The 57,299-nt window shown below is 66.3% G+C and carries 51 protein-coding genes (2 of these 51 cut by a window edge); 5 read left to right on the top strand and 46 right to left on the bottom strand.

What is annotated here, in order from left to right; genetic code table 11:
* The 4 genes in view from MFF62_RS08255 to MFF62_RS08270 are tightly spaced (at most 26 nt apart) and all read right to left on the bottom strand, a layout consistent with a single transcriptional unit that may run on beyond the window.
* Positions 1-391 carry the 5' end (the start) of a heme/hemin ABC transporter substrate-binding protein gene (locus tag MFF62_RS08255; RefSeq protein ID WP_238261997.1) on the bottom strand. The gene continues 449 nt to the left of window position 1, outside the view, so 391 of the gene's 840 nt are visible here — the first part of the coding sequence; its start codon is at positions 389-391; its stop codon lies beyond the left edge, outside the window.
* A 23-nt stretch (positions 392-414) separates the two neighbouring features.
* Positions 415-1,455: a hemin-degrading factor gene (locus MFF62_RS08260; RefSeq protein WP_404990696.1), complete on the bottom strand. Its 1,041-nt coding sequence runs from the start codon at positions 1,453-1,455 to the stop codon at positions 415-417.
* A gap of 19 nt (positions 1,456-1,474) precedes the next feature.
* Complete coding sequence (locus MFF62_RS08265) at positions 1,475-2,791, bottom strand: HmuY family protein (RefSeq protein WP_238262000.1); 1,317 nt, start codon at positions 2,789-2,791, stop codon at positions 1,475-1,477.
* Positions 2,792-2,817: 26 nt separating this feature from the next.
* Entirely contained in the window at positions 2,818-4,803 is a 1,986-nt protein-coding gene (locus tag MFF62_RS08270; RefSeq protein WP_238262002.1) for a TonB-dependent receptor plug domain-containing protein, read from the bottom strand.
* A gap of 277 nt (positions 4,804-5,080) precedes the next feature.
* On the opposite strand from MFF62_RS08270, the gene MFF62_RS08275 reads away from it, so the two are divergent.
* A complete protein-coding gene (locus tag MFF62_RS08275) occupies positions 5,081-6,028 on the top strand; it encodes an ABC transporter substrate-binding protein (RefSeq protein WP_238262003.1) in 948 nt (315 codons plus the stop codon).
* A gap of 177 nt (positions 6,029-6,205) precedes the next feature.
* On the opposite strand, the gene MFF62_RS08280 is transcribed toward MFF62_RS08275, so the two are convergent.
* The 19 genes from MFF62_RS08280 to MFF62_RS08370 form a co-directional block, all read right to left on the bottom strand.
* Positions 6,206-7,558 carry a M20/M25/M40 family metallo-hydrolase gene (locus MFF62_RS08280; protein ID WP_238262005.1) on the bottom strand — a complete coding sequence of 451 codons (1,353 nt, stop codon included), beginning with the start codon at positions 7,556-7,558 and terminating at the stop codon, positions 6,206-6,208.
* A 155-nt stretch (positions 7,559-7,713) separates the two neighbouring features.
* Complete coding sequence (cheZ, locus tag MFF62_RS08285; protein WP_238262007.1) at positions 7,714-8,349, bottom strand: protein phosphatase CheZ; 636 nt, start codon at positions 8,347-8,349, stop codon at positions 7,714-7,716.
* 15 nt (positions 8,350-8,364) lie between these two features.
* Entirely contained in the window at positions 8,365-8,751 is a 387-nt protein-coding gene (cheY, locus tag MFF62_RS08290; RefSeq protein ID WP_238262009.1) for a chemotaxis response regulator CheY, read from the bottom strand.
* A gap of 85 nt (positions 8,752-8,836) precedes the next feature.
* The gene (locus MFF62_RS08295; RefSeq protein WP_238262011.1) at positions 8,837-9,910 is read right to left on the bottom strand and encodes a protein-glutamate methylesterase/protein-glutamine glutaminase; all 1,074 of its coding nucleotides are present in this window, start codon (positions 9,908-9,910) and stop codon (positions 8,837-8,839) included.
* A 23-nt stretch (positions 9,911-9,933) separates the two neighbouring features.
* Positions 9,934-10,596, bottom strand: coding sequence for a chemoreceptor glutamine deamidase CheD (cheD, locus tag MFF62_RS08300; RefSeq protein WP_404990697.1), 663 nt, complete (start codon positions 10,594-10,596; stop codon positions 9,934-9,936).
* Positions 10,593-11,504 carry a CheR family methyltransferase gene (locus MFF62_RS08305; RefSeq protein ID WP_238262013.1) on the bottom strand — a complete coding sequence of 304 codons (912 nt, stop codon included), beginning with the start codon at positions 11,502-11,504 and terminating at the stop codon, positions 10,593-10,595. Before MFF62_RS08305 ends, cheD begins: the two co-directional genes overlap by 4 nt.
* A 65-nt stretch (positions 11,505-11,569) precedes the next feature.
* Entirely contained in the window at positions 11,570-12,064 is a 495-nt protein-coding gene (locus tag MFF62_RS08310; RefSeq protein ID WP_238262015.1) for a chemotaxis protein CheW, read from the bottom strand.
* Between the two features lie 21 nt (positions 12,065-12,085).
* Positions 12,086-14,107 (bottom strand): chemotaxis protein CheA, encoded by a 2,022-nt coding sequence (gene cheA, locus MFF62_RS08315; protein WP_238262017.1) that lies wholly within the window; start codon positions 14,105-14,107, stop codon positions 12,086-12,088.
* A gap of 66 nt (positions 14,108-14,173) precedes the next feature.
* Positions 14,174-15,148, bottom strand: coding sequence for a flagellar motor protein MotB (motB, locus tag MFF62_RS08320; protein ID WP_238262019.1), 975 nt, complete (start codon positions 15,146-15,148; stop codon positions 14,174-14,176).
* Positions 15,149-15,161: 13 nt separating this feature from the next.
* Positions 15,162-16,025, bottom strand: coding sequence for a flagellar motor stator protein MotA (motA, locus tag MFF62_RS08325; protein WP_238262021.1), 864 nt, complete (start codon positions 16,023-16,025; stop codon positions 15,162-15,164).
* Positions 16,026-16,154: 129 nt separating this feature from the next.
* Positions 16,155-16,763: a flagellar transcriptional regulator FlhC gene (gene flhC, locus MFF62_RS08330; protein ID WP_238262023.1), complete on the bottom strand. Its 609-nt coding sequence runs from the start codon at positions 16,761-16,763 to the stop codon at positions 16,155-16,157.
* Positions 16,760-17,131, bottom strand: coding sequence for a flagellar transcriptional regulator FlhD (gene flhD / locus MFF62_RS08335; protein ID WP_238262025.1), 372 nt, complete (start codon positions 17,129-17,131; stop codon positions 16,760-16,762). The genes flhC and flhD overlap by 4 nt, the downstream gene beginning before the upstream one ends.
* A 345-nt stretch (positions 17,132-17,476) precedes the next feature.
* Entirely contained in the window at positions 17,477-18,229 is a 753-nt protein-coding gene (locus tag MFF62_RS08340) for a DUF4088 domain-containing protein (protein WP_238262027.1), read from the bottom strand.
* Positions 18,230-18,352: 123 nt separating this feature from the next.
* On the bottom strand, positions 18,353-20,197 hold the full coding sequence (locus tag MFF62_RS08345) for a methyl-accepting chemotaxis protein (protein ID WP_238262029.1): 1,845 nt from the start codon (positions 20,195-20,197) through the stop codon (positions 18,353-18,355).
* 180 nt (positions 20,198-20,377) lie between these two features.
* On the bottom strand, positions 20,378-22,015 hold the full coding sequence (locus tag MFF62_RS08350; protein WP_238262031.1) for a methyl-accepting chemotaxis protein: 1,638 nt from the start codon (positions 22,013-22,015) through the stop codon (positions 20,378-20,380).
* Positions 22,016-22,097: 82 nt separating this feature from the next.
* Complete coding sequence (locus MFF62_RS08355) at positions 22,098-22,586, bottom strand: chemotaxis protein CheW (protein WP_238262033.1); 489 nt, start codon at positions 22,584-22,586, stop codon at positions 22,098-22,100.
* A 170-nt stretch (positions 22,587-22,756) separates the two neighbouring features.
* Positions 22,757-23,140, bottom strand: coding sequence for a response regulator (locus MFF62_RS08360; RefSeq protein WP_238262036.1), 384 nt, complete (start codon positions 23,138-23,140; stop codon positions 22,757-22,759).
* Between the two features lie 151 nt (positions 23,141-23,291).
* Positions 23,292-25,256, bottom strand: coding sequence for a putative bifunctional diguanylate cyclase/phosphodiesterase (locus MFF62_RS08365; RefSeq protein ID WP_238262038.1), 1,965 nt, complete (start codon positions 25,254-25,256; stop codon positions 23,292-23,294).
* A gap of 151 nt (positions 25,257-25,407) precedes the next feature.
* Positions 25,408-27,180 carry a methyl-accepting chemotaxis protein gene (locus tag MFF62_RS08370; protein ID WP_238262040.1) on the bottom strand — a complete coding sequence of 591 codons (1,773 nt, stop codon included), beginning with the start codon at positions 27,178-27,180 and terminating at the stop codon, positions 25,408-25,410.
* A 557-nt stretch (positions 27,181-27,737) separates the two neighbouring features.
* Here MFF62_RS08370 and MFF62_RS08375 point away from each other — a divergent pair.
* Positions 27,738-28,049, top strand: coding sequence for an H-NS histone family protein (locus tag MFF62_RS08375; protein ID WP_238262042.1), 312 nt, complete (start codon positions 27,738-27,740; stop codon positions 28,047-28,049).
* A gap of 88 nt (positions 28,050-28,137) precedes the next feature.
* Here the strand turns inward: MFF62_RS08375 and galE are convergent, their stop codons facing one another.
* Positions 28,138-29,157 (bottom strand): UDP-glucose 4-epimerase GalE, encoded by a 1,020-nt coding sequence (galE, locus tag MFF62_RS08380; protein ID WP_238262044.1) that lies wholly within the window; start codon positions 29,155-29,157, stop codon positions 28,138-28,140.
* Positions 29,158-29,273: 116 nt separating this feature from the next.
* A complete protein-coding gene (locus MFF62_RS08385; RefSeq protein WP_404990699.1) occupies positions 29,274-30,338 on the bottom strand; it encodes a tyrosine-type recombinase/integrase in 1,065 nt (354 codons plus the stop codon).
* 204 nt (positions 30,339-30,542) lie between these two features.
* Here MFF62_RS08385 and MFF62_RS08390 point away from each other — a divergent pair, with 204 nt between their 5' ends.
* Positions 30,543-31,532, top strand: coding sequence for an NAD(P)H-dependent flavin oxidoreductase (locus tag MFF62_RS08390; RefSeq protein ID WP_238262046.1), 990 nt, complete (start codon positions 30,543-30,545; stop codon positions 31,530-31,532).
* Between the two features lie 83 nt (positions 31,533-31,615).
* Here MFF62_RS08390 and MFF62_RS08395 read toward each other — a convergent pair whose 3' ends face one another.
* A complete protein-coding gene (locus MFF62_RS08395) occupies positions 31,616-32,188 on the bottom strand; it encodes a PadR family transcriptional regulator (RefSeq protein ID WP_238262048.1) in 573 nt (190 codons plus the stop codon).
* Between the two features lie 344 nt (positions 32,189-32,532).
* Here MFF62_RS08395 and MFF62_RS08400 point away from each other — a divergent pair, with 344 nt between their 5' ends.
* On the top strand, positions 32,533-32,748 hold the full coding sequence (locus MFF62_RS08400; RefSeq protein ID WP_238262050.1) for a hypothetical protein: 216 nt from the start codon (positions 32,533-32,535) through the stop codon (positions 32,746-32,748).
* 178 nt (positions 32,749-32,926) lie between these two features.
* Here the strand turns inward: MFF62_RS08400 and MFF62_RS08405 are convergent, their stop codons facing one another.
* The 20 genes from MFF62_RS08405 to MFF62_RS08500 form a co-directional block, all read right to left on the bottom strand.
* Complete coding sequence (locus MFF62_RS08405) at positions 32,927-33,931, bottom strand: Bug family tripartite tricarboxylate transporter substrate binding protein (protein ID WP_238262052.1); 1,005 nt, start codon at positions 33,929-33,931, stop codon at positions 32,927-32,929.
* Positions 33,932-34,042: 111 nt separating this feature from the next.
* The gene (locus MFF62_RS08410) at positions 34,043-34,774 is read right to left on the bottom strand and encodes an SDR family NAD(P)-dependent oxidoreductase (protein ID WP_238262054.1); all 732 of its coding nucleotides are present in this window, start codon (positions 34,772-34,774) and stop codon (positions 34,043-34,045) included.
* A 262-nt stretch (positions 34,775-35,036) separates the two neighbouring features.
* Positions 35,037-36,239: a 3-oxoadipyl-CoA thiolase gene (pcaF, locus tag MFF62_RS08415; RefSeq protein WP_238262056.1), complete on the bottom strand. Its 1,203-nt coding sequence runs from the start codon at positions 36,237-36,239 to the stop codon at positions 35,037-35,039.
* Positions 36,240-36,267: 28 nt separating this feature from the next.
* The gene (locus tag MFF62_RS08420) at positions 36,268-36,915 is read right to left on the bottom strand and encodes a 3-oxoacid CoA-transferase subunit B (RefSeq protein ID WP_238262057.1); all 648 of its coding nucleotides are present in this window, start codon (positions 36,913-36,915) and stop codon (positions 36,268-36,270) included.
* Between the two features lie 20 nt (positions 36,916-36,935).
* Positions 36,936-37,619 carry a 3-oxoacid CoA-transferase subunit A gene (locus MFF62_RS08425; RefSeq protein ID WP_238262059.1) on the bottom strand — a complete coding sequence of 228 codons (684 nt, stop codon included), beginning with the start codon at positions 37,617-37,619 and terminating at the stop codon, positions 36,936-36,938.
* 372 nt (positions 37,620-37,991) lie between these two features.
* A complete protein-coding gene (locus MFF62_RS08430) occupies positions 37,992-41,045 on the bottom strand; it encodes an AAA family ATPase (protein WP_238262061.1) in 3,054 nt (1,017 codons plus the stop codon).
* Complete coding sequence (locus MFF62_RS08435; RefSeq protein ID WP_238262063.1) at positions 41,042-42,187, bottom strand: exonuclease SbcCD subunit D; 1,146 nt, start codon at positions 42,185-42,187, stop codon at positions 41,042-41,044. The genes MFF62_RS08430 and MFF62_RS08435 overlap by 4 nt, the downstream gene beginning before the upstream one ends.
* An 86-nt stretch (positions 42,188-42,273) precedes the next feature.
* A complete protein-coding gene (locus tag MFF62_RS08440; RefSeq protein ID WP_238262064.1) occupies positions 42,274-43,638 on the bottom strand; it encodes a sigma 54-interacting transcriptional regulator in 1,365 nt (454 codons plus the stop codon).
* A gap of 14 nt (positions 43,639-43,652) precedes the next feature.
* Positions 43,653-45,371: a TadG family pilus assembly protein gene (locus tag MFF62_RS08445; protein WP_238262066.1), complete on the bottom strand. Its 1,719-nt coding sequence runs from the start codon at positions 45,369-45,371 to the stop codon at positions 43,653-43,655.
* Between the two features lie 5 nt (positions 45,372-45,376).
* A complete protein-coding gene (locus tag MFF62_RS08450) occupies positions 45,377-45,706 on the bottom strand; it encodes a DUF3613 domain-containing protein (RefSeq protein ID WP_238262068.1) in 330 nt (109 codons plus the stop codon).
* Positions 45,703-46,509, bottom strand: coding sequence for a tetratricopeptide repeat protein (locus MFF62_RS08455; protein ID WP_238262070.1), 807 nt, complete (start codon positions 46,507-46,509; stop codon positions 45,703-45,705). Before MFF62_RS08455 ends, MFF62_RS08450 begins: the two co-directional genes overlap by 4 nt.
* A gap of 2 nt (positions 46,510-46,511) precedes the next feature.
* Complete coding sequence (locus MFF62_RS08460; protein WP_238262071.1) at positions 46,512-47,606, bottom strand: type II secretion system F family protein; 1,095 nt, start codon at positions 47,604-47,606, stop codon at positions 46,512-46,514.
* 19 nt (positions 47,607-47,625) lie between these two features.
* Entirely contained in the window at positions 47,626-48,555 is a 930-nt protein-coding gene (locus MFF62_RS08465) for a type II secretion system F family protein (RefSeq protein ID WP_238262073.1), read from the bottom strand.
* Positions 48,545-49,861: a TadA family conjugal transfer-associated ATPase gene (locus MFF62_RS08470; RefSeq protein WP_238262075.1), complete on the bottom strand. Its 1,317-nt coding sequence runs from the start codon at positions 49,859-49,861 to the stop codon at positions 48,545-48,547. Before MFF62_RS08470 ends, MFF62_RS08465 begins: the two co-directional genes overlap by 11 nt.
* Position 49,862: 1 nt before the next feature.
* Complete coding sequence (locus MFF62_RS08475) at positions 49,863-51,083, bottom strand: pilus assembly protein (RefSeq protein ID WP_238262076.1); 1,221 nt, start codon at positions 51,081-51,083, stop codon at positions 49,863-49,865.
* A gap of 28 nt (positions 51,084-51,111) precedes the next feature.
* A complete protein-coding gene (locus MFF62_RS08480; protein ID WP_404990704.1) occupies positions 51,112-52,512 on the bottom strand; it encodes a type II and III secretion system protein family protein in 1,401 nt (466 codons plus the stop codon).
* The gene (gene cpaB, locus MFF62_RS08485; protein ID WP_238262080.1) at positions 52,512-53,462 is read right to left on the bottom strand and encodes a Flp pilus assembly protein CpaB; all 951 of its coding nucleotides are present in this window, start codon (positions 53,460-53,462) and stop codon (positions 52,512-52,514) included. The genes MFF62_RS08480 and cpaB overlap by 1 nt, the downstream gene beginning before the upstream one ends.
* A 6-nt stretch (positions 53,463-53,468) precedes the next feature.
* A complete protein-coding gene (locus MFF62_RS08490) occupies positions 53,469-53,930 on the bottom strand; it encodes a TadE family protein (protein ID WP_238262082.1) in 462 nt (153 codons plus the stop codon).
* Positions 53,931-54,239: 309 nt separating this feature from the next.
* Positions 54,240-54,431, bottom strand: coding sequence for a Flp family type IVb pilin (locus tag MFF62_RS08495; protein ID WP_238262084.1), 192 nt, complete (start codon positions 54,429-54,431; stop codon positions 54,240-54,242).
* Between the two features lie 427 nt (positions 54,432-54,858).
* The gene (locus MFF62_RS08500; protein ID WP_238262088.1) at positions 54,859-56,022 is read right to left on the bottom strand and encodes a collagen-like triple helix repeat-containing protein; all 1,164 of its coding nucleotides are present in this window, start codon (positions 56,020-56,022) and stop codon (positions 54,859-54,861) included.
* Positions 56,023-56,624: 602 nt separating this feature from the next.
* Here MFF62_RS08500 and MFF62_RS08505 point away from each other — a divergent pair.
* Positions 56,625-57,299, top strand: the 5' portion of a protein-coding gene (locus tag MFF62_RS08505) for a collagen-like triple helix repeat-containing protein (protein ID WP_238262092.1). 654 nt of this gene lie beyond the right edge of the window; only the first 675 of its 1,329 coding nucleotides appear in the window; it begins with the start codon at positions 56,625-56,627; its stop codon lies off the right edge, out of view.

Raw genomic sequence — 57,299 nt, forward strand, 5'->3', positions numbered from 1 at the left:
TTTCCAGTGCCGCTGCAATACCAAGGATGCGCTGGTCCAGTGCGGCCAGCGTGGGCTCGGACGGCAGCACCACTACCTTGCTGCCCAGCTTGCGCACCTGCTCCAGCGCCTGCGGCGGGCCGCTGTGATCGAGTGCCAGCACTAGGTCCGGCTTCAGGCTGGCAACGCCCTCCACCGAGAACGCGCGATAGTAGCCCACCTTCGGCAACTTCAGCGCGGCCGGCGGATAGATGCTGGACGAATCCACGCCGACCATGCTCTTGCCCGCATCGAGCGCATAGACGATCTCGGTGGCCGGGCCACCGAGCCCGACCACGCGGGCCGGCGGCGCGGCGTGGGCGATGCCGGCCGCGCAAAGCACGGCCGACAGCGCAACGCGCAACAGTTTCATGAAGACACTCCTTGCGTCTTGCGTCAGGCCGCCAGTGCGGTGGGGCACAGCGACTGCAGCAGGTCGCGCCATTCCACCAGTTCCGGCTTGCCAGGCTTGCGCTCGCCAAAGAACTGGACGATCAGCTCGCCGTTGTCGCGGTACAGCTCCAGCGACGTCACCCAGCCATCGCTGGTCGGCTTGTTGACGATCCAGCTCGACGCCACTGCCTCGGTGTTCAGATGCAGGTTGAACGTCTCGTCGAGCACGTTGAACCACGGTCCGGTGCGCAGCAGCTTCTTCACGGGACCGGTGTGGATCTGCACGATGCCGCGATTGGCCACAAAGCACATGATCGACAGCCCGGAGTCCGCCGCGCGTTGCAGAACGGTCTCGACGGCCACGTTGTTCACCTTCTGCGCCAGGTCCGCACCGGCCGCGCGCAGCGCACCCAGTCGCGACACCTTGAACTGGCGCAGCATCGCGAAGAAGTCGTGCGTGTCCTTGAGACCGCGCCAGTGCGCGCGCAGCGCTTCGCCGTCGGCAGGCTGGTCGGCCTCCTCGGTCTGCGCGAAGGCTTCGACCTGCACCGGTGCGATGTCCTGCACCGCGTGCTTGCCGATATACGCGTCCCACGCGGCGGCGTCGGTTTGTTCCGTGCGATAGATCTTGTGCACGGCCTCGCCGGCCTTGTCGAAGAACTGCAGGCTGTCGCGGCCGTTCTCGGTCACGGCATAGAAGTGCTTCCAGCCGCCAAAGAACATGCGCAGGTCGATGTCCGGCCCCAGCACGATGCCAACCGGGCCATTCGCTTCGATGCCCTGGTACTGACCGTGCCGTTCATGCACGGCGTGATCGTTGCGCGACAGCGCCATGACGCTGCCGAGCGTGCCGAGGTCACGGAACAGCGCCTGCGCCGTGCCTCCCAATTGCCGCGACGTGACGCCGCAGCCCGCCGCCACCAGTTCGGCCTCGGTCACGCCCAGGCGCTGCGCGCGATCGCGGATGCGCAGCTTTGGATGTTCCTCGGTCAGGGCCTGATGGCGTTGGCGGAGGCTGTCGATGCGTTGCTGTTCCATTTCCATGTCTACGAGATAGGTCTGATCAGGGCTGGACGTCGAAGTTGATGGTCCAGGTCTGCGCGCTGGTGTTCACGTTCGGATCGGCGTAGACGATCTTCGTCAGGTGGAAGCGCGCGTACGTCGTTCCTTCGCCGCCACGGATCAGGCCGCCGCCTTCGCTGTTGGCGCTAAGCAGGTGGGCCACGGCGGGCAGGCCGTTAGCCGAGGCGGCAGCAGCCGTCGGGTAGTACGTGTACCAGCCGAAGCTCATCGGGTTCGGATACGAACCGGTGTAGGCCGGGTTCAGCACCGATGCCGTGGCGTCCTTCTTCCACGCGGCAACGTTGGCCGGCAGTGCCAGATCCGATGCCGTCAGGTCGGCCAGCGTGTTCGCGACGTTGTTGGTGTCCGTGAACTTCGATGCCACGGGCTTGTTCGACGAGTCGTAGAAGCCGGCCGGCGTCTTGGCCAGGAAGCCCGCCACGGTGCCCGAGCCCGATTCACCGCCATTGAGCTTGATGTTGTAGCGGTTGAAGGCGATGTGCCAGGTGCCGGTGGACGTGCTCACCGCATTGGCCACCAGGTCGTAGTAGACCCAGTCGTTGCCCGATGCATTGACCGTGGCGGTCTTGACCACGCCCGGTGCGGAGCGGTCGATGTAGCGGATCGACGGATAGCCCGACGTGGTGCCGCCCGCGCCGCCGTAGTAGCCCGTGACCTGCAGCGCGAACACCGGGTTCGTCACCGTGCCCGTGGTATCGGCCAGCGTGCTGTTGGTGGTAACCAGGAACGTGCGGAAGGTCGGGTAGAGCGAGTGGTCGCTGGTGGTGCCGGTCACGCCGTACTCGAACACGGCCGACGCGATGTCATTGGTGCCCGAGAACACGCCGCTGGCCGAGTCCTTCAGGAAGACGGTTGCGGGCAGTGCGCCGTTGACCGGATCGATGGTGGCGTTCTTCCACGCCGACAGGGCGGTCCAGGTATGGTCGAACGGGCTGCCGAACGCGCCGCCGTTGCCGGTGCCACTGGTGCCGCTGTTGGTCCACAGCGAGGCGCTCATGCCGTTGCTGCCAGTCTTGACCTTCAGGTCCCACGCGGTGCCGGTGCAGGCAACCTGGGCTTTGGCGTTGAAGTCATAGCAGACCGACGCGTTGGCTGCGGGCAACTGGAACGACCATGCCGCCGTTTGCGTGAAAGCCGACGTCGAGGCGGGCGGCGTGGTGGTGCCGGTATTGCCGCCGGTCGTGGGCGTGGTCGTCGAGTCGTCGCCACCGCCGCCGCAGGCGGACAGTGCCACTGCCAGCGCGGCTGCGCCGAGCGCGCGCCAGGCGGCGCGGTTGGATGCGAGAGTTTCCTTCATGGTATGGCTTCCCCGTATGTTTCTGATTAGCGGGCGACGTCGAACTTCACGCGTGCGCCCAGATAGATGAAGCGCCCCGCCACGGGCCCGAAGTCACTGGCATTTGCGAAATCGCGCTGGCGGTTGAACAGGTTGTTCACCCCCAGGAATCCGGTTACGTTGCGGCCGATCTGCTGGTTCAGCACCAGGTCCAGCGTGCCCCAGCCAGGCGAACGCGCGCCGGTGGCGGAGTCGGTCAGCTCGCTGCTCTGGAACCGTGCGCGCGCCGACAGCTCGGTGGACGGCAGCACGCGCCAGTCGGCGCCGACGCGGCCCATGTGGCGCGGCCGTCGGGTCAGTTCGCTGCCGGTGTTCAGGTCCTCGGTGGACGTGTAGGTGTAGGCGGCGGTAAGGTTGAGCTGGTTGGTGGCGCGCCAGCGCAGCGACGTCTCGGCGCCCTGCGTCTTGGCGCGGGCCACGTTGCTGTACGTGTAGACCGAGATGCCATTGACCATCGTGAAGTTGGTCATGTCGGTCTGGATCAGATCCGTCACGCGGTTGTAGAAGAGATTGGCGTCGAGCGTCACGCGTTCGCGCCAGCTCAGTTGGCCGCCAAGCTGGAAGCTGTTCGACGACTCGGGCTTCAGGTTCGGATTGCCCAGCACGATGTAGCCCAGCGAGCTGTGGTCGAACAGGTAGTGCCGCTCCTTCAGGTTCGGCACACGGTAGCCCTGGCCGTAGTTGGCGCGCAGCACGCCCTTCCACGTGTCGTTGGACAGCAGGTTGGCGCGCACGCCCACCTTGGGCGCGAAATGGCTGCCGAAATCGGAGTCGTGCTGCCCGCGCAGGCCAACGACCATTTCCCACATGTCGTTGAAGATGATGTCGTTCTGCAGGTACAGCTCGCCGGCGGTGCGCTCGGCGCTGCCGGTACCGGCCAGTTCCGAGGCGCCGTTGACGTTCTGGTTCAGCGTCTCGCGGTGGAAGTCGCCACCGAACTGCCAGAGCTGCCGGTACCAGGCCGGCATGTCGAACTGCGTCGACACGTGGTCGGTCTGCTGCGCGGAATTGCGCGTCGAGGTCTGGAAGCCGTTTGAGTATTCGCGCGACGTGCTGTCGTAGGTCTCGTGCACGCCGGCCAGCCGGGCCCGCACGCCATTGTCGAAGCGCCACTGGCCGCCATAGGTGTAGCGATTGCGGTCGATGTCCTCGGTCTTGCGCTGCGGGATGTAGTTCGGCGGCGCGTAGTACTGGTAGCGCTGTTCGTCGGTTTCGCGATAGGCGCTGGCGTCGAACCAGAAGCTGCCCGCCTTGGTGGGCAGCCACTCCAGGCGGCCCGCGTATTGTTCGCGGCGCACCTTGTCACCGTGGCGCGTCCAGCCATCGGGCTGGACGGCAAAGCCCTTGTTGTCGAGCGCATCGGCGCTGATGCGGGCGCGGAACTGCTCGGTGCCGCCTTCCAACCGCACGTTGCCGTGCAACGCGCCGGGCGATCCGTCGGCATTCTGGCTGCCGTAGGTGCCCGCATCGGCCGTGACCGCACCCGAGAAGCCACGCGCGATCGGCCGCGTGATCACGTTGATCACCCCGCCCATGGCCGAGCTGCCGTACTGGGCCGAGCTGGCGCCCTTCACCACCTCCACGTGATCGACTTCCGTCAGCAGGTACTGCGACACGTCGACGGTGGAGCCGGTGCTGGCGGTGATCGGCAGGCCATCGATCAGGATCAGCACCTGGTCGGCGGTCATGCCCTGCAGCGTCACCTCGTAACCGGACTTGCCGTGGATCTCGCGCAACTGCAGGCCGGGCACGTTTTCGAGCGCGTCCTTCAGCGTGCGGGCATGCGTGCGTTCGATCTCCTGGCGATCCACCACCTCGGTGCGGATCGGCGTCTCGTCCAGCGTCTTCTCCGACCGGGTGCCGGTCACCACCACCGTGGGCAGCGGGTCCGATGCGCCAGCCGGCTGCGCCCTGAGCTGGGGTGCGGAGGAAAGCAGAGTGCCGGCAACAACGGCGAGGTATTTCAGACGCATTTCGAGGGCGCAATAGCGTTTTATTGAAAACGAAGGAACGAATGATAATGATTCGTATTGCAATGTACAACCACTTACACGCCACACATTTGGTTACAAACTACAGACATGATTGTATGTTTTTAGGCTACTTGTGCCTTATACACCGCTAAATATGTCATAAAAGATATGTTTGAGACGCTTTTACAAGCAGACATAAGGAAGTACGAAATCATTCGTTTGTGCGGCAGCGCACGCGGCGTACGGTCAGGGGTCCCTGAAACGACTCCTTCGCAACATGACCGTTACCCGACGTACATTCCTGCAGGCGGCGGGCGCCAGCGCCCTGGCGGCGCCATTCGGCGCGCCTTTTGCACAGTCCCGACCGGTGTTGAAGGCAGGCGACCAGAAAGGCGGGCTGCGCGCGCTGCTGGAATCGGCCGACGCGCTCAAGGGCCTGGCCTATGACATCCAGTGGACCGAATTTCCCGCCGCCGCCCCGCTGGCCGAGGCGCTCAACGCGGGCGCCGTCGACAGCGGCCCGATCGGCGATGCGCCGGCCATCTTTGCGCTGGCCGCCGGCACGCGCATCCGGCTGATCGGCGCCAACCGCTCGGACCCCTACGGCACGGCCGTGCTGGTGCGTCCCGATTCGCCGCTGAAAACGGCGGCCGATCTCAAGGGCAAGCGGATTGGCACCAATCGTGGATCGATTGGCCACTTCGTCGCGCTCAAGGCGCTGGCGTCGGCGGGCCTGAAGGCCGAGGACGCCGACTTCCGCTTACTGCCGCCCGCCGATGCCAAGCTGGCGCTGACCAATGGATCGGTCGACGCGTGGTCGACGTGGGAACCCTACACGGCCATGGCCGAAACCAGCGGCCATGCGCGAGTACTGGTGAGTGGGCGTGGTTTATGGTCGGGCCTGAGCTATCTGGCAGCCACCGACGCGGCGCTGGCCAGCAAGCGTGCCGTACTGGCCGACTTCCTGCAGCGCGTGGTGCGTGCGCAAGCCTGGTCCTACCAGCACGTGCCCGAATTCTCGGCCACGCTGGCGCGGATCATCGGCATTCCGCCCGAGGCCGCGCGGCTGCAATTCGAACGGCGCCGCACGCAGTGGCAGCCCATCGATGCGGAGCTGGTGGCCATCCAGCAGCAGACGGCGGATTTTTATTTGAAGGCCGGGCTGCTGAAGCAACGGCTGGATGTGGCGGGTACGTTTGATCGGGGATTTGCGCTGAGTGCTTAGGTTCGAACCCCCGATTGTTTTGCTCCCCTCTCCCATGAATGGAAGAGGGGTTGGGGGTGAGGGCAAGCGGTTCTGCTTGCCGACAAATCGCAATTTGAACTGCCGCGCCCTCACCCCCGGCCCCTCTCCCGCCATGCGGGAGAGGGGAGAAAGACAGTAGCGGGAGAAAGACCGCGCTCAGCGCGTTGCCTGCGCCGGACGCTTGGCCAGCAGCGGATCGCCCACGCCTTCCACGCCCACCAGACCCAGCACAGTCGTCAGCCCCCATTGCGCGCCTTCATACGCGTTGGTGGGATCGAACCACTCGTCGCGCGAATGCGATCCGCCTGATTTGCCGCCGCTGCCGATGATGATGGCCGGAATGTCCAGCGCCATCGGCACGTTGGCGTCGGTGCTACCGCCGCGCAGCGTGGGCGCTTCCTTGGCATGTGCCTTGATGACGCGTACGGCCGACTGCACGATCACGGCGTCGGTTGGCGTCATACCCGCCGGGCGGTCGCCGATCATGCGGGCCTGGTAGGTAATCTCCTGCCCCTTGGCCGGCTTCCAGCGCGCGTTTTCATCCGCGACGCCGGCGGCAATCGCGTCCATGATCTGCTTTTCGGTTTCCAGCAACGCCGGCGTGCCGTTGGAGCGGATGTCGATGGCCATGCGGGCATCGCCGGCAATGGCGTTCACCGACGTCCCACCACCGACCGTGCCCACCGTGAACGTGGTCTTGGGATCCGTGGGCGTGCGCACCTCGCCGATCTTGCCAATGGCGCGGCCCATCGCATGGATCGCGCTGGGCAGCCCGAACGCGCCGAAGCTGTGGCCGCCTGGGCCCTTGAACGTGACTTCATAGCGATGGCTGCCGGTGCCCTGCGTCAGCACGCGCTCGCCGGTGCCGGGTTCGATGCCGACCATGCCGTCGATATCGCCATGGTCGCGGAACACGGCCTTCATGCCGCGCAGGTTGCCCAGTTCTTCCTCGCCCACGTTGCCCACGAACACCAGGTCGCCAACGGTACGCACCTTGTTCTCGTTGAGCACCTTGAGCCAGGACAGCAGCACGGTCAGGCCGCGCGTATCGTCGCCAATGCCCGGGGCATAGAGCTTGCCGTCGCGCGATTTCACGGTGACGTCGGTGCCTTCGGGAAACACGGTATCCAGGTGCGCGGAGATCAGCAGCTTCGGCCCCTTGCCGGTGCCCTTGCGAATGCCGATGGCGTTGCCTTCTGCATCGATATGGGCGTCGGTGAGCCCCAGCGCCTTGAGACGCGACACGAAATACTCGGCGCGCGCCTTTTCCTTGAACGGCGGCGCGGCAATCTCGGTCATCGTTTTCAGCTCGGTCAGCGCGCGGGCGTCGTCGGCACGCACGTCGGCCATCAGCTTCTGGTAGACCGGAGCCGCTTCAAGCCTGGTGTAGGCAGCGTCGATGTTGGGGGAAACCTGCGGGACGGTCAGCGTCTGACCATGGGCGATGCCGGCCAATGTGGGAACGATAGCGGCAACGGCGACTGCAACAACGGTACGGCGAGCATGCATGGGGGCGATCCTCTGGCAGTGGGGAAAACCGTGGTTGGCCACGATTGTGCCAGCGAAGCCGCTTTCATGCGTCGGTATGAACTACCTGTCGCTGTAAGGCTCCCCCATCCCATGAATGGGAGAGGGGAGCAAACCAGCGGGAGAGCAAACGTAGATCAGAAGCCCAGGCTTGCCAGCAGGTCGTCCACCTGCGACTGGTCGGACACCACGTCGGCCTTGCCTTCGGGGTTGATCTGCGGGCCGTTCATCAGCGTGGGCGGAGCTTCCACGCGGCGTTCGGCGGGCACGTTGTCGATCAGCACCTGCAGCAGTTCCTGCTCCAGGGTGCGGATCATGTCCATCATCTTCTTGATCACCTGGCCGGTCAGGTCCTGGAAGTCCTGGGCCATCATGATCTCGAGCAGGTGGCTGCCGGTAGCCTTGGCCTTCTGCGGAACGTCGGTCAGGAATTCGCGCGTGTCCAGCACCAGTTCGCGGGCATTGCCCAGCTCAACCGGTTGCGCAAACCATTCGTCCCAGCGCTTGTCCAGCGCGGTGGCCTTGCTTTCCAGATCTTCCTGCAGCGGCTGTGCCAGCTCGACGGCGGTGAGCGTACGCTCGGCGGCCTGCTCGGTCATGGCAGCGATATAGCTGAGCCGGTCGCGCGCATCGGGAATGGCCAGGGCGGCCTTCTCGATTTCCTTGTCGAGCCCCAGCTCCCGCATGTTGTCGCGCAGCATTCGCGTCAGGTTGCCGATGCGATGGATGATCTGCTCGGCCGATTCTTGGCTGAAAGTCGGAGTCGTCGACATGTCGCGTACCTCTTCTTATTGACCCAGCTTCTCGAAGATCTTGGTGATCTTTTCGTCCAGCGTTGCGGCGGTGAAGGGCTTGACCACATAGCCGTTGGCACCTGCCTGCGCAGCAGCGATGATGTTTTCCTTCTTGGCCTCGGCCGTCACCATCAGCACCGGCGTCTTGGCGATCTCGGGAATCGCGCGGATCGACTGCAGCATCGTCAGGCCGTCCATGTTGGGCATGTTCCAGTCCGACACGACGAACTGGAAGCTGCCATCCTTGGCTTTTTCCAGGCCGGCGGCGCCGTCTTCGGCTTCCTCGACATTGGTGAACCCCAGCTCCTTGAGCAGGTTGCGAATGATCCGACGCATGGTCGGGAAGTCATCGACCACGAGGATCTTGATGTTCTTGTCCAATTTACGGCTCCAAAACGGTTGCGGATGACGGTGCCATCCGGTTGATGTTGCTGATCTGACCTCTCACGCGCGCGAAGATCCAGGACTACACGCGCTGCGCCCGCGCGCCAAACGTTGCCAGGTGCGCCATGACGCGCTGGCTCATCTGGTGCAGGGGCACTACTTCATGCACGCCGCCGGTGGCGATAGCCTCCTTCGGCATGCCAAACACGATGCAGGACTGTTCGTCCTGCGCCAGGTTGTACGAACCCGCTTCCTTCATGCGCAGCATGCCGCGTGCGCCGTCCTTGCCCATGCCGGTCAGGATCACGCCGGTCACGTTCTTGCCGCCATGCACGGCCGCCGAATCGAACAGCACGTCCACCGACGGGCGATGCCGGTTCACCGGCGCTTCCTGCGACAGGTGCGCCACGTAGTTGGCACCGCTACGTGCCAGCAGCAGGTGCGAATCGCCGGGCGCGATGTAGGCATAGCCGGGCAGCACACGCTCGCCATGCTCGGCTTCCTTGACCGTGATGCGGCACAGGCCATTCAGGCGCTGCGCGAACGACTTGGTGAAGCCGGCCGGCATGTGCTGCACGATCATGACCGCCGGCGAATCGGGCGGCAGCGGCATCAGGAATTCCTTGATGGCCTCGGTGCCGCCGGTCGATGCGCCGACGATGATCAGCTTTTCAGTCGACAGCAGCGGCGCGCGCAAGATGGGCGCCGCCGGCACATGGCCCGCAGCGGCCTCGGGGCGGGCGCGCACACGTGCACGCGATGCGGCACGCAGCTTGTCGGCAATCGTGGCCGTGTATTCGATCAGCCCTTCGCGAATGCCCAGCTTGGGCTTGGTCACGAAGTCGACGGCGCCCAGTTCCAGCGCGCGCATCGTGATTTCAGACCCGCGCTCGGTCAGCGACGACACCATCAGCACCGGCATGGGCCGCAGGCGCATCAGGCGCTCGAGAAAGTCGAGCCCGTCCATGCGCGGCATTTCCACGTCCAGCGTCAGTACGTCCGGGTTCAGGCGCTTGATCATGTCGCGCGCCACCAGCGGATCGGGGGCGGTACCCACCACCTCCATATCGGGCTGGCTGTTGATGATCTCCGTCATCAGGCTGCGAATCAGCGCGGAATCATCCACGCACAGCACCTTGATCTTCGCGGCGGTCATTGTCGTCTCTACGTCTTCAGTTTTCAGGTCGGCGACTTGGCCGATGCCTGCCGCGTAAACAAAGCCACGGCACCACGTGCGGGCGCCTTTGTGGATGTGGACAGCTCGCGGGCCAGCGCACGTTCCTCGCGCTCCACGCCAACCGTATCGTCCTGGCGGGTCAGCCGGCGCACCAGCGCCAGCCCCGTCCTGGGGAAATAGCTGACGCGCCGCGCATGCGGGCCCCGCAGGTCCTGCGCGGCTACCCGGATCTCTTCGGTGCGCAGGTACTTCAGTACGAAATCGGCATTTCGATCCCCAATATTGAGGGTCGTCATGTTGGCCAGCACCGCGCCGCCGCCAAAAACCTTGGCTTCCAGGCGCTCGCGGCGAGCACCCATCTTCAGCAGTTCGTTGATCAGCACTTCCAGCGCGTAGCAGCCGTAGCGCATCGACGCCGACAGCATGCGGTCTGGACCGGCATTCTCGTCGTCGGGCAGCATGAAATGGTTCATGCCACCCACGCCGGCCACCTCGTCGCGAATGCACGCGGCCACGCACGACCCCAGCACGGTGGTCAGCACCGCGTCATCACCGGTCACGTAATACTCGTTGGGCAGCAGCTTGATGGCCTGCTTGCCAAATTCGCGATCGAAGTACTTTCGCGTGGCAATGGCCTCGGGCATGTGGGGAGTGCCGCGCATCATGCACCTCCGCCCTTGCCCGCCAGTTCGTACACGGTCTGCCCGCGCAACTGGAACGCACGCGTGACATACGAGAAGTTCTCCGAATGCCCCGCGAACAGCAGGCCATGCGGCTTCAGCATGGGTGCAAACCGCTCCAGGATGCGTCCCTGGGTGGGCTTGTCGAAATAGATCATCACGTTGCGGCAGAAGATCGCGTCGAATTTCTCGCGAATCCCCCAGTCAGGCGCCAGCAGATTCAGCGGCTCGAACGTGATGGTCGATGCCAGGTCCGGCTTCACCTTGACCGACCCGGCGCGTGCGCCGGTGCCCTTCAGGAAGAAGCGCCGCAGTTGTTCCTGCTGCAGGCGCGCCACCTGTTCGGACGTGTAGACGCCGGCGCGGGCCTTGGCCAGCACCTGCGTGTCGATGTCGGTGGCCAGCACGGTGCCGGCGCGGTCGCCCAGCGCCTCGGCCAGCGTGATGGCGATCGAATACGGTTCCTCGCCGGTCGACGCAGCCGCGCACCACACGCTGTACGGCCGGCCAATTTTCTTGGCGTGCTCGGCCAGCAGCGGAAAGTGGTGGTGCTCACGGAAGAACGACGTGAGGTTGGTGGTCAGCGCGTTGGTGAAGTACTCCCACTCGTCCGAGCGGTCGTCGGCTTCCAGCAGTTCCAGGTAGGTGCCGAAGTCGCTGATCTGCAGCGACCGCAGGCGCCGCGCCAGGCGGCTGTAGACCATTTCGCGCTTGTGGCTGCCCAGCGAGATGCCCGCACGCTTGTGAATCAGCGTGCGGACCTTCTCGAAGTCGCGCTCGGTCAGCAGGAAGTCACGCATGTCGTCGCGCAGCGGCGCCAGAACCGGCGTGGCCGGATTGGCGGCCGCGCCTGGCTTCCCGATGGCACTGGCGGAAGAACGGAGCGGCGTCATGAGTGTTTGTCGTCAGGGTTGCCGATGAACGGCGGTACAGGCTATGGGGGCGAACCGGTGCGCGGTCAGGCGAACTCGGCTTCGATCAGTTCCATTTCGGAGCTGGTCATCATGCGTTCGATGTCGATCAGGATCAGCATCCGGCCTTCCACCGAACCGAGACCGGTCAGGTGTTCGTTCGATACCGACACGCCAAACTCCGGCGCGGCCTTGATGTCGTCACCAGTCAGCGTGAGCACGTCCGACACGCCGTCGACGACGATGCCGACCACGCGCCCGGCCACGTTCAGGATGATCACCACGGTCTGGTGGTCATAGCGCACGTTGGCCAGGTTGAACTTCAGGCGCAGGTCCACGATCGGCACGATCACGCCGCGCAGGTTCGTCACGCCCTTGATGAAGTCAGGGGCGTTGGCGATGCGGGTCACCGTCTCGTAGCTGCGGATTTCCTGCACCTTGAGGATGTCGATGCCATATTCTTCGGTGCCCAGCGTGAAGACCAGGTATTCCTGGCCAGAGGCTTCACTGCCCTGAGTATCGATGTGTCCGATGCCGGCCATGTCCGTTCTCCTTGCTGTCAATTACAGTGCCACCGCCATGTCCTGGCGGCGCACGCCAGTGCGCTGCAGCGCGGCCACGTCCACGATCAGCGCGACGCTGCCGTCGCCCAGGATCGTTGCGGCCGAGATGCACGGCACCTTGCGGTAGTTCGTTTCCAGGTTCTTCAGCACCACCTGGTGCTGGCCGATGAGCTGGTCCACCAGCAGCGCGAAGCGCTTGCCCTCGGCGGCCAGGATCACGGCGATGCCCTGCGTGGGTTCCTGCACCGCGTTGGCCACGTTGAAGACCTTGTGCAGCTCCAGCAGCGGCAGGTATTCGCCACGCACGTTCATCACGCGCTCGCCGTTGGCGGCGGTGTGCACGTCGTCGGCCTTGGGCTGCAGAGACTCCATCACGCAGTTCAGCGGCAGGATGAAGGTTTCCTCGCCGGTGCGCACCGACATGCCATCGAGAATGGCCAGCGTCAGCGGCAGCACGATGCGAGTGGTGGTGCCCAGGCCCTGGCGCGAGCTGATTTCCACGTGCCCGCCCATTTCCTGGATGTTCCGCTTCACCACGTCCATGCCCACGCCGCGGCCCGACACGTCGGTGACCACTTCGGCGGTGGAGAAGCCCGGCGCGAAGATCAGCTGCCACACTTCTTCATCGGGCATGCTCTCGGACGCGCCCGGCAGGTTGTTCTGGATCGCCTTGGACAGGATGCGGTCGCGGTTCAGGCCACCGCCGTCGTCGCTCACCTCGATGACAATATTGCCGCCTGCGTGCTGGGCCGACAGGATCAGCTGGCCGGTGGCTTCCTTGCCCGCCGCCACACGCTTCTCGGGGGTCTCGATGCCGTGGTCCAGGCTGTTACGTACCAGGTGGGTCAGCGGGTCGATGATGCGTTCGATCAGGCTCTTGTCGAGTTCGGTCGCCTTGCCGAACGTGACCAGGTCGATCTGCTTGCCGAGCTTGCTGGCCAGGTCGCGTACCAGGCGCGGGAAGCGCGAGAACACGTAGTCCATCGGCATCATGCGGATCGACATCACCGCTTCCTGCAGGTCGCGCGCATTGCGCTCCAGCTGGCCCATGCCCGAGAAGAGGCGGTCGAACAGCACGGGGTCGAGCGACGACGCGGTCTGCGCCAGCATCGACTGCGTGATCACCAGTTCGCCCACCAGGTTGATGATCTGGTCCACCTTCTCGGTAGGCACGCGGATCGAACCCGAATCGGGCGCATGCGCGGCGGCGGCTGCCGCAGGCTTGGCCTTGTCCTTCGCAGCCGGCGCTGCGGCCGGGGCGGCAGCAACCGGAGCCGGCGCGGCCACGGGGGCCGGTGCGGGTGCCGGGGCAGCGGCGGCAGCGGGTGCCTCGCCTGCGGCCACGGCTTCCACCACGATCTGCTTCTCGTCGATCACGAAGCAGCAGACGGCGATGATGTCGTCGGTGCCGCACTGGCTGTTCAGCCAGATGGTCAGGTCACCGTCGGCTTCTTCCTGGCCGGTGATCTCGCCCAGGTTGGCCAGTTCCTCGCGCAGCAGCGCCTGGTCGGCGGCCGATACCTTGATCAGGCGGACCTTGAGGTTGCCACCGGCGGACGCGGCCGCTGGTGCAGCGGCCGGGGCCGCCACGGGTGCAGGGGCCGGAGCGTGTGCCGCATCGCCGCCGGCTTCCTGGGCCAGCTGCTGCAGGACGGCGCAGATGCGCGCCAGCGTCTCCGGATCGGGTTCGGTGCCGTTGCGATAGGCGTTGAGCTGGTCTTGCAACACGTCCTTGGTTTCCAGAAAGGTGTCGATGATGACCCGCGTGAGGGCCAGTTCCCGCCGACGCGTGCGGTCGAGCAGGTTCTCAAAGATGTGCGTGGTCTCGGTCAGTGCCGTGAAGCCGAACGTGGCGGCGCCACCCTTGATCGAGTGCGCGGCACGAAAGATCGCGTTGAGCGCTTCGGCATCGGGGGACTCCAGGTCCACCTCGAGCAGCAGCTGCTCCATTTCTACGAGCAGTTCCTCTGCCTCTTCGAAGAAGGTCTGGTAAAACTGCGTGATATCGATATCGACAGACATGATCGTCCTGGCTCGCTAGATTGCTGGGAAGAAGCGCCACCCACCGCGGTGGCGCGTCCTCTGTTCCTACCTGCCCTTGGGTGCGCTCGCGGGCTTTGCCGCAGCCGCGCCCGAAGCAGCCTCCACCTGCGTCTGCATTTGCTCGGCCATCTGGCCCTTCTGGGCCTGCACCTGTACATCGGCCGCGCTGGCGTTCTCGTTTTCGAACTGCGCCTGCGCACGCTTGTTCAGCACCACGATGCTGATGCGTCGATTGGTGGCCGCCATGGGGTCGTTCTTTTCCAGCGGCATGGTGTCCGCCAGGCCAAGCACGCGCAGCACCTTGCCTTCCTGCATGCCACCGGCGATCAGTTCCTGGCGCGACGCGTTGGCGCGGTCTGCCGACAGTTCCCAGTTGCTGTACGCACGCTCACCCATCATGTAGGTGGCCGAATCGGTATGACCGGACAGGCTCACCTTGTTCGGCATCTCGTTGAGCACCGGGCCGATCTCGCGCAGGATGGCGCGCATGTACGGCTCCACCGCCGCGCTGCCGGTGCGGAACATCGGGCGGTTCTGCGTATCCAGGATCTGGATGCGCAGCCCTTCGCTGGTGATGTCCAGCAGCAGCTGCGGACGGAACTGCCGCAGCGTCGGGTTGTTGTCGATGATCTGTTCCAGGCGGCCCTTCAGCGCGCGCAGGCGCTCGCTGTCCATCTGGTCGCGACGGCGCTGCGCGTCGGCCGGGTCGTTGGTCATGGCCTTCATGACCTCGCCGTCCTTGGCCATCGGGTCCTTGCCGCCGCCGGGAATCACGCTCTTCGACAGGCTGCTCTTGTCGCCGCCGGCCACCGCCACCTTGAGCGGCGTCTTGAAATACTCGGCCACGCCGACAAGCGTCTTCGGGGAAGCCGAGCTCAACAGCCACAGCACCAGGAACAGCGCCATCATGGCCGTCATGAAGTCGGCGTAGGCGATCTTCCAGCTATGGTTGCCGTGCGGTTTGGCGTGCGACTTCGCCTTCTTGATGATGATCGGACGAAGGTCCTGGGCGCTGCTCATGGCTGCTCTCCCGTCAGGTCAGGCTCTTGACTTCACGGACGTGATCGTCGAGCTCGAGGAACGACGGACGAACCGTGGAGTACAGCACCTTGCGGCCGAATTCCACCGCCACCAGCGGTGCATAACCATTGAGCGAAGCCAGCAGCGTGACCTTGATGCACTCGTACATCTTGATGCTCTCGGACACCTGGTGTTCGATACGCGACGCCAGCGGCGACACGAAGCCGTAAGCCAGCAGAATGCCCAGGAACGTACCCACCATGGCGTGGGCGATCAGGGCGCCCAGTTCGGCCGGTGGCAGGTCTGCCGAGGCCAGTGCATGCACCACGCCCATCACGGCAGCCACGATACCGAACGCCGGCAGGCCGTCGCCAACGCGCGACAGCGCATGGGCGGGAATCTCGGCTTCGTGGCGGAACGTTTCGATTTCGTGGTCCATGAGCGCTTCGATCTCGAAGGCGTTCATGTTGCCGTTGACCATCATGCGCAGGTAGTCGGTCAGGAACTCCATCATCTTGGCGTCGGCCAGGATGCGCGGGTACTGACTGAAGACACTGCTCGATGCGGGGTCGGCAATTTCCTTTTCGAGGAACAGGATGCCCTCGCGGCGGGCCTTTGACAGCAGCACGTACAGCAGTGCCATCACGTCCAGGTACAGTTCCTTCTTGTACTTGGAGCCCTTGAACAGCGAGGGCATGGCCTTCATCGTGGCCTTGATGGCCTTGCCACTGTTGGAGCTGATGAATGCGCCAACGGCAGCACCACCGATGATGATGAGCTCCGCCGGTTGATACAGTGCGCCCATGTGGCCGCCGGTGAGGGCGTAACCACCCAGCACCGCCACGACTACGACGACATAGCCAATAACTACAAGCACGATCGGATCCCCGTCTGAAAAACACGCGTCAGGCGCACATGGGCTCCCTCTCGTACTGGCGAGCGCGTACAGCGCCCGCCGGTCACGACCGGGGCCCACCTGCCTTGCAGACGTCCGTCCCGATGAAACTCAGGCTTGGGTGGTCTGCGCGGCTGTGGCGTCCTTCGAGAGCTTCTTTACCTTTCCGGCGCGCGAAGGCGGACGGCACAGGCTGCAGACGAAGTTCGCGTGCGGCTCATAAGCGTGCGTCACGAACTGGCCTCCGCAACAGGTGCACTTGGAAAGCTGCAGCATGTTGCTCTCGAAAAACCGTACTAACGTCCAGGCACGGGTGAAACTTAAGACGATTTCGCCGCCGAGCAGCGAAACGTGCTCAAGGTACAGACGGTAAGCGGCCACTACGGCACGAATACCCGACGTCTCGCCTTCCTGCACCATGAACTGGTACGCGGAGAAGAACAGCGACGAATGGATATTCGGCAGCCAGGTGGTGAACCAGTCTGTCGAGAACGGGAGCATGCCCTTGGGCGGCGATGCGCCACGCAGCTCCTTGTAGAGGCGGATCAACCGGTCGCGCGAGAGCGTTGTCTCGGCTTCAAGCACCTGAAGGCGCGCACCCAAGCCAATCAGCTCGATGGCGAGCTGGGTCTGGTTGGCATCCTGCAGGACGCTCTTGCGGTTGGGGACGGGAGTGGCCGTAAAGCTGCGGGCCGGCTGGGCCTGGAGGAGCGCGGTCAATTGAGCGACTCCACAGGTTGCCGGGCCAGCAGGATAGCAGCGTGGATCTGCTGCATATCATGGCTCTTGGCCGTGTGGGTGAGGGTGGACAGCAACGCATGATCGTCGAAACGGAACCGGCACAGCACCATGTTCGATGCGGCCAGTTTCACGAGTTGCGCCGACGTCAGCTTGGCCAGTATCTCAGCGATTTCCTTGCTGACACCAAGCCTGAACATGGCTTCCACCTGGTTTTCGCGCACCAGTCGTTGCGCAAGCAGCAGATAGGCGAGGTTAACCTCCCTGATCTCCTGGAGAACTTCACTACTTTCCAATTTTTCCCCGCTACCAAATAACCCCTCGACAGCTTGTCCGGCGCTTACCTGCATGAGACTCCATGCCGGCGACCAGATCGTTTGGGTGCGTGTTCGAGTAGGTACGACGTACTACGAAAGGAACTTCGCCCGGTTACACGTCAACTCTGAAACGTTACAGATGTTACAGAGTGTAAGTGAAACTGTTACGTTTATATCGGCAATCGGCCCACAATGCCAATCCCTACTTACGTTGGGGATTGGCGAATGTCGCAAGGAAAAGACATGGGCCCGAATTTTTGTAACAACCGATGTGCGCGACTTCTGATTTTCATCAAAGGTGTAACAGATTGTGTACTGAACGGATATGGGTTTCCGGAGGTGTACACGCCGCTTGCGAAAAGGGGTTGCCGGTTACCACTATTGACGAACGAGCGCACCTTGGTTAAACACGCGCCGCAGCCATGCAGCAAGCCTTGAGAACACGTCGTCGGGCGCCTCGCGGAACAGGTGCGGGCGCGCCCTTTCCACCTGTTCGAGTACGCGCGCAGCTTCCTCGGCGCCCACCGAGCCGTATTCGAGCGCCAGCCCCAGCAGCGCGCGAAGCTCGCCCACCTTGCTGCGGCCCAGCGCCTCGCTCTGCTCGGTCTGGAGCGCGTACATGACGTCATACGCGCGTTGGCGCAGGCTGTCGGCAATGCGCCAGGCCGGCGTGCGCATGCGTTCCTCGATGGTGCGCACGTCCACGGCGGAGGCCGATATCTGCGTGGCCAGTGCTTCGGTGAAGGCGGCATCGGCGCCGGCTTCGGACAGGATGTTGGCGGCCCACTCGCGCGCGTGCTCCACGCGCTGCTGGGGCGTCCAGTCGGGCTGGACGGCCAGGGCAAACCCAAAGCGCTGCGCGTCGCGCATCAGCGCGGCCAGGGCGTTCGGCAGCTGCTTGTCGAAGACCTTCTTGGCCCAGCCGTACTCGCCGCTGGCCAAGAGGCGCATCACGGCGCGCTCGGTCAACGGGCCGTCCTGCTGCATCAGGCGCGCGCGCAGGAAGTCATCGAACGCGGGCGGAATGAATTGCGGATCGAGGCCAGTGGAAACTTTTACAAAGGCATCGAAATCCGCGCGCAGCCGCGCTGCTGCTTCTGCCGACAGGGACAGACTGATGTCGGTGGTCATGGTGTTCTGCGGACGAATGAACGCCCCGGCGCGAATTTACAAACATCCGTGCCGGGGCGCCGCCGTCTTTTTGGGGACGACGATTAAGTAGCCGTCAGGTGCGTTGCCTGTGACGGTCGAAGGTCAGAAGGCGCTCCAGTCGCCGTTATCGGAAGCACTGGCCGCCGACGACGAAGCCGTCAGTGCGGGGCGCTTCTTCTGGCTATCGGCATCTTCCTCGGCAACTTCAGCCGCGGCCGTTGCGGCAGCAGCCGCCACCAGCGCGGTGCCTGCCTTGGCGGGCTTGCGCGTCTTGGCCACGCGGCCTGCGTTCTTGCCCGTCGGCTTGACCGCCGAACGTACTGCCGGAGCGGCCGGTGCGGCCAGCATCGGCGCGGCAACCGCCGCCGCGTCGTCCGGCGACAGGCGGAAGCCCGACACCGAATCCATCAGGCGCGATGCCTGGTCCTGCAGCGAACCGGCCGCTGCCGCAGCCTGCTCCACGAGCGCCGCGTTCTGCTGCGTCACTTCGTCCATCTGCGCCACGGCCTGGTTGACCTGCTCGATGCCCGAACTCTGCTCGGCCGATGCCGCGCTGATCTCGCCCATGATGTCGGTCACGCGCTTCACGGCCTGCACGATCTCGTCCATCGTCGTGCCGGCCTGGCTCACCAGTGCCGCGCCGGTGTCCACCTGCGCCACCGAGTTGTCGATAAGCGTCTTGATTTCCTTGGCGGCGTTGGCGCTGCGCTGCGCCAGGCTGCGCACCTCGCCAGCCACCACGGCAAAGCCACGGCCCTGTTCGCCGGCACGCGCCGCTTCCACGGCGGCGTTCAGCGCCAGGATGTTGGTCTGGAACGCGATGCCTTCGATCACGCCGATGATGTCGACGATCTTGCGCGACGCATCGTTGATCTCGCCCATCGTGTCCACCACGCGGCCCACCACTTCACCCCCACGCACCGCCGTATCCGACGCATTGGCTGCCAGGCCGCTGGCCTGACGGGCGTTGTCGGCATTCTGGCGCACGGTGCTGGTCAGCTCTTCCATGCTCGAAGCGGTTTCTTCCAGCGACGCGGCCTGCTGCTCGGTACGCTGCGACAGGTCGTTGTTGCCGGCCGCGATCTCGCGCGATGCCGTGCCAATCGATTCCGCCGATTCCTTGAAGTCACGCACCATCGACGACAGTTGCTGCTGCATCTGGCCAATGGCGTGCAGCAGGCTGTCCTGGTCGCCGCGGCGCAGTTCCACCTTGGCCGAGAAGTCGCCGTCTGCAATGCGCGCGGCGATCGATGCGGCATAGCCGGGCTCGCCACCAAGCTGGCGCGACAGCTGGCGTGCCAGGAACAGGCCCAGCAGCACCGACACCACCACGCCACCCAGCACCAGCGCCAGCATCAGCACGCGCGAGCTGTTGTACACGCTGGTCGACTCTTCCATGTTCGACTTCGCGCGGTCATCGCGGCGCTTGACCATCTTGAACAGCACGTCTTCCAGCGCGCGGCTTTCCTTGAGCAGGTCGGCGCTTTCCGTGAACACGGTGCTTTCGAACTGCGACGTGTCCAGCGGCTGCTTGCTCACCAGCTCGATGTACTTGAGCATGCGCTCGCGGAACGACGGCACCAGCGTTTCGTACTGCTTGAACAGCGCCTGGCCTTCAGGCTGGCTGAACGAATCCTTGGCACTTTTTACACGGGTCTCCATGGCGGTCAGCGACTTCTGGATTTCTTCCTTCTCGGTCGCGCGCTCGCCCATGGTCGACGCCGACAGCAGCGCGATCTGCGCGCGGCTGGCGTACACCAGGTTGATGTTGCCGTCCTGCACGGCCTTCAGCGCCTGCAGGTCCGTGTTGTAGATCTTGCCGGTCCATTCCGCCATGCGCCCCATGTTGACCACGCCCAGCAGGCCGATGATGGCACCGATCACGGATACAACCAGGAAGCCGGCAATCAGCCTGGTCGTAACGCGTAGTTGATTGAACCACTGCATAGAACTACCCCCTTCTTCTGTCAGAAATGCCGGGACGGACCACGCCCACCCCGGGTTGTTGTCGCATGCCGCCTGCATGGGCGGCCGCTTTACCCCGTTCCTGATGCCGCGTTTTCCAGCGCGGCCCTTTTTTGAAAGCCCTTGCTCCTCTTGCGATGAGCTTCAGGCCCGCTCCCCACTTCAGCCAACCGTCTCCGCCGCCATCTCCAGCTGGCGCGGACGCGCGGGCCGGACCTCGGCCTGCGTGCCCACGCGGAACGTGGAGATCGACTCGCGCAGGCGGTCGGCCTGTTCTTCCAGAGCACCGGCCGCGGCAGCGGCCTGCTCCACCAGCGCAGCGTTCTGCTGCGTGCCTTCGTCCATCTGCGCCACCGCCTCGTTCACCTGCTCGATGCCCGCGCTCTGTTCCGCCGATGCCGAACTGATCTCGCCCATGATGTCGGTCACGCGCTTCACGGCCTGCACGATCTCGTCCATGGTCGCGCCCGCCTCGCCCACCTGCGCCGCGCCGTTTTCCACGCGCGACACGGTGTTGCCGATCAGGCCCTTGATTTCCTTGGCGGCGTTGGCGCTGCGCTGCGCCAGGCTGCGCACCTCGCCCGCCACCACCGCAAACCCGCGCCCCTGCTCGCCGGCGCGCGCCGCTTCCACGGCGGCGTTCAGCGCCAGGATGTTGGTCTGGAAGGCGATGCCCTCGATCACGCCGATGATGTCGACGATCTTGTGCGAGGCTTCGTTGATTTCCTGCATGGTCTGCACCACGCGGCCCACCGCCTCGCCCCCGCGCAGCGCGGTCTCCGAGGCCGTGGCCGCCAGGCCCGTGGCCTGGCGTGCGTTGTCGGCGTTCTGGCGCACCGTGCCGGTCAACTGCTCCATGCTCGATGCGGTTTCCTCCAGCGAGGCCGCTTGCTGTTCGGTGCGTTGCGACAGGTCGTTGTTGCCGGCCGCCACCTGATGGGTGGCCGTGGAGATGCTGGCCATGCCTTCCTGGATGTCGTGCACCACCGACAGCAGGCTGCGCTGCATGGTGCGCATGGCGCGGGCCAGCGCGCCCACTTCGTCGCCGGCCTTGTGTTCGAAGGTTGTTGTCAGGTCGCCCGCGCCCATGCGCAACGCGAAGTCGAGCATGTCGGACACCGGGCGTTCCACGCGCGAGACCAGCAGGGCCCCGGATGCGGCCGACGAAATCACGGCCAGCGCGAACGCGCCCCACAGCCACGGCCACAACTGGGCGGCCGCGTCGGCCGACAGCCAGTGCACGCCGGCCACGGCTAGCAGGAACCACCCAAGCCCCGCCGCCTGGGCCCACAGGATGCGGCGGCGCAGGTTCAGGCGCGTGGCGCGGCCGATGAAGCCGGCCAGTCCGGTGCGCACGACGGCCCCGTCGCGAATCGCCAGCCCGGAGGCGCGGTTGTCACGGAAACGCTTGTACGCGGCTTCTGCCGCGTTGATCTGCTCGCGCGTGGCCATCGACCGCACCGACGTGTAGCCGATGATGCGGCCGCCGACCTGCGTCGGCGTCACGGTGGCCTGCACCCAGTAGTGGTCGCCGTCCTTGCGGCGGTTCTTGACGATGCCCACCCAAGACTTGCCGGCCTGGATCGTCGTCCAGAGATCGGCAAACGCTTCGGGCGGCATGTCGGGATGGCGCACGAGGTTGTGCGCCGCGCCCAGCAGCTCCGCCGACGTGAAGCCGCTGATCTCGACGAACGCCCGGTTCGCGAACGTGATCCGGCCCTTGAGGTCGGTGCGCGAGATCAGGTAATCGTTCGGCGAGAGTGGATGCTCGCGTTGCGTGACGGGCTGGTTGTTGCGCATGGCTGTGTGACTGCGTTCAAGGCTGCGGCCCGTCCCCCCGCGATACGCGCGGACCCGGGCGAGCCGCTCGTTATGGATGGTTTCAGGCGGTGCCGGCGGCGGCGTCGAGCGCGGCCAGGTCGTCGACGTTCATCAGCTTCTCGATGTCGGTCAGGATCAGCATGCGGCCTTCGAGCGAACCGAGCCCACGGATGTAGTCGGTCTGCATGCCGCCGGACAGCGCCGGCGCGGGCTTGATCTGCGCGGGGGTCAGCGTCAGCACGTCGGATACCCCGTCAACCACGATGCCCGTGGTGCGTTCAAGGATATCGACGATGATCACCACGGTGTACTGGTCGTAGCTGATCTCGGCCTGCTTGAACTTGATGCGCAGGTCGATGATCGGGACGATGGTGCCGCGCAGGTTGACCACCCCCTTGAGATAGTCGGGCGCGTTGGCGATCTGCGTCACGGACTCGTAGCCGCGAATTTCCTGCACCTTGAGGATATCGATGCCGTATTCCTCGCGGCCAAGCCGGAAGGCCAGGAATTCTTCTCCCGCGCCGTCCGCGCGGTTGTTGCTGGTATTCATGTTGCCCCCGCTGGCAAGTTGGTCGTGGCCGGGGTAGCGTGCCCCTGGCTGCTGGCGACCCCGAGGCGGTACCCGGCCAGCGCCCAATGGGCCAGGCCGGACCACCTGCTATGGCCCTCCAATATTTACGGCACGACGCGGGGTGAATTAAGGACGACTTGGCGCCGCCTTTACCCCTCGTTGGGAGGGTCCAGCAGCGCGTGGACGGATTCCAGCAGGTCTTCGGGATCGAACGGCTTGGCCAGGAAACCGGAGGCACCCGCCTCGGCCGCCTGCTCCAGGATGCGCTCGTCGTGCTCGGTCGAGAGCATCAGGATGGGGATCGAGGCGTAGGCCGGCGTGGCGCGCAGCGCGCGGATCAGCGACAGGCCGTCCATGCCGGGCATGACCTGGTCGGTAACCAGCATGCCGAACTGCCCTTCCAGGGCCACCTCGTGCGCTTCCTTGCCGTCCGCGGCCTCGGTGACCGTGAATCCGCCCGCACGCAGGCAGGCACCGGTCATGCGGCGCAGGGAAGGCGAATCGTCGACGACGAGAATGTGCGGAAGGGACATCGGGGACTCCGTATGGGTTGGTCCGCCAGTGGCAGGGCACGCTGCGCCGGCGACGGACAGGCCGGTTTCTGGCACGCGCGTGCCACTGCCCTGTCTCCTTCATATCGACACGCCGAGCGTACGCTTTAGCGATGTTGAAAATTATTCACATTTACCGCAGCGCGTACAGCTGTTCGGCAAAGACCGGCGCGTCGAGCGGCATGGCCATCAGGTAGCCCTGCACCTCGTCGCAGCCCATGCCATGCAGGATGTCGAGCTGCGAGCCGGACTCCACGCCCTCGGCCACCACCTTCATGCGCAGTTCGTGCGCCAGCGCCACCATCGACCCGACGATCGCCCGGCCCTGCGGATCGGCATCCAGCCCGCCGATCAGCGTGCGGTCGATCTTCAGCGTGCCCACGCGCAGGCGCTTCAGGTAGCCTAGGCTCGAATAGCCGCTGCCAAAATCGTCCAGCGCCACATGGATGCCCAGCGACTGCAGCTCGGCCAGTGTTTCCATCGACTTGCCGATGTCCTTCATGGCCGCCGTCTCGGTAATCTCCAGCGTAATGGCCGAAGGCGGGATGTCGTGCTGGTGGATCTGCTCCAGCAGGTACTGCGGGAAATTGCGGCTGGCAAAGCGCAGGCCAGACACGTTGATCGCCACCGGCACCGTCGGCAGCCCGGCGTCCTGCCACGCGCGCACCTGCGCGCAGACCGTGGAGATGACCCAGTCGTCGAGCTTGTCGATCTGGCCCGACTGCTCGGCCACCATGATGAACTCGGCGGGGTTCACCGCGCCCAGCGTCGGATGCCGCCAGCGGCACAGCGCCTCCGCGCCCACCACGGCACGCGTCTTCACGTCGTATTTCGGCTGGTACATCAGCGACAGGGCGTCGTCCTGGATGGCCGGCCACAGGTCGCGGCGAATCACGCGCATGCGGCGTGCCCGCTCGCCGGCGGCGGAGTTGAACACGCGCATCTGGTTCGAGCCGCTCTCGCGCGCCTCTGACAGGCTCACGCGCGCCGCCTGCATCAGAGACTCCGACGTGGCGGCATCGCGCGGATAGATCGCGATGCCGATGTTCACGCCAATCTGCATCTGCAGCCCACGCGCCGCCACGAATTCGGACAGCGACCCCAGCACGCGCGCACCCAGTTCATTGGCGCGGCTGTGCTGCACCAGTTCGGGCACGCCCACCGCGAACTCGTCGCGCGCCAGCCGTGCCAGGAAGTGATGCGGCTCCAGCGCGGCCTGTGCCAGCGCGCCGGCATCCTGCGCCAGGATGTCGTCGGCGCGCACCTCGAAGACTTCGTCCACCTCGCGGAAGTCGGCGATATGGATCAGCAGCACGGCACAGGCCGTTTCCGACAGCCGTGCGTGCGCGATGGTCTGGTCGAGCCAGCGCGCGAACGCGGTGCGGTCCGGCAAGTCTTCGTTGCTGACGCTGTACTCGCCAACCGGTGGCTGGTCGCGACCCGCCGGGCGCACCGTCAGGCCACCCATGCGGCCATGGGCGCGGCGCACCACGCGCGGCTCGCCGGCACGCGGCGCAGCGGGGGGAACATCGAAACCGTCGTCGGCACCCATCGGCTCGGCAAAGGCCGCCCACTTGCGCGACTGCACCCGATGCATGGCATAGAGCGCCGAGCACAGCAGGCCCAGACCGGCCGCCAGCCAGGCCGGCCCGTGGATGCCTGCCACATCGAGACAGGCACGCGCCGACATCGACAACCCGCCGCACGTGCGGCCCAGCCTTGCACCGGCAATGGCCACCAGGCCCGCCCCGGCCAGCATGGCCGTGGCGATGGCCAGTTGCCATCCTCGTCCGCCATGGCTGACCCACTGCCAGGCAGGTGCCAGCAGGTGCGACGCGGCCAGGCTGGCCGCCATCGTCGCGGCGAATGCAGCGGCCACTTCCGCGCTGTTGTTGGCGGCGGTCAGCGTGCCGGAAGCCACCGCCACCCAGAGCGGCATGCCCAGGGTGGCCTGCGACATCAGCGCCGCCGACAGCGTCAGCGATCGAACGGCCTTGCGCTCCGGCTCGCCGTTGGCTTTGGCCGCGCGCCATCCCCGCGCGGCGACAACGCCGAGCGCGGCTGCAAGCAGCAGCAGGAGGGTATTCGTGGCAATCATTGGGGCTGCGCGAAAGGAAACGGCGAGGGCGCGGAGAACACCTGGGATGCGGGTCGGATGAAACCCAGCATCATGGCATCTCGCGCGCTCAGTGTGAACCTTGTGGCACTAGTCCTGGTTTAACTTGGTCGGGTTGATCGTCAGTCGGCGCTCAGAAGGCAGCCCAGTTGTCGTCGGCACTCGCCACGGTGGCGGCGGCGGGCTTGCTCAGTGCGGGACGCAGCAGCTTGGGCTCGCGCGCCTTGCGCACGATCGGCGGACGCTTGGCCGACGGCTGGGCCACGGCCTTGGCAACCGGGGCCGGCTTCGACTCGGCCATGGCCGGTGCCGTACGCACCGGCGCCGCCAGTTGGCGCGACGCACCGCCATCGGACGCCAGCGAGAACACCGACACCACGCTCTTGAGCTTCTGGGCCTGTTCTTCCAGCGCACCGGCGGCGGCCGCTGCTTCCTCGACCAGCGCCGCGTTCTGCTGCGTGACCTCGTCCATCTGCGCCACGGCCTGGTTGACCTGCTCGATGCCAGTAGTCTGTTCCTGCGAGGCCGCGCTGATCTCGTTCATGATGTCGGTCACACGGCGTACCGCCTGCACGATCTCGCCCATCGTCTGGCCTGCTTCGGCCACCAGCTTGGTACCGCTTTCCACGCGCTGGCCAGATTCGCTGATCAGCGATTCGATTTCCTTGGCGGCATTGGCACTGCGTTGCGCCAGGCTGCGGACTTCACCCGCGACCACGGCAAAGCCACGGCCCTGTTCGCCGGCACGCGCCGCTTCCACAGCGGCGTTCAGCGCCAGGATGTTGGTCTGGAATGCGATGCCTTCGATCACGCCGATGATCTCGACCACCTTGCGCGAAGCGCCGTTGATCTCGTTCATGGTGTCGACCACGCGGCCCACCACGTCACCGCCCTTCAGCGCGATCTGCGAAGCCTCGCCGGCCAGCACGCCAGCCTGGCGTGCGTTGTCGGCGTTCTGGCGCACCACGGTGGTCAGTTCTTCCATGCTGGCCGCGGTCTGTTCCAGCGACGCGGCCTGTTCCTCGGTGCGTTGCGACAGGTCGGTGTTGCCAGCCGAGATCTGCTGCGTGGCCGAGGCAATCGAATCGGTACCGCCTCGCACTTCGGAGACGATGCCCGACAGGCTGTCCTGCATCTTCGCCAGCGCCTGCATCATGCGGCCGATCTCGTTCTTCGACATGCTGTTGATGCGCGACGTGAGGTCGCCACCGGCCATGCGCTCGAACACCGACAGCGCTTCTTCAACCGGGCGCACAATCGCGCGGTGGAGCATCAGCGCCGCCGCCAGGGCGATGCCCAGGCCCAGGACGATCAGCAGCACCGACACCGTACGGATGGTCTCGAAGCGCGACTGGGCCGTCTCGAAGTTGGCCTTGCCGGCTTCCATCTGGAATTTTTCCAGCTTGTCGTGCGCGGCGGCCAGGCCGCGTTGCAGTTCCGGCATCACGTCGCGCGCCATGCGCAGCGATTCCTCGCGGTTGCCGCTGCTCAGTGCGGCCTGCCACAGCGTGACGCCCTTCTCAAAGAATTCCTGGCGCTTGGCGGCCAGTGCAGTGGCCAGCGCCTTTTCGTCGTCGCCCTGCGGCAGCGCCATGTAGCGCTGCCAGCCACGGTCGGACGATTCCACGAACAGCTTCGAGCGCTCGACATGCTTCTTCATGTCGTCACCTTCGCTGCCCGGCATGACGGTGCGGTCCAGCGCGAGGCGCAGCCGAGTGGTGCCGATCATCGCCTCGGCCAGTGCCTGCGACGAAGCAAGCTGGTTGGCGTAGGTCTCCTTCAGCGCATCATTGGTCTGGGAAATGCCGTGCAAGCCGGCTCCACCGACGACCAGCAGGATGGCCGCCAGCAAGGCCATGGCGCCCCGCAAGAGGGTCTTGATCTGAATATTCTGATGAAAGGACATGATGTGCTGATCATTAGGAGATAACCCGAAGCCACTCCCCTTGCTTCGGTCCGGCAGCCCGACACCCCGTACGGTCTGCTCAGAACTCGATAACGGTCAGCACGCATCCATCCTTGAGTTGCGAAACAAATGGATTTCGAGTATGGCGCCGGACGCACTTTACATCGGGTTTGAATATGCCGATGCCGGTCGCACCCGTTCGTCATTACGCCTGGCAACCAAATGAATATCCACGTCCGGCCTGAATTCAGCGGGCGCTGAAACCGCCGGCACTTGGTTGCACGCTCGATTCTCGGCGATTAAGACCGCATTCGCTTTTGCCGATTGCCGCCCGCGCTCACCGCCGCCGCCGCGCGCCGTGCCAGTGGCCGGGCATACCGGCGACTGCCCGGGATCGATGCTTGACTCGCCCGGGTTTCATAAGTTCAGTAATTTTCCCTAATTGAGAATTTTCGGAAAATTCAGTCTGGCATACGCCAGGGATTTGCAGCGCCGCCCACAGTGGTTATAATGCTTTTCGTAATTTCACGGATCCACCAGTAAATCGAGGGATACAAATGGCGACATATCAGGAAATCGTTCAGAAAATCAGCGAACTGCAACGTCAGGCCGAAGAGATCAAGGCGCGTGAGCAGGCTTCCGTGATTGCCGAGATTCGCGAGAAAATCGAACAATTCGGCCTGACCGCCGAAGATCTCGGATTTGGCGGCAAGGGCACGGCCGGCAAGAAGGCCACCGCCGTACGCAAGGTTCCGGTCCGTTATCGCGACAGCGCCGGCAATACCTGGACCGGCCGTGGCAAGCGCCCGGGCTGGCTGACCCAGGCATTGGCCAATGGCAAGGCGATGGAAGACTTCCTGATTCGCTGAAGCGCAACGCCACGCGAGTGGGCGTTACCAATAAAAAACCGGGCCTCGGCCCGGTTTTTTATTTGGCTGGCCGCGCCTGGCAAACCACTCAGGCCGCAAACCCCTGCGGATTCATCGACTGCCAGCGCCAGGAGTCCTCGCACATGCGGTCGATATCGTGGCGGGCCTCCCAACCGATCAGCGATTTCGCCAGCGCGGGATCGGCGTAGCACGACGCAATGTCGCCCGGACGCCGGTCGACGATCTGGTACGGCACGGGACGGCCGCTGGCACGTTCGTATGCCTTCACTACCTCCAGGACGCTGTAGCCACGGCCCGTTCCCAGGTTCACCGTCATGCCACGCGTGTTGTTGCGCAGGTAATTCAGTGCCGCCACATGGCCATCGGCCAGATCGCAGACGTGGATATAGTCGCGCACCCCGGTGCCATCCACGGTGGGATAGTCGCCGCCGTAGACGCTCAGTTTCTCGCGCCGGCCGCCCGCCACCTGGGCCACGTAGGGCATCAGGTTGTTGGGAATACCGCCCGGGTCTTCGCCAATCAGGCCGCTTTCATGGGCGCCCACCGGATTGAAATATCGCAGGAATGCGATACGCCATTCGGAGTCGGAAATCTCCAGATCGCGCAGAATCTGCTCGCCCATCAGTTTGGTCTGGCCATACGGATTGGTGGCCGACAACGGGAAATCCTCAAGAATCGGCACCGTATGCGGATTGCCATACACGGTGGCCGACGAACTGAAAACCAGTTGCCTGACGCCGGCCGCCTGCATGGCGCTGCACAGCGTGATCATGCCTTCGAGATTGTTTCCGTAATACTCGAGCGGCTTGCTTACCGATTCGCCCACCGCCTTGAGCGCCGCAAAATGGATGGCGCCGGTGATCTTGTGTTCGGCGAACAGCCGGTCCAGCAGCGCGCGATCGCGCACATCGCCTTCGACGAAATGCGGCGTGGCACCCGTAATCCTGGCCAGGCGGTTCACGACCTCGCGGTTGCTATTACAAAGATTATCGAGACCGATCACGTGATAGCCCGCCTCGTGCAGCGCCACCCACGTGTGCGAAGCGATATATCCAGTTGCGCCAGTGAGAAGTAGGGTTTCAGCCATGGAAATATTCAGGTCGATAAGTGTTTCAGAGGTGTTTCGAGACGCGGGGCGAATCGCGATTGGGCCGCTATCTTAACCGCCCAATATTGCGGCTGCCTCGTCCATTCAAACGATTGTCAGGATTCACGTGCCGCCCGCGCGGCCTGCGGCGTCATCAGCGGCAGGCCGGTACGTGCCTGCCACGCCTCATAGGCCGCGTGCAGGCGCCAGCCCGATTCCAGATCGCGCATGCCCAGCAGTTGCGCCACGGCGGCCGGCGTCGTGCCGGCATCGAAATGCATGGCCCCGCAGGTATTGCGCAGCGTCTGCGGCGACGCCCGTTCGCTGCGCCCGGCCAGCACGCCGGCTTCCTCCAGCAATACCTCGATACGGCGGTAAATTGAAGCCGCATGCATCGAACGGCCGTTCGCCATGGCCGGAAATACAAGTTCGCCCAGCGATTCCGCCGACTGCCGCACCGCCAGCCACCGTCGCAGCGGCGCGTGAGCAAACCCGAACAGCGGCACCATATAGGTACGGCCGTTGTCGGGCCGGACCATGCGGATGGCCATCGTCGCGCCGTCTTCGACACCGTCGATGGCGTCGATGCGCAACGCCCGGGCCTCGGCTACCTTCAGCCCGCCACCCAGCAACACCGCCAGCAGCGCCACGTCGCGCGCACGCTTCCAGGCCGTCGGAGAAATATCGCCCCGGGCAGTCTTGGTGAGATCGTCCTGCTGCGGGGCCAGGATGCGGGCGACCAGCAGGTCGCGTTCGCCGGGCAGCAGGAATGCCGTGGGATCGTTCTCGCCGTCAGCCAGATGCGCCTTGACCGCCTGGCTGGCCGGATTGTGCAAGTTCTGTTGCAGCGTAGCCAGATGATGGAATATCCGCTCGATCAAACGGGCGTATCGGTAGCGGTGGCGCTTGTGCAGGTTCTGCGCATCGAGAAACGCGCCAATCTGGGCGGCCGACCAGGTCAAGGGCGGCAAGCCCTGTTCGCCAGACCAGCGCAGCAGCTTGCCCCACATCGCCCGATACACGATGGCGGTGCCAGTCCTGAACCCGTGCCGCGACAGCCAGCCGTCGAATGCGCGGTCCGGGTGGCGGTACCACGCAGCGAGATCGGCATCGAACAGCGCATCGGGCGCCGCACTGGCGCCATCGGCACGCGCGCCGTCGATCTGGGGGTGAGTCTCCACTTCATCTCCTGCAGGCACGTGGGCAATCCGCCCATTGTAGACAAAGCGCCGCTGGAGGCGCGCGCGGCACGAGAATTGATGCTGCAACCGGTTGCAGGGTACGCGGCGATCGTGATACCTTGCCAAACATCATGCAACTGGTTGCATAGTGTCCGGGGCGCTTGCATGGGCGCCACCATTGCTGCCCACCTTGAAGGAACCGTCATGGCCATTCCCGCCCTGCTGCAAAACCTGTCGCTGCCGGCCGTCTGCTCGCCGCTGTTCATCATTTCCAATCCAGACCTGGTCATCGCCCAGTGCAAGGCAGGCGTGGTGGGTTCGTTCCCGGCGCTCAACGCGCGACCGGCCGAAAAGCTCGAGGAATGGCTGGACCGCATCACCACCGAACTGGCCGAGCACGACGCCAAGCATCCGGATCGTCCGTCCGCGCCTTTCGCGGTGAACCAGATCGTGCACAAGTCCAACGACCGGCTCGAACACGACCTGGAAATGTGCGTGCGCTACAAGGTGCCCATCGTGATCACCTCGCTGGGCGCCCGCGCGGAAGTCAACGACGCGGTGCATTCGTACGGCGGCATCGTGCTGCATGACGTGATCAACAACAAGTTCGCGCGCAAGGCCATCGAGAAAGGCGCCGACGGCCTGATCGCCGTGGCGGCCGGTGCGGGCGGCCATGCCGGCACGCTGTCGCCGTTTGCGCTGCTGCACGAAATCCGCGAATGGTTCGATGGCCCGCTGCTGCTATCGGGCGCCATCGCCAGCGGCGACGCAGTGCTGGCCGCGCAGGCGGCTGGCGCCGACCTGGGCTACATCGGCTCGGCTTTCATTGCCACCAACGAAGCCAACGCCCAGGACGCGTACAAGCAGATGATCGTCGACAGCTCGGCCGACGACATCATCTATTCGAACCTGTTCACGGGGGTGCACGGCAACTACCTGCGTGAAAGCATCGTGCGTTCGGGACTGGACCCGGAAGCCCTGCCGACATCGGACGCCACGGCCATGAATTTCGGTTCGACCCGCGTCAAGCCGTGGAAGGACATCTGGGGTGCCGGCCAGGGCGTGGGCGCCATCAAGCGCGTGGTGCCGGCAGGTGAACTGGTGCGCCGCTTTGTCGAAGAATACGCGTTGGCGCGTCGCCGTCTGGGCCTGGCGCCGGCGGAGGCAGTGGCGCGGGCTGCGGATGTGGTTTGATGGTCTGACGACCCTCTCTGTTTTAACTCCCCTCTCCCACGGTGTGGGAGAGGGGAGCATCCCCAAGCAGCAAGTTCAGTTGCTCAGCCCTTCCCCGGCTTCTCCAGCAGCGGCATCAATTCCCTTCCCCACTTCAACCAGTCTTCCTGGAACTGGATCCCGCGCCGTAGCAGCGCGTGCTGGATCTGCTGGCGCCGGTCGAGCGTTCCCTTGAAGTCCTTGCTTTCGATCTGTTGGTAGAGTTCGAGCCGCGCTTCATGCAGCGCGATCAGTCGCGCCATTTCCTGGTCCAGCCCGAGCGGTCCGATTGCAGCATCTGCACGTAGCTTGACCAGAATCTCCTCACGCTGATCCAGTCCCGCGCCGGGTGCCAGCACCCACCGCACCAGTTCGTCCTGGCCGGCCGGCAGCACGTAGTAGACCTTCTTGCGGCTCTTCCGGTCGGCCACGCCGGCTTCGGCATCCCCGTTCGTTTCCTTTCCGTTTTCCTCGGCCGCGATCCAGCCCAGTTCGGCCATGCGCCCGAGTTCGCGATAGATCTGCTGGTGCGTGGCGTGCCAGAAGTAGCCGATCGACTTGTCGAAACGGCGTGCGAGGTCGTAGCCCGACGACGGTTTTTCGATCAGGGAAATCAGGAGCGCGTGCTGGGTCGACATTCGACGGTGGGCTTTCAGTGAACCCGGCTGGCACGAAGGTTGCTGCCTTGAGGCCGGGAAGTTCGGGGTGGCGCTATGGTAGCGCGCAAGTCGGGGCGCGTCATGCCGTTAACCCTTTAACGCGTACTGAGCCCGCGCCGCGCCGGGCCTGATACCCGGATATCGACTGTCCGCGAGCAATCCTAAATATGACAATCGAGTCAATTGTCCTGAAACTGATGTAAAAAATTCGAAATGGCTTTTCGCGACCGCCTGCAATACATTCCAGACATTGTCACCCGCATGCGCGCGCCTTCAGTTTGCCGGCCCAACGTTCAGCGCCATGCGTCCTCTGGGAGTTGTCGATGAACGCAAGACCGGAATTCACCGAAGGCACGGCCGCGGGCGAGGCTTCAGCGTCGGTCAGCGCCGCGCGTGCGCGCGCCGGCACGGCGCCGATCTACTACCGGCTGCCCGATACGCCGGAAGGGCATCACATCAAGGAATACGCCAGTGGCCTGCGCCAGCTGGTGCGCTTCGTAGGGGTCGAGGAACAGGTTGTCAAATACAGCCTGAGCTGACCGCCGAAGCAACACGTCTGTCTCCTCCTGTCCTACGTGGACCTGGGATTTGCGCCCGCGATACCCTCGCGGGCGTTTTTTATGGCGCGCGCCCAATAAAAAACCGGCCACCGGGCAGGCGCCCGATGGCCGGTTGCAGTACTGCGGTACTACGTACTACCGTTGCCGAGGCAGGCGATCAGTCCACCGTCGCGCCCGAAGCCTTCACCACCTTGGCCCACTTGGCGGCTTCGGACTTCATGAAGGCGGCCAGCTGGGCCGGCTTTTCCGGGTTCGGCTCGGCGCCTTGCTCGGCCATCTGCTTCTTCACTTCCGGCATGGCCAGGATCTTGACCACTTCGGCGTTGATGCGGTCGACGATCGGCTGCGGCGTGCCGCCGGTGGCGTACAGCGCGAACCACGACGTTGCCTCATAGCCCGGCACGCCGGCTTCGGCCACGGTCGGCACGTCCGGCAGGGCCGGCGAGCGCTTGCCCGACGTCACGGCCAGCGCGCGCAGCTTGCCAGCCTTCACGTGCTGGAACGACGACGGCAGGTTGTCGAACATCAGGCCGATCTGGTTGCCCAGCAGGTCGTTCACGGCCGGGGCGCTGCCCTTGTACGGGATGTGCTGGATGTGCAGGCCCGTCATCGAGTTGAACAGCTCGCCCGACAGGTGCATCGACGAACCGCTACCCGACGAACCGTACGACAGCTTGTCCGGGTTCGCCTTCACGTAGGCGATCAGTTCCTTGATGTTGTGGACCGGCACCTTCGGGTTGACCACGACGATGTTCGGCACCATGGCCACGCGCGTGATCGGCGCGAAATCCTTGACCGGGTCGAACGGCAGCTTCGAGTACAGCGACTGGTTGATCGCGTGCGTACCGATGGTGCCCATGAACAGCGTGTAGCCGTCGGCCGGAGCCTTGGCGGCCAGCGACGCACCGATGTTGCCGCCAGCGCCCGGACGGTTGTCCACCACCACCGGCTGACCCAGCGCCTTGCCCAGTTGCAGGCTGACGATACGGGCCAGGATGTCGGTGGTGCCACCGGCCGAGAACGGCACGATCATCGTGATCGGCTTGGTCGGATAGTTGCCCTGCGCCTGCGCGCCGGTCATGACGGCGAAGCCGGCGGCCATTGCCACGCCAGCGGCCAGCAGGCGTCTGCGCGCCTTCGAGGTTTGATTGGTGTTGCTCATCTTGTGCTCCAGGAATTGTGCTGCACACCCGCTGACAGTCCTTGTGAGCGCCGCGGGCGCAATGCTGGTGAATCGCTAATTCCACCCCGTGCCTCGGGGCGGGCAACTTTCTTATACGGGCGCCACGCCGAGCGTGGTTCCGCCGCAGACGTACAGCACTTGTCCCGTCACGAAACCATTCTCGGGTGCGAGGAAGAACAGCGAGGCACGCGCCACGTCTTCCGGCGTTCCCATTCGTTTCACGGCGATGCTTGCCAGGATGCGCCGTGTCTGTTCGCTGCCCTCGGGATTGCTCTTTCGGAACAGCTCGGTGGCGATGGGACCCGGTGCCACGGCGTTGACGGTGATGCCGTCGCCGCCCAGCTCCATCGCCAGCGTTCGGGTCATGCCAACCAGCCCCGCCTTGGCCGCGGAATACACCACGCGCTCGGGCTTGCCCAGCGCCGCGCGCGAGGCCATGTTGACGATGCGGCCAAAGCCGGCCGCGCGCATGGCGGGCAGGCAGGCCTGGGTGAGCAGCATCGTGGCCTGCAGGGTCAGGCCCACGACATAGTCGAGATCTTCGGCGGTGGCCGTGTCGGCCGTGCCGGGACGCGTGGCGCCGGCGTTGTTCACGAGCCGGGTCACCGCGTACTGCGAGGTCACCTGCGCCGCCACCGCGCGCGTGGCGTCGGCGTTGGTCAGGTCGGCCTGGAAGAAGGTCAGGTTCGGATGCGACCAGGTCGGCTCAGCGTAGTCGACATTGATCACACGGGTCACGCCATCGGCGAGCAGCATTTCGGCAATCGCACGGCCGATACCGGAACTGGCGCCGGTGACAAGCGTGGCAACGGGAAGGGACATCTCAAAACTCCGCACCGGCAAACGACGCCGGGTCAGTCAGAAAAAGATGCGGCAAGACCGGCGAGCCCGTCGGCCTGGCCGCAATGCTCTACCTCGTTGGGGAAGAGACACCACTGAAATTTCCCACCAGCATTAACGGCGGGAAGGAAGGGAAATTAAGCGTTTGATGAAATAGTTCGGTTCAATTACCCGGGTTTCTTGCTCCCCTCTCCCACTTCATGGGAGAGGGGAGCGCATGGCAACCGCACTCAATCAGTAAATATCAAACCCGCTCGATCACCATCGCAATACCCTGGCCCACGCCGATGCACATCGTGCACAGCGCGAAGCGGCCATTGGTGCGCTCCAGCTGGTACAGGGCGGTGGTCACCAGACGCGCGCCGCTCATGCCCAGCGGGTGGCCCAGGGCGATGGCGCCGCCGTTCGGGTTCACGCGCTTGTCATCGTCGGCGATGCCAAGCTGGCGCAGCACGGCCAGGCCTTGGGCAGCGAATGCCTCGTTCAGTTCGATCACATCGATCTGGTCCAGCGACATGCCCAGTTGCTTCATCAGCTTCTGGGTAGCCGGTGCCGGGCCGATGCCCATCACGCGCGGGGCCACGCCGGCCGTTGCCATGCCGACGATGCGGGCGCGCGGCTTCAGGTTGTGCTGCTTCAGGCCCGCTTCGCTGGCCAGCAGGATCGAGCAGGCGCCGTCGTTCACGCCCGAGGCGTTACCGGCGGTGACCGTGCCATCCGGGCGCACCACGCCGCGCAGCTTGGCCAGTGCTTCCATGCTTGTGGCACGCGGGTGTTCGTCGCGGTCCACCACGATCGGGTCGCCCTTCTTCTGGGCGATCGTCACGGCGGTGATTTCCTGGGCCAGCGTACCGTCGGCCTGTGCGCGCGACGCCTTTTCCTGGCTGCGCAGCGCCATCAGATCCTGGTCTTCGCGGCTGATCTTGTAGTCGGTGGCCACGTTCTCGGCTGTCTCGGGCATCGAGTCCACGCCGTATGCAGCGCGCATCGCCGGGTTGATGAAGCGCCAGCCGATGGTGGTGTCGAAGATTTCAGCCTGGCGCGAGAACGCCGAGGTGGCCTTGCCCATCACGAACGGGGCGCGGCTCATGCTTTCCACGCCACCGGCAATCATCAGGTTGGCTTCGCCAGCCTTGATGGCGCGTGCGGCGGTACCCGTGGCGTCCATGCCCGAACCGCACAGGCGGTTGATCGTGGCGCCCGGCACGTCTTGTGGCAGACCGGCCAGCAGCGACGACATGCGTGCCACGTTGCGGTTGTCTTCGCCCGCCTGGTTGGCGTTGCCGTAGATCACGTCGTCGATGGCCGACCAGTCCAGGCCGGCGTTGCGGGCCATCAGGGCCTTCAGGGGCACCGCGCCGAGGTCGTCGGCGCGCACGCCGGACAGGCTGCCGCCGTAACGGCCGATGGGGGTACGGATGGCGTCAACGATGAATGCGTCGCTCATGTTCTGTCTCGCTCGTCTTGGTGGTGGATCAGGCGGCCACGGCCTGCTTCAGGGGCACGCCGGTCAGGCGTTGCAATTCGTCGAACGACAGGCCGTCCACGAGATCGCGGGCAACCAGGCCGTCCGGGGTCACATCGATGGTGGCCAGGTCGGTATAGATACGCGTGACGCAGCCAATGCCGGTCAGCGGATACGTGCACTCGGCCACGACCTTGCTTTCGCCCTGCTTGGTCTGGTGTTCCATCATCACGAACACCTGCTTGGCGCCGATGGCCAGGTCCATGGCCCCGCCCACGGCGGGAATGGCGCCCGGTGCACCGGTGTGCCAGTTGGCCAGGTCGCCGCGCTCGGACACCTGGAAGGCCCCCAGCACGCAGAAGTCCAGATGACCGCCGCGCATCATCGCAAACGAATCGGCATGGTGAAAATACGAGCCACCGGCCTTGATCGTCACAGGCTGCTTGCCGGCGTTGATCAGGTCGCCGTCTTCCTCGCCAGGCGCGGGCGCGGAGCCCATGCCGAGCAGGCCGTTCTCGCTGTGGAGCAGGATTTCCTTGTCGGCGGGCAGGTGGTTGCCCACCAGGGTGGGCAGGCCGATACCGAGGTTCACCACGGCACCGTCCGGAATGTCTTTGGCCACGCGGGCGGCCATCTGGTCACGGGTCAGGCGTTGCATGTGTCTTTCTCCTTCTGCGCTCAGGCGGCCTGGACGGCGGCGCCGCCAACCTTGACCACACGCTTGACGAACAGGCCCGGCGTGACGATGTGCTCGGGGTTCATTTCGCCCAGTTCGACGACGTGGTCGACCTGCACGATCGCGCACTTGGCCGCCATGGCCATGATCGGGCCGAAGTTGCGGGCCGTCTTGCGGTACGTGAGGTTGCCCCAGCGGTCGGCCGTGTCAGCCTTGATCAGCGCGAAGTCCGCGTGGATCGGCTTTTCGAACACGTAGCCCTGGCCGTCGATGATGCGCGTTTCCTTGCCTTCGGCCAGCGGCGTGCCGTAGGCCGTGCGCGTGAAGAAGCCGCCAATGCCGGCACCGGCCGCGCGGATGCGCTCGGCCAGGTTGCCCTGGGGCACCAGTTCCAGCTCGATCTCGCCAGCGTGGAACAGCGAATCGAACACGTACGAATCCACCTGCCGCGGGAACGAGCAAATGATCTTGCGCACGGCCTTGGTCTTGAGCAGTGCCGCCAGGCCCGTGTCGCCATTGCCGGCGCTGTTGTTGACGATGGTGAGGTCGCGTGCGCCCTGGGCAATCAGCGCGTCGATCAGTTGCGCGGGCATGCCAGCCAGGCCAAAACCGCCAATCAGGATCGTGGCGCCATCGTGGATGCCGGCAACAGCCGCTTCCACCGAGTCATATAGCTTGTTGATCACTTGCGTTCCAGTTCGGAAGGAGGTCCGGCATCGCACCGGGACCGGCCGCAAGAAGGGCGGCACGCAAAGATGTCTCCGGCAGGCTGCTCAGACGGGGCGTCCGTGGTGGCGACGTGGGCGCCAGGCGCACCGCGACGACATCGGGACGGAGTCCAACAATCTTGCAGTTGTCTTGATGAGCCGTCTTTCGGCGGCTTCAGTGATGGTCGGCGAATTGGTTGCGATCATCGGGTTGCGATCATCGCTTAAAGTTCGCTATACGAACTCCAATTCGCAGAATGAACAAAGGTTACACCCCGCCCCCGGGACACGGCAATAAGGGACTGCGCGCCGGGGGCGATAATCGGACAAGTGATGTTTTGCGCTGCAACATCAGGGCAGGCGCAGCACCGCCTGGCTGCCACTTAAGCCGGGGCGTACCTCGAGCCGCACGTCGATGCGCTCGCGCAGTTCCGACACATGCGAAATGATCCCAACCAGGCGCCCGGCCTGCTGCAAATCCAGCAGCGTGCGGATCGCAAAGTCTAGGCTTTCCGGATCGAGCGTGCCAAAGCCTTCGTCCACGAACAGCGTATCGAGCTGGATGCCGCCCGCGCGCGACTGCACCACATCGGCCAGCCCCAACGCCAAGGATAGCGACGCGAGAAAGCCTTCGCCACCGGAGAGCGTGTTGGCCGGGCGCGTGGCGCCGGTATCGTGGTCGAACACCTCAAGATCCAGCCCGCCGGCCATGCGCTGGTCGCCCTGCCCGCGCACACGCTGCAGCGCGTAGCGGCCCCGGCTCATGCGCAGCAGCCGCAGCGACGCGGCCTCCAGCACCTCGTCGAGCAACGTGGCCAGCACGAACCGCTGGAACGTCATGCGGCGCGGATTGTTACCGTTCGCCACTTCCGACAGCCGGCCCAGCACCGCGTAGCGCGTTTCCACCTCGCGGCCCTCGGCGGCCAGCGACTCCACCTGTCCCTTGCATTGCAGCAGCGCATCGCGCGCGGCCGCCAGTTCGCTGCGCTCGCGGATCGCGGCTTCGAGCTTCACCGCGGTGTCGCCGCGCGTGGCCAGCAGCGCGGGCAGGTCGGGCTCCTGCAGCGCCTGCGCGATGGCCGCCGTGCGCGTGCGCCATTCGGCGGCGCGCGCCAGTTCCACATCGAACGCGCGGATGGCGTCGTCCAGTGCCGCCGTGTCCTCGGCGCTCAGCCAGGCCGCCTGGTACGTGTCGGCATCGTCGAATGCGGCCGTGGCCATGGCGGTGGCCAGCGCGGCTTCGCGCTCCGTGGCGCGGGCATTGGCCTGGGCCACGTTGTCGCGTGCCGACGCCAGCGCGGCGGCCGTGGCCGCCTGCAACGCCACCGCATCGCGCTCGGCGGCCTGCGCCACCTGCAGCGCGGCCTCCAGCGCACCGGCTTCGCGCCGCGCCGCTTCCAGCGCAGACGTCATTGCGTCGGGGTCGCGCGAATCCTCGGGTACCTGCTCGCACGCGGCCCGCCATTCGCCATCAAGCCGTGCATGCTCATGCGCGGCCACGCGAACGGCCTGGTCGGCGCCTTGCGCAGACGCCTCGGCGGCCTCGCATGCAGCGCGTGCCTGTGCAATGCGCGCCGCCAATGCGTCGGCACGCTGCGTGGCCTGTCCGGCTTGCGTGGCTTGTGTAGCGAGCGCGGCGATTTCGGCCTCCATGGCCTGGGCGGCCTCCGGAGACACATCGCCCGCCGCCTCGGCCAGATCGGCCAACCGTGCCTGCCACTGGGTGACGCTGGCTTGCGCCTGCTGATGCGCCGCACTCGCTTCGGCCAGCGCATCCTCGGCGCGTTGCAGCGCCAGGCGCGCGGCGTCGAGGTCGTCATCACTAACCAGCGCCAGCGCCTGCTGCGCCAGCGCGGGGTGATCCTTGCCGCCACAGACCGGGCACGACTCACCGCGCTTCAGGCCACCCGCCAGGCGCGCGGCCTGCCCGTGGCGCCAGTCCACCTCGGCCTGGCGCACGGCGGCGCGGGCGGCATCGCGGGCCTCGGTGGCGCCGCGCCTGGCAGCCTCGCTTGTGTCGAGTGCCCGGCGCAGCGGCACCAGTTCCGCTTCGATCTGCCGGCAGCGTGTGATGCGTGCCGCGCGTTCGCGCGCCTGTTCCAGCCGCAGTTGCAGCGCCTGCAGGCCGGCGGCAGCTTGCCGCGCCTGCTCGAAATCGGCTTCCATGGCCTTGAGCGCGGTGGTGCCGGCCTGCAATGCGTCGATCTTCGCCACGCAGGCGGCCTGCGCCATGGCCAGCGTGGTGCCGGCCTGTGCCACGCCATTGCGCAGCACACCGAACTTGCGGGCCTGCGGCAGCAGGTGTTCCAGCCGGGTCACCGTGCGTTGCGCGGCCGCCCGCACGTCCTGGCGGCACTGCTCCGCGCGCAGCACGCTGGCGGCGGCCTCGGCCGATTGCACGGCGCGCGTGGCTGCCGTCTCGGCCTGGGCCTGAACCACGCATGCGGCGTCGCGATCCTGCCGCGCCGCCTGCAGGTACTGGACGGCCGGTGCCACCGTCGCGGCACGCCGCGCAGCCTGCAGCCGGGCACGGTCGGCCTCGACCGTGGTCACCCTGGCCGACAGCACCGCGTGCGCGCCCTCGGCCTCGCGCCATGCCTTGATCTGGGTGTGTTCGAGTTCGCCCTTGCGCAGCGACGCCTGCGCGGCCTCGCTGGCGGCGCGCGCCACGTCCTCGCGGCGCAGCAGTTCGGTCAGCGTGGCCTGCAGCGCGTCGATGCGCTCGGCCATGGCGTCGGTCGATGCCAACTGGTATTGCTCCAGCAGCGTCTTGCGGCGCAGCGCGATTTCCTCGGCCTCGCGCCGGATGCCGGCGGCCTGCTCCTTGAGCTGTTCCTCCACGCGCCGGTACAGCTCGGTGTGGAACAGCCGCTCCAGAATGCTCTGGCGTGCGCGGGAATCGGCGGTCAGCAGTTCGCGAAAGCGGCCCTGGGGCAGCACGATGACCTGCCGGAACTGCGCGCTGTCGAAACCAAGCAGGTCGCGCACCGCGTCGCCGACGCGATTGGGCTGGCTGGCGTGGCTCTTCCAGGTCCCGTCGAGCATCACGTCAAGTTGCGCCTTGGCGGCTTCCTTGACGAAGCCGCCCGCCCCGCGCTGGCTGGGGCGGTCCTGCGTGGGAGATCGCGTGACGCGGTAGTGCATCGACCCCAGGCCGAATTCGAGCGTGACCTCGGTGCGCAGGGCGGCATCGGCATTGGCGCTGCGCATGTCCTGCGCGCTGCGCTCGCCGCCCGACGTGTCACCGTAGAGCGCAAAGCAGATGGCATCGAGCAGCGTGGTCTTGCCCGCGCCCGTGGGACCGTGGATCAGGAAGAATGCCTGGTCGCCGAGCCTGGTGAAATCGATGGTCTCGGTGGCGGCGAACGGGCCGAAAGCCTGCAACTTCAGGTACAGCGGTTTCATGCCGATTCCCTTTCCGCAGCCTCCATGCCGGCCAGAATGTGGTCGAGTGCCCGGCGTTGGTCGCCGTCCAGGTCCGCGTCAGCCACCTCGCGGAAGAAATTTGCAAACAGACTGCCCGTGTCCAGTTCGCGCATGCGGCGGCCGGTCTCGCCGGCCTGCCCGCTGCGGGCCAGGATGGCCCGCTCGATCGCCAGCGCATTGGGATACGCCTCGCGCAGCCGTGCCATCGGGTCCAGCAGCGCGCCCTCGTCGGTCAGTACTGCATAGACATAGTCGTCGCGGCCGGGATCGGCGGCGCCCGCCTCCACCAGCTGGGCCAGCTCGCCCGTCAGGATGCGCAGGTCGCGCTGCGGCCGCAAGGCGATCTGCTCGATGCGCACTGCGCCCTTTTCGTCCATATCGATCAGCGACACGGTCTTGAGGTGATCGGCTTCCGACAGCGAATACTTGAGCAGCGACCCCGAGTAATGGACCCGGCCGCCGATGGTCTGCGGCCGGTGCAGGTGGCCCAGCGCGACGAAATCGAAGCCGTGGAACAGCTCCGCCGCCACGGCGCCGCTGCCGCCCACAGACAGCGGCCGCTCCGATTCGCTGACGGCGCCCCCCACCACGAAGGCATGTCCCACCGCCACGGCGCGCACGCCCGCCGGGTGGCTGGCGCGGATCGCGTCGAGCTGGGCACCCAGCGCCGCCTCGTGCGATGACAGGTCAACGCCCAGCGCATCGCGCACCACGGCCGGCTCCGCATAGGGCAGCGCGTAGATGCGCACTTCGCCATGGGCGTCGTGCAGCGTCACGCAGGCCGGTTCCGGCCCGGTGCGCCCGGCCACGTGCAGGCCGCGCGCGGACAGCAGGCGCGCGCCAAAGTCCAGCCGCTGCGCGCTGTCGTGGTTACCCGCGATCATCACCACCGGCACGCCGGCTTCCACCACGATGCGCGCCAGCACGTCGTCCAGCAACGCCACGGCTTCGGGCGGCGGCACCGCCCGGTCGTACACATCTCCCGCAATCAGCACGGCGTCCGGGCGCACGTCGCGCACCAGTGCCACGAACTGGTCGAGCACGTGCGTCTGGTCTTCGAGCAGGCTGCGGGCATGGAAAAGCCGACCGAGATGCCAGTCGGCGGTGTGAAGAAAACGCAATTCGGGTCCTTGGGCGCGGTGGCGCGTGAAGCACGGCGTTGCCGTGCGGTCCCGCATCATAACGTCACCGCCCCTTCTGGCGGCGCTCAGACGGGCTCCGCTTCGCTATCGGCGATCTGGAATTTGCGCATCTTTTCCCACAGCACCTTGCGGCTGATGCCCAGGCAGCTGGCCGTATCCTGGCGCCGCCAGCCGTTGGCATCGAGCGCGGCGATGATGCGCCGGCGTTCCTCGGCGTCGCCACGCGGGTCGGCGCGCTCCGTGCCGTCGAATGCGCCGGGGCGCAGGCCCCGGAACAGCGGCCGGATCCGCTCCTCGTCCCAGCCGCCGATCTGCTGCACGGTAATGCCCACCCGCTCGGCCAGGTTGCGCAGTTCGCGCACGTTGCCGATGAAGAACGCGGTGCCCACCGCCCCTTTGAGCCAGTCCGGCATCAGCGGCAGCGCGTCGTAGGCAGCCGCGCCGATCATGTGGCGCAGGAACGATTGCAGCAGGCCCACCTTGTCGCCAGCTCCGCGATCTTCCAGGCTCGGGATGCGCAACTCGATCACGGCCAGCCGGAAATACAGGTCGGCGCGAAAGCGGCCCTCGCGCACTGCTTCGCGCAGGTCCTTGTTGGTGGCCGCCACCAGCCGGAAGTCGAGCTTGACCGCCATGGTCGACCCCAGCCGCGTCAGCGCGTTCTCTTCCAGCACGCGCAACAGCTTCACTTGCTGGAACAGCGGCAGGTCGCCGATTTCATCGAGGAACAGCGTGCCCCCCGTGGCCTGTTCGAAGAACCCCCGGTGCGCGAACATGGCGCCGGTGAAGGCGCCCTTGGCATGCCCGAAGAACTGCGACTCGAACAGCCCGTCGGGAATCGCGCCGCAGTTCACGGCCACGAACGGCCCCTTGCCGTAGTGGCCATTGCGCTCGTGGAACAGCCGCGCGATGCGTTCCTTGCCCGCACCAGTCTCGCCATACAGCATCACGTTGCTGTCGAAGCCGGCAAACGTGTTCACCTGCTCCAGCAGCTCGCGCATCGCCGTCGATCCGGCCACGAGGTCCGCCACGTCGGGACGGGCCTCGCCCGCCGCCAGCAGTTGCGGCATCAGCTTGGCGATCTGGTTGCGCAGGTCCGCGCCATTGAAATCGTGCGGCAGTATATGCGCGTACTCGGTTGGAAAGCGCCCCGGATCGGCTTCGCGGTCGGGCGCGCCTACCCAGATCACCGGCATGCCGTGTGCGGCTTCCCAGTCCAGCGTGAACTTGGCCGAGCCGATCGCCGACGCGCTGATCACGGCCACGCACGGCTTCACGCGCGACTCGTTCGGCAGCGCATCGAGCGCGCCGGCACGTATCACCTCGGCCCCCAGCGGCGCAAGGAAGCGCGCCACCCGGTCGGCAATCTCGTACTGACCTTCCCACACATAGACTTCAAGGCTCTCATAAGCCCAGCGCTCTGCTTTCATGATGGTTCACACAATCAATACACAAGTTCGGCGTTATTGCAGTCAACGCCGTTGAGCCAGACATCGGCGTTGGCAATGCTGATGCCCAGCGCGTTCAGCAGCACCCCCGTCAGCGAGTCGAGCAGCAGCCCCACGGGCGCCAGGAACGGCTGCAGGATGGCGCCCGCGTCGATCGACGCGATATCCAGCGCGGCAATTCTCACGCTCAGTTGCGGGTTGATCCCGCTCAGCAGCCCGCTCACCGCATCGCCGAGTGGATTACGGGCCGACGTGGTGGCATGGCCGCCTGGCGCCAGCTCGATGTTCGATCCGGCGCTACCACCGGCCGTTGTCGGGCTTGCCGGCACGCCGCGCACGCGGGTGGCCACCACATTGCTGCCCAGCAGCGACACCGCGATCAGGTCCACGGGTACGCCCGCCGGCGCACAGGACGTGCCCGCGCCGGCCAGGCACGCCTGCACCACGCCAGTCGACACATTGACGGTGGCGCGGCGCTGTGCCGGCGTGGCCGCGCATTGCAGTGCCGTCAGGTCGCCCTTGGCGGTGCCCACGGTCAGCCACAGCGGCAGGTTCAGTTTCGCGTTGGCGACGACCAGAGGCAGTTCGGCCCCGACCGCCAGCTTCAGGCCGATCTGCGCCGTCGATGCGGTGGTGCGCCACGTGCCATCGGCAAGCCGGCGCGCCGGGCCGACGGCTACCTTGGGCGGCTCGATCACGTACAGCCGCCCCGTGGCGGAGGCAATGCCAAGGTTCAGGTTCAGGCCGTCGAGCGTGACGCCGTTGGTGCCCGGCGCGATATACGCGGCCGTGGTCAGCAGCGACGCCACGTTCAGCGCCACCTCGGCCGCCGACGATGCGGCGGGCGTCAGCACACCCAGGTCCAACAGTTGCGAGAGCGTCAGGCGCGTATCGATGCCGCTGATGCCCACCTCCGCGCCCGGGGTACCGAGCACTGCATTGAGCAGCGACGACTTGCCGGCCGCCTGCAGCACCAGCGCGTAGAACTCGCGGATCGACAGCGACGTGTTCAGCAACTGGTCGACGGTGCCCACGTCGGTCCTCAGCTTCAGCAGGTCGCCCAGCGTGATGTTGGCGCCGACCAGCCCGCTCCAGTCCGCGGCCGATAGCTGGATCGTATTGCCGAGCAGCCGGCTCAGGATGCTGTTGGCCGTATTGAAATCGAGCACGCCGCTGCCGAGCGTGAACGACGCCACGGGCGGGCTACCCGATGCAATGGCCTCCGCGCGCAACTGCCGCGACGCGCCGCCGGGCAGCACGAACATCAGCGGCACCGTCAGCGTGCCCTGCACGCGCACCGCGTTGGGCGCCACCGTTGCCGCGCTGTAGGCGGCGTTGAAATGGCGCACGCTGTCGCCGTTGTCGGGATCGCCCGGGTCCCACAGCCCCAAGCACGCGCGCATGCCATCGGCGGCACCCGTCGCCGCTTCACTGCAGTCGGGGCTGACCGCCGGGCCGTAGCCGTTCTGGCTGGCGGCCGCCGTGACCGATGCCATCACGTTGGCCGTGGTGGCGGACAGGTCGTCGGCGCGCTTCAACTGCTGGGCGCCTGACAGCGCCGCCAGGTCCACCGCCTTCTGCAACTGGCGCTGGCTGTAGAACACGTACCCGACATCGATCGACACCATGGCGCCAATGGCCACGGTGGCAATGAGCACGGCCGCCATCACGCTGATGGCGCCCCGCTGGCGATGAAGGTCGGGCCGACGCGGCATGGTGGCTACTGTCCGTTCATCGACTGGCTGCCGGCCCCACCGCGCAGCGGGCTGCCGGTGGCCATCGTCGTGAAGAACTGCGGCAGCGGATGGGTGAAGCTCTGCATGTAGCGCGCGTAGCCGAGCGTGGCCTGCTCGCCGGTCAGCGGCAGCATCGGGCCGGCCTGCGACCCGTTGCGCTGGATGTCGAGCAGACTGCGCGTGGTGTCACCCACGGGCACGTCGTTGGGCCGCACGGGCAGCGGTGCGACTGCCGGCTGCGCCATCACCGGCGCGATGATGCACACCCCTGTCGCCAGCACGGCGGCGATCAGTCCGAGTTTGAGTTGCCTCATGGCCTGGCTCCTGCGTTGAGCGCCACGGCCTGCGTGGCGGCAAGATTCTGGGCAGCATTGCCACGCGGTGCGGCCTTGTCGCGCAGTTGCGAGGCGCGGGCCACACGGTCGGCTTCCTTGCGGATGGCGGCGCGCGTGGCGTCGGGCATCGCGGCGCGCTGCATCATCGCTGTGGCATCGGCGCGCTTGCCCGACGCCAGCATCCACACCACGGCATTGCTGACCACGCGCGGGTTGTTCGCATCGAGTTCCAGCGCCTGCATCACGGGCACGCGCGCCTCCTGCAACGCACCGCCGCGCATCAGCGCGTAGCCCAGGTCGTTGGCCACCTGCGCGTTGACCGGATCGAGCGTGGACGCCTGGCGCAATTCGGCGGCCGCGCGTATGAAGTCCCCCTGGCGGCCCAGCACCAGGCCGATGCCGTGCCGCGCGCGGGCCGCGCGGTCGGTGTTCAGCAGGTCGCGATAGGCCTGCAGCGCCGCGTCGTCCTGGCCGGTCTCGCGCAGCGCGTCGGCGCGCAGCACCTGCAGCGCGGTGCTGTTGCCGTAGCGCTGCTGGAACGCATCGATGTGAGCCAGCGACGCGTAGTACATGCCTTCCTGCTGCATCTTGCCGATCAGGCCCAGGTAGACGTTCTGGTCGTTGTATTCGGCGCGTGCCGATTTGTCCTGCAGCTTGGCCAGCTCGATCTGCGCGTCCGCCTGCCGCGCCATGGCCTCGGCGCTGTTCGGCGTGCTGGCGCAGCCGCCCAGGCCCACCATGGCGGCCACCACTGCCAGCAGCGGCAGGCGCTTCGATTGCATCGTCATCCGTGTCCTCCCTTCATGCGTGCCAGCATCCGGATCACGCCCAGGAACCCCGGGCCAGCGGTCAGGATCAGCAGCACGGGCAGCAGGCTCACCACCATCACGCCGGTCATCTTGACCGTGAGCCTGCCGATCTTGTCCTTCATGCGCGCCTTGCGCGCGACCTGCAGCCGCTCGCCAAACTGCCGCAGCGGCTCCTGCACCGCGCCGCCGTGCTTGTCCACCTGCGTCAGCAGCGTGATCAGGCCCTTCAGGTCCTCGTCGTCGAACAGCTTGCCGATGCGCTGCAGCGTCTGCTCGCGCGAGCGTCCCGACGCGAACTGCTGGTTGGCGCGCTGCAGCTCCGGCCCCAGCACGCGCAGCATGGTGCCGAACTCCACGACGATGACCTGCAGGCTCTGGTCGATCGACAGGCCCACGCCCTGCAGCAGCCGAAGCATGTCGATCAGCACCGGCAGCTCCTCGGCCACCTGCCGCAGGCGGTTGCCGGCCCAGCGCTTCAGGACCAGCTTCGTCAGCAGGAAGGCCACCGCGAACGTGGCAAAGGTCCACGTCAGCATCAGCGTCGCCGAGGCGTCGAGATTCAAGATAAGCGCGCCGGCCGCCAGTACGGCCGGCACCAGCAGACGCAGGCCGCCAAAGACCGCGCGCGCCTGCACACCGTAGAAGCCGCACCGCTCCAGCAGTTGCTGTTCCTCGGCAGTGACCACGGCACGGCCCAGCCGCGACTCCAGCCAGCGCTGGTTGAAGCGTTCGCCAAAGGCAACCTCGATCCTGCCGCCCAGCGTGGCGGGCGTGGCGCGCGCCGTGGCCGCCGTTTGCGCCGATTGTGCGGACGCCTGCGGCAGCGCGGCCGCAGCAGCAGCGGCGCGAGCCGACATCTGCGGCCCGCCCGCCGTGGCTGGCACCGGGGGCACTGCGGCGGGCGACGGCTGCCCGGCCGCCGAGGCGTCGTGCGCGCGCTGCAGCGCGGCGTCCAGCGTGCGCGTGGCCGCGCGCCGGTGCTGCCATTGCCGCACCAGCGGCCACGCCAGCGCCAGCAGCGCCATGGAGGCTGCCAGCAGGCTTGCGGTAACCAGGGTGATCACGTCCATGGGCATCGCTGGTCGTCTCCTAGATGGATTTGGCCAGCCGGTACAGCAGCAGCACGCCCACCACTTCCAGCAGGGCGGCGCCAATCAGCATCGAGCGGCCGGCCGGGTCCTTCCACATCAGCATCACGTAGCCGGCATTGATCGTGAACAGCCCCGCCGCCACCACCAGCGGCAGCAGGCCCAACACCCATGCCGACAGCCGCGTCTCGGCCGACAGCGCCATCAGTTCGCGCTGCGCTTCCTCGTGGTCGCGCATGAACGTGGCGGTGCGCTCCATCACCACGTCGGCGCGGCCGCCGTAGCGCTGCGACAGCCGCAGCACCGACGACACGATGACCAGTTCATCGAGCTTATAGGCGCGGCCCATCTGCAGCACCGCCTGGTCCAGTTCCTTGCCCGCGCGCTGCAGGTGGATCACGCGCACCAGGCACTGGCGCAGCGGCGGCTCGGTGTTGGCCACCGAATTCTGGAACGCGGCCGGCACGCTGCTGCCGATTGTCATCAGCCGCACCACGCCATCGAGAAATCCCGGCAACTGGCGCAGCATCTTTTCCCTGAGCCGGCCGATGCGCACCCACAGCAGGAACGCGGCCAGCGCCACGCCTATCACCAGCATCGCCGCAGCGCCGATCCATCCCCCGGCCGCCGCGCCAGCCAGCACCAGGCACAGCACGGGCAGGCCCCAGCGCAGGTAGGTGCCGCGCGTGGGCGTCATGTCGGCGCGCCGCAGCAGGTCGGCCCAGCGCCGGCGCAGGTCGCGCGCGGTACCCTCGGGCTCCGGCTCTGCGGCTGGCGCATAGCGCGCGCGCACCTGGTCCGTCTGCGCGGCCAGATGCGCGCGCGCGGTTTCGGCATCGGCACGGCCGCGCGCGGTGGCCAGCATCAGCAGTCCCAGCCCCAGCAGGATCAGCGCAACGGCGGCAATGAAGAGGCTGGCGCTAGAGGTCAAAGCGGTCGTCCAGGGCAAAGTTGGCCGGACGCATGCGCGCCAGCTTGGGCGAATGCGGCAGGATGCCGAGCGACAGCCAGCGGTCGCCCTCGGTGCCATCGGCATTGGGCACCGCCTCGTGGCGATACAGCTCCTGCGTGGAGATGATGTTGTCGCCCAGGCCCGTGACCTCGGTAATCGACAGGATGCGCCGCCGCCCGTTGGAAAGCCGCCCGATCTGCACGATGAAGTCCACGGCATTGGCGATCTGCCGACGCAGGCTCACCTCGCTGCCCTGGAAGCCGGCAAAGCCGGCCAGCATCTCCAGCCGGTACAGGCATTCGCGCGGGCTGCTGGCGTGGATGGTACCCATCGAGCCGTCATGCCCCGTGCTCATGGCCTGCAGCATCTCCAGCACTTCGCCGCCGCGCACTTCGCCCACGATGATGCGGTCCGGCCGCATGCGCAGGCTGTTGCGCAGCAGGTCGCGGATGGTCACCGTGCCGGTGCCCTCGAAACCGCCGGGCCGGCTTTCCAGTCGCACCACGTGCGGATGGTTCAGCGCCAGTTCGGCGGTGTCCTCGATCGTGATCACGCGTTCGCCGGATGGCATGAACGTGGCCAGCGCGTTGAGCAGCGACGTCTTGCCCGAACTGGTGCCGCCACTGACCAGGATGTTGCAGCGCGCGCGCACCGCTGCCTCCAGCAGCTCCGTGATCTCGGGGCTCATGGTGCCCAGCGCCTGCAGGTCCAGCGGCGTCAGCGGGTCCTTGCGGAACTTGCGGATCGACACCACGGGGCCAGCCAGCGCCAGCGGCGGGATGATCACGTTGATGCGGCCGCCGTCGGGCAGGCGCGCGTCCACCATCGGATTCGATTCGTCCAGGCGCCGGCCAATCGGCGCCAGGATGCGGCGCACGATGCGCAGCAGGTGGCCGTTGTCGGCGAATCGCACCGGAATGCGTTCCAGCACCCCGTGGCGCGACACGTAGACGTCGAGGTGTCCGTTCACGAGGATGTCTTCCACGGCCACGTCGTGCAGCAGGTCCTCGATCGGCCCAAAGCCCGCCAGTTCCTTGGTCAGCGCCTCGGACATCTGGCGCAGTTCGGCCTCGTTGATCGGGATGCGGCGCAGGCGCGTGAAGCTTTCGAGCTCCAGGTCGACAAAGCGCTGGATGGCGGTGCGCGACCAGCGGCCGAACTCGGCGCCAAGCTCCTCGATGCGCGTCAGCAGGTGTTCGTGCGCGGCCTCCTTGATCTTGTGGAATTCCTGCGAGACAGGAAAGGGGGCGGCGGTGTTGTCCGAGAATTCGATTGCTTCGGTCATGTCAGTCCTCCGCCCGCGCAGTGCGTGCCATCCGCAGCGCGCCGGGCAGCTTCTCCTTGATCCGGGCCAGGACGCCACGTTCGGACGTCTGTCCCACGCGGTATCCCAGTCGTTCCATCAGCGCGCCCACCGCGCGCACGTAGGGGTCGGCCGGTACGTCGTCGGCCAGCACCGCGCCGCGATTGGCGGCCTGCACCAGCGCCGCGCGCCGGTCGGGCAGCGTGCCGACCGATGCCACGCCGATGCGCTCGGCAATCTGCGCCGTATCGACATTCAGCTCGGCATCGAATCGCGATATCAGCAGGTGCAGGTCCGCCCGTTCGATCTCGCGCCGCTTCAGTTCCTGCACGACTTCCGTGGCCGACACGATGGCGCCCACGCTCTGTTCGGTCACCAGCGCCACGGCATCGGCGGCCTTGACGATCTGCGACATGAACTCCGCATTGGAAAATCCGCCCAGGTCGATCACCTGCAGGTCGAAGAACGCGCGCAGGCGCTCCATCAGCGCGAGCGCATCGGAAAATGACACGTCGCGCAGTTCCGACAGCGTGGCCGGCAGCGGCAGCACCGCCACGCCGTTAGCGTGGCGTGCCAGCGCGGTGTCCACGAACACCTGGTCGAAGCGGCGCAGGTTGCGCACGGCTTCGACGAAATGGAATTCGGGCGCGATGTTCATATGCAGCGCGCCGTCGCGCGCGGGCAGGCCCAGGTCCAGCAGCAGCACCTCGGCGTCCTCGCGCTGCCGCACCGTGGCGGCTAGGTTGACCGCCAGGCTTGTGACGCCCACGCCCTGGCGCGCGCCCAGCAGCGCGACGATCTTGCCGTGCCGGTGCAGCGGCGCCACGGCGCGTACCTGCGCGCGCGGCACCATCAGTCGCCGCACGGCGTTGGTGGCCTGCTCGGGCGCGCCGCGCAGGTCGATGAAGTCGCGCACCCCCGCGCGCAGGGCAGCCAGCATCGCGGCCGGCTCGGCGGCGTTGCCCACCGCCACCAGCGGCAGTTGCGGGAACAGCCGCGCCACCTGTTCGGCCAGCCGTGCCGACGCCTCGGCCTGCGGCGCCGAGAAGTCCAGGAAGACCAGCCCAGGGCGCAGGTCGCCGATGCGCTCGACAAACACCTCCTGCGCGCCCGCTTCCGTCACCAGCGTGCCGATGTCGCCGAGCGCGTGCCCCAGCCATTGCCGCAGGTTCTCGCGCGTGGTGTTCAACAGGAAGGCATCCAATGTCTTGACTCTCTTGTCTTTGGCCGGGCTACCGCGAGAATCCGGGCAGCGTGGGGTCCGCGTATTCGCCCAGCACGAAGCGTCCCCAGACATTGGGGCTGGCAGCCGTGCGGCCGTCGTTGGCCACGTTCGCCACGGCCTGCGAATCGCGGGCCAGCGGCTTGACCAGGCGTGGCGTGACAACGATCATCAGCTCGCGGTCTTCCTGGTGGAAATTCAGGTTCTTGAAGAAGCTGCCCAGGATCGGCAGGTCGCCCAGGAACGGGATCTTGCTCACGTTGCTGACCGTGTTGCGGCTGACCAGCCCGCCAATCACGAAGCTCTCGCCGTCGCCCAGCTCCACCGTGGTGTCGGCGCGCCGCGTGACGATGGCCGGCACCGCCGCGCCGTTCAGGGTGATGCCGCGCGACGGATCAAGGTCGCTGGCCTCGGGCGCCACCTTGAGCGCGATGCGGTCCTTCGACAGCACCGTGGGTGACACGGTCAGCCCAATGCCGAACGGCTTGAACTGGATGGTCGTGGTGCCCAGCGCCTGCGGCACTGGAATCGGGATCTCGCCGCCCGCCAGGAAGCTCGCGCTCTGGCCCGACAACGCCACAAGGCTCGGCTCCGCCAGCACACGGACCAGCCCGTTGCTTTCCAGCAGGCTCAGGTTGGCGAAGATGCCCTCCTTGGCCCACGCCGCCACCAGGTTGAACGCGCTACCCATCGGCAGCAAACCGTCGAACGTGGGCGTCGACCCGCCCGATACCTTGGTCAGCGACGCCGGGCTGAACTGGCCAAACGTGAAGCCGCCGCTGCTCTTGACGAAGTTGAGCCCCACTTCCTTGAGCACGGTCTTGCTGATTTCCACGACCTTGACGTCTACCTGCACCGTGTTCGATACCGGCACCACGGACCGATCCACCACCACGCCGCCGCCCTTGCCGTCGGCACCGCTCACCGCTGCCTGCGCAGCCTGCCGCGCGCGCGCCGCCGCGCCGGCATCGGCCGATTCGCCGCGAATCGTGGCACCCGCTGCCGACAGCTCCACCTTGGCGCCATCGGCCTCCGGCGCCACCGCATCCACCTGCACCGCGTAGGTCACCGGTGCCACGTTGCGGCTCCAGATCATCAGGTCGGTCACGCCCGGCTTCTTCGCTACCACCAGCACGGTGGGCGGGCCGCTCCGCTGCTTGAGCAGCAGCGCATCGGCGACGGCGGGGTTGCCCACCGCCACACGCTCCAGTGCCTGACCGGGCCGGATTTCCTGCTGCGCGCCAGCCAGCAGACGCAACGTGCGAGCGCTTGCCGGGGCTGCAGTCTCCTGCGCGGCCACTGGCCGCGTCGTCGCGAGCCATGCGGCCGCCATGGCCATCAGCGCCACGGTGGCGAGCTGGCGATTCCACTGCCGCATACGGGCGGTCTTGAGTCCTGGCCTGCCGTCCATCATTCGGTCGCTCGCTTGCCGGCGCGGATCACTTCCACGCCGTTGTCGTTGTTGGAGGATTCATGTCGCGCCACCGGCGCGGCTGGCGCTGCCGGTGCGATGGCACGGAGTGCGGGAGCCGCGGTCAGGCGTGGCGCGGCGCCACCAACCAGCCCGTTCAGGCTCACGCCCGCGGCGGCCCGGTCCATCGGCGCGCGCTGCGCTTCGGGCGGCACACCCGCGCGCGCCTGCAGCACGGCGGGCGCATCAGCGAACATGCCTTCGCTGGGCATCGACGCATCGGACGGGTTGCGCAGCGCCAGCACCAGGCGCCCGGCCTGCTGCGCCATGGCCAGCTTGCCCACTTGTTCCACGGGCACCGACAGCACTGCCGTCTTGGCGCCTTCGCGGCGCGCCATCATCTGTTCGCCCTGCACCTTGCGCGAATCGTTGACGCTGCCCACGCCATACGCCAGCACGCGCAGGTGCGACAGCAGCAGGCGCGACTGGCTTTCGGCAATTTCCTGGTTGTCGCGGCGCAGGATCACAAACACATCGACAAAGTCGCCGGGCTGTACCTGATGGCCGACGCCGACCACTTCGTCCACCGCCACGGCCAAGGCGCGGTCGCCATCGGGAATCTGACGCGCCAGTCCCGAGAGCAATTGCCCTTCGAGCACTGGCACGTTGACACCGAGGTTGACCACCGGCACCTGGCCCACCACGCGCGCCGCGTCCTGGTAGGCGCCGGACGGTTCGATCGGCAGCTCCATGACTGCGAGCGCATCGGCCGTCAGCGGCTTGCCGGCCTCCACCGCGCGCGTGGTCACCACCACGGCGTGCGTGGGTGCAGTCTTGGCATGAGGGATCGGCACGGCGTGCGTGCGCGCCACCTGCCATGCCATCAGCGCCAGCAGTCCGGCCAGCACAAGCAGGACGACGGCGAGGATACGAATCTGTTTGCTGCTCATGTGGCCTCAGGTGTCGGGAGATAGCTGGACCACGGCGGCGCCGGTCAGCGTGGCGGGCATCGGTACGAACGGCACCGTTGGCAGGATGTTTTGCGTGGACATCTGGAGCGTGACGCGCACGCACTGGGCTCCGGCCGGCGCGGAGCAGGCGACGGCCTGGGCCAGCGAGCCACTGCCTACCTGGCCGGCGATGCTGGTGGGCAGCGTGCTGCGTGCGGCCTGGTCGGCAGCGGAGACGCGCAGGTCCAGCGTGGTGGACAGCGTGCCGCCATTCGATGCGAGCGGATAACGCAAGGCAGCCCGCGCGCCCTCTTGGGCGGCGAGCGTCAGCACCTGTTGCAGCGCCAGCACCGTACCGTAGTAGACGATGCCGATCACCACTGCGAACAGCAGCGGAAACACTATCGCGAACTCGATCGCGGCCACACCGCTTGCGCGGCGTCCGTTCGCGTTCTTCCTGAATCCCATGCCTTACCCGGTCAGTCAGCTGTTTCGCCCATCGCGTGGACGACGCGCGTCACCACCCGCCCGGTGCCGGCATTGCTGCCGGCACCGGCGGCGGTGCGCCCCGCCAGGGGCATCCCGAACTACATTGCCGCGACTTGTGCCACTCTTACTCTTCTTGCCTGGCCGTCCGTGTGTTGCCCGCAGCCAGTGCATTACTGCCACTTCTGCTCATGCGCGGGACGAGCGCGAACGCTGCCCCACGGCCGGCGCGTACGCCGGCGCGTTTCTGGTTGGTCCTGCGAAGTTCTGGTGAAGAGCTACGGGTAAGCGTCAGGTGCCGCTGTTCTTGGCGAACATCGTCGAGACGCTCTTGGCGAGATCCGTGAAGCCGTCGCTGATGCCTTTGCCGAGTGCCTGCGCACCGACCACGATGGCCAGGGCAACAAGGCCGACGATCAGGCCGTATTCGATCGCGGTGGCACCGCGTTGTGTTTTGAGATGGCGCGCCAGTTGCTTTTGCATGATGACTCCCGAATTTGCGTGACCCCTGCGTGGATGGCCCAGCGGTACTTCCTGACCCCATCCTTGTGTGCCGCCTTGCGGGTTACCCGTGGCGTTTATTGTGTTTTTGGCGCTGGTGAAACATTTATAAGACATGCCATGTCTCAACCATACCCCCCGTTCGAGCTATGGTTGTCCCAGCTTAAAGTAGGACAGATGTTTCAAACAACGCGGCAGGGCATTGGCTATCGGTACGAGTCGGTACGAATTATTTAGATGCGCGCAACAAACGCAAGCGTGCCGTGCGGCGCCCTGCATTTCTCAAGCAAGGCGGCCGCACAGCACGAAATAAAAGGATGCGCCGCGCGGGGTAAGGACGACAGCGCACCGTAAAGTAGACGGAGCGGATGACAGGGAAAGTCCCGACGTCTTCCGCGTTGGTTTCAGATCAATGGCGTGCGAGTCCGCCAAGCAAGCCGGTTACCGGCGCCAGCGGACTGCTGGTGTTGCCGGAAGTGCCACCACCAGCCGCGCTGGTCAGTCCCGTGGTGACCGTGTTGAGCAGGCCCGTCACCGGAGCCAGCGGATTGGCGCCGCCCGAGGTGCCGCCACCTGCGGCGCCACCGACCGAGCCCAGCAGGCCCGTCACCGGCGCAAGCGGATTGCTGCCGCCCGCCGAGCCTCCGGCGCCATTGAGCGGCAGGTTGTTGAGCAGGCCGCCAAGCGGATTGCCGGCGGCGCTGCCATTGCCGTTGAGCAGCACGCCCGCCGCCGCCACGGTCTTGCCTGTTTCGTTGACCACGCCGCCCAGCGGCGACACGATCGGCGTATTGGTGTTGGCGATCATGCTGCCCGTGGTGGCCACGGTATTGCCGAGCTTGGTGAGCAGGTTGTCCACCGGCACGCCCAGGCCCGTGGCCGCGCCCACGGTCTGCGTGGCATTGGTGAGCTGCGTGGTCAGCGGCACGATGACCTTGCTCGTGCTGTCGGTCAGTTGCGCGACCGGCCCGGTGCCAAGCGCTTCGCCAAGCTTGCCGCCCACCGTCATCACGCCCTGTCCCACGGTCTGCACGAGCCCGCCGGCCGGATTGGTCAGCGGTGACAGTGCCGACAGTTGATCGCTGCCCACTGCCTTGACGAGATCGCCCGCGCTGACGACGGTCACGCCAGCCTGCGTAACGACGTTGCCCGTGCTGGCGACGGTCACACCGACGGGATTGTCGACAGCACCGATCTGCCCCAGACCATCGCGTACGCCAACGCCCAGCGTCTGCACGGTCTTGCCCGTTTCGATCACGACGTCGCCGGTGGCGTTCTTCGCCGTGGTCGGCACCAGCGGCAGGCTGGTGTCCTTGATCTGCTGCCCGATTTCACTGACCGCGTTGCCGGTGGCCACCACGGTATTGCCCGCGCTTTCCGCGACCTTGCCGGTGGGCGTGGTCTCTGCCGTGGGTTGCGGATTGGTGGTGCCAGGGTTGGTCGGCGTGGAGGGTGTGGTGGGGCTTGAGCCACCGCCGGAGCCGCCCGATGCGCAGCCCGCCAGCAAGGCAACGGCGGCGGCGCAGGCGATCGCCATCGTGTTGAACGGGCGCGTCGGCTTGATTGCGTTCATGTCCTGATCTCCTGTCAATGTTCTGTGTGGGTCCACTGGCGCCACCTGCTCTGTCCGCGTTGGCAACGTGTAGGTCTGGCGTGGCTGCGGGGCTATGGCGCAAGCCGTGTGCCAGCCTCAATCGCATGTTCGATACGCACGCCATACACCGCGCCCACCTGCCTGCAAAGCCTTGCGGGGCAAGGCTTTGCAGGCCGCGCGCAGCGCCTGCCGATGCCGCGTGTGCGGCGGCGTACCGTTGTTACGTGCTACGTAACGTGTTCCCCGGTGCGCGTTACAGCCCACGGCCGCCACTGGCCAACGCGAATGGGGCGATCGTTCCCCGCATGTCACCGGGCGTTACGTAACGCGTAACGCCCGACGCGGCGCGCAACGCCGCCGTGCGCTTCAGGCGCGCGTTTGATCCGCCAGCCGCAAACCCTTGTGCCACATGCGTTTGCGCGCCACGTCCCCCGCTTTCGCATGGCATGGCCGAGCACGGCCCCAGCCACTGGCACACCGTTTGCGCAATAGAAGCCAGACGCGGCACGCAGCGCACTACACGAACAAACACAAAGCGCGCCGTGAACTTCGACGGGAAAACTCGGAAAAAGGAAAAGGTCATGCGCAACCCACAACAGATCGCTCGCCAACTCTGCGTCACCGCACTGCTCGGGTCATTGCTGGTACTGGCCGGCTGCGCCAGCGGCAGCGGTTCCACGTCGATGGGCACCAGCGGCACTGGCAGCTCCGGCGGATCGAGCAACACGGCCACCACGGGTGGCGGCACTGGCGGCGGCACGGACACCGCCAACAACGGTGGCACCAACAACGGCGGCGGTGGCGGCAACAACAACGGCGGCGGCACCACCACCGCGCTGACGCCCACCAGCGCCATCGTCAACAACGCCGGCGGCATCGTCGGCGGCGTCGGCAATACCGTCAGCGGTGTGGGCGATGCCATCAAGGACGCCAACGTACCGGTGGTGTCGGCGCAGACCAAGGACGGCCTGGCTGGCGTGGTGAGTTCGGTGGGCGACGCAGTGAGCGTGCTCGGCGCGGGCGTGCAATCGGGTCTGGGCAATATGCCCAATGCCACGAATCCGCTGGGTACCACCGTGGCCAGCACCGGCGGGGTGGTCAGCCAACTCGGCAATGCCGTGACCAACGCCGGCAGCGCGGTCAGCGGTCTGGGCAGCGGCCCGCTGGCACCGCTCGCGGCCGTGACCACGCCGTTGGGCGGCGTGGTGTCGCAAGTGGGCGGCGCGGTCAACATCGTCGGCGACAAGCTGGGCACC

Origin of the sequence: Cupriavidus pauculus (assembly GCF_022179805.1) — a bacterium.
GTDB classification, from domain to species: domain Bacteria; phylum Pseudomonadota; class Gammaproteobacteria; order Burkholderiales; family Burkholderiaceae; genus Cupriavidus; species Cupriavidus pauculus_E.

Excerpts from the sequence above, each read along its gene's own strand:
- galE (WP_238262044.1), bottom strand. The coding sequence starts at position 29,157 with ATGGCTGAAACCCTACTTCTCACTGGCGCAACTGGATATATCGCTTCG.
- MFF62_RS08270 (WP_238262002.1), bottom strand. The coding sequence starts at position 4,803 with ATGCGTCTGAAATACCTCGCCGTTGTTGCCGGCACTCTGCTTTCCTCC.
- MFF62_RS08440 (WP_238262064.1), bottom strand. The coding sequence starts at position 43,638 with ATGAAAGCAGAGCGCTGGGCTTATGAGAGCCTTGAAGTCTATGTGTGG.
- MFF62_RS08375 (WP_238262042.1), top strand. The coding sequence starts at position 27,738 with ATGGCGACATATCAGGAAATCGTTCAGAAAATCAGCGAACTGCAACGT.
- MFF62_RS08430 (WP_238262061.1), bottom strand. The coding sequence starts at position 41,045 with ATGAAACCGCTGTACCTGAAGTTGCAGGCTTTCGGCCCGTTCGCCGCC.
- MFF62_RS08280 (WP_238262005.1), bottom strand. The coding sequence starts at position 7,558 with ATGCATGCTCGCCGTACCGTTGTTGCAGTCGCCGTTGCCGCTATCGTT.
- MFF62_RS08265 (WP_238262000.1), bottom strand. The coding sequence starts at position 2,791 with ATGAAGGAAACTCTCGCATCCAACCGCGCCGCCTGGCGCGCGCTCGGC.
- cheD (WP_404990697.1), bottom strand. The coding sequence starts at position 10,596 with ATGATGCGCGGCACTCCCCACATGCCCGAGGCCATTGCCACGCGAAAG.
- MFF62_RS08355 (WP_238262033.1), bottom strand. The coding sequence starts at position 22,586 with ATGAATACCAGCAACAACCGCGCGGACGGCGCGGGAGAAGAATTCCTG.
- cheZ (WP_238262007.1), bottom strand. The coding sequence starts at position 8,349 with ATGTCGACGACTCCGACTTTCAGCCAAGAATCGGCCGAGCAGATCATC.
- MFF62_RS08275 (WP_238262003.1), top strand. The coding sequence starts at position 5,081 with ATGACCGTTACCCGACGTACATTCCTGCAGGCGGCGGGCGCCAGCGCC.
- MFF62_RS08405 (WP_238262052.1), bottom strand. The coding sequence starts at position 33,931 with ATGAGCAACACCAATCAAACCTCGAAGGCGCGCAGACGCCTGCTGGCC.
- MFF62_RS08305 (WP_238262013.1), bottom strand. The coding sequence starts at position 11,504 with ATGACGCCGCTCCGTTCTTCCGCCAGTGCCATCGGGAAGCCAGGCGCG.
- flhD (WP_238262025.1), bottom strand. The coding sequence starts at position 17,131 with ATGCAGGTAAGCGCCGGACAAGCTGTCGAGGGGTTATTTGGTAGCGGG.
- MFF62_RS08395 (WP_238262048.1), bottom strand. The coding sequence starts at position 32,188 with ATGTCGACCCAGCACGCGCTCCTGATTTCCCTGATCGAAAAACCGTCG.
- MFF62_RS08445 (WP_238262066.1), bottom strand. The coding sequence starts at position 45,371 with ATGCCGCGTCGGCCCGACCTTCATCGCCAGCGGGGCGCCATCAGCGTG.
- MFF62_RS08340 (WP_238262027.1), bottom strand. The coding sequence starts at position 18,229 with ATGACCACCGACATCAGTCTGTCCCTGTCGGCAGAAGCAGCAGCGCGG.
- MFF62_RS08365 (WP_238262038.1), bottom strand. The coding sequence starts at position 25,256 with ATGATTGCCACGAATACCCTCCTGCTGCTGCTTGCAGCCGCGCTCGGC.
- MFF62_RS08455 (WP_238262070.1), bottom strand. The coding sequence starts at position 46,509 with ATGCAATCGAAGCGCCTGCCGCTGCTGGCAGTGGTGGCCGCCATGGTG.
- MFF62_RS08410 (WP_238262054.1), bottom strand. The coding sequence starts at position 34,774 with ATGTCCCTTCCCGTTGCCACGCTTGTCACCGGCGCCAGTTCCGGTATC.
- MFF62_RS08360 (WP_238262036.1), bottom strand. The coding sequence starts at position 23,140 with ATGTCCCTTCCGCACATTCTCGTCGTCGACGATTCGCCTTCCCTGCGC.
- MFF62_RS08420 (WP_238262057.1), bottom strand. The coding sequence starts at position 36,915 with ATGCAACGCCTGACCCGTGACCAGATGGCCGCCCGCGTGGCCAAAGAC.
- motB (WP_238262019.1), bottom strand. The coding sequence starts at position 15,148 with ATGAGCAGCGCCCAGGACCTTCGTCCGATCATCATCAAGAAGGCGAAG.
- MFF62_RS08295 (WP_238262011.1), bottom strand. The coding sequence starts at position 9,910 with ATGACCGCCGCGAAGATCAAGGTGCTGTGCGTGGATGATTCCGCGCTG.
- cpaB (WP_238262080.1), bottom strand. The coding sequence starts at position 53,462 with ATGAGCAGCAAACAGATTCGTATCCTCGCCGTCGTCCTGCTTGTGCTG.
- MFF62_RS08390 (WP_238262046.1), top strand. The coding sequence starts at position 30,543 with ATGGCCATTCCCGCCCTGCTGCAAAACCTGTCGCTGCCGGCCGTCTGC.
- cheA (WP_238262017.1), bottom strand. The coding sequence starts at position 14,107 with ATGTCTGTCGATATCGATATCACGCAGTTTTACCAGACCTTCTTCGAA.
- MFF62_RS08400 (WP_238262050.1), top strand. The coding sequence starts at position 32,533 with ATGAACGCAAGACCGGAATTCACCGAAGGCACGGCCGCGGGCGAGGCT.
- MFF62_RS08480 (WP_404990704.1), bottom strand. The coding sequence starts at position 52,512 with ATGGACGGCAGGCCAGGACTCAAGACCGCCCGTATGCGGCAGTGGAAT.
- MFF62_RS08345 (WP_238262029.1), bottom strand. The coding sequence starts at position 20,197 with ATGCAGTGGTTCAATCAACTACGCGTTACGACCAGGCTGATTGCCGGC.
- MFF62_RS08495 (WP_238262084.1), bottom strand. The coding sequence starts at position 54,431 with ATGCAAAAGCAACTGGCGCGCCATCTCAAAACACAACGCGGTGCCACC.
- MFF62_RS08260 (WP_404990696.1), bottom strand. The coding sequence starts at position 1,455 with ATGGAAATGGAACAGCAACGCATCGACAGCCTCCGCCAACGCCATCAG.
- MFF62_RS08460 (WP_238262071.1), bottom strand. The coding sequence starts at position 47,606 with ATGGACGTGATCACCCTGGTTACCGCAAGCCTGCTGGCAGCCTCCATG.
- MFF62_RS08500 (WP_238262088.1), bottom strand. The coding sequence starts at position 56,022 with ATGAACGCAATCAAGCCGACGCGCCCGTTCAACACGATGGCGATCGCC.
- MFF62_RS08350 (WP_238262031.1), bottom strand. The coding sequence starts at position 22,015 with ATGCGCAACAACCAGCCCGTCACGCAACGCGAGCATCCACTCTCGCCG.
- MFF62_RS08310 (WP_238262015.1), bottom strand. The coding sequence starts at position 12,064 with ATGGCCGGCATCGGACACATCGATACTCAGGGCAGTGAAGCCTCTGGC.
- MFF62_RS08450 (WP_238262068.1), bottom strand. The coding sequence starts at position 45,706 with ATGAGGCAACTCAAACTCGGACTGATCGCCGCCGTGCTGGCGACAGGG.
- MFF62_RS08370 (WP_238262040.1), bottom strand. The coding sequence starts at position 27,180 with ATGTCCTTTCATCAGAATATTCAGATCAAGACCCTCTTGCGGGGCGCC.
- MFF62_RS08490 (WP_238262082.1), bottom strand. The coding sequence starts at position 53,930 with ATGGGATTCAGGAAGAACGCGAACGGACGCCGCGCAAGCGGTGTGGCC.
- MFF62_RS08470 (WP_238262075.1), bottom strand. The coding sequence starts at position 49,861 with ATGACCGAAGCAATCGAATTCTCGGACAACACCGCCGCCCCCTTTCCT.
- pcaF (WP_238262056.1), bottom strand. The coding sequence starts at position 36,239 with ATGAGCGACGCATTCATCGTTGACGCCATCCGTACCCCCATCGGCCGT.